Origin of the sequence: Ruminiclostridium cellobioparum subsp. termitidis CT1112, from assembly GCF_000350485.1 — a bacterium.
Classification (GTDB): Bacteria; Bacillota; Clostridia; order Acetivibrionales; family DSM-1351; genus Ruminiclostridium; species Ruminiclostridium termitidis.
On the sequence record NZ_AORV01000040.1, the window covers coordinates 1 to 57,671 of the forward strand.

Here is a 57,671-nt window from a genome sequence, read left to right on the forward strand (position 1 = left end):
GATTTCCTTTTAGCACTTGATCAGAGTCAAGAATCCAGTTCTTATATAAAATCGTTATTTCGGGTATTTGGCATCCGTTTGTTATCAACTTATTACTTACATTAAATGAACTTTGAAAAATCATTTCAACACCTTCCGGATGCTTTATTTCTAGTATATTGATTTGATTAGCGTCTGGTCTTTCAAAATTAATTGTTTGAACAGTGTCTCCACTTAATAACACCTTATGTGTTCCGCTTGCATAAAAATTCTCTGTATAATAATAATCCTTCTGAATAAAATCTCCTTTTATTTCCATAACCCCAGCAGTTAAATTCGTTTTCCCTCCAGAAGACCTTGCTTGTGTTACAAAGCTTCCTCCCACATATATGTAATCTGCTGTATTATTCATGTATAGGTAACCGGAACTACCTGTATACGTTACACTTCCGTCACTTTGCTTCGTCTCTGTTTGTATCCTGTAGTCTCCGGCTATTATCAACTGTCCGCCATCTACATTTAATGTTCCTCCTGACTGTATCAACTTTCCTTTTATTTCAAGCTTATGTCCTGCCAGATCCAGAGTTCCCCCTGACAGATATACATCTCCGAAGGCCTTGTCTTCGGTTAAAGTCAGATTACTTTTAATGTATGTGGCAGCTATTGTACTAACTGTCAGCGGATTGCTGAGTGCGGATTCATTTCCTGCTTCATTGTAGGCTTTAATTTTATAAACATATGCCTGCCCATCTGCCAATCCCTTATCAGCGTATGTTACAGCAGATGTTGTTGTTATCAATACATCATCCCTGTATATTTCATACCTTGTAGCTCCAACCACCGCTTCCCATGACAGATCTATGGATATGGCAGATGGAGTCGCCTTTATATTCATAGGTGTTGAAAGCAAGGTATACTTTTCCACTCCTGTGCTCCATTCACCGCAGCCTCCGGCATTAACGGCTCTTACTTTAATTGAATAAAGTGTATTTGGACTTAGCTCATTAAAGACAAATCTGTTTCGGGTCGTGTTGGTAATATCTCCGTTTATGGAAATATCATAGCTTTCAGCTCCCTCTACAGCATCAAAGCTAACTGTTAAGGTCTTGTCGGTTGCCGCTGCCGAAACATTACCAGGAATATTCAGTTGTAAAACCGGCGTACTCACCATTAATGGTTCGCTTAAAACCGACTCATTGCCAGTTTCGTTATATGCCTTGATATTGTAAACATAAGTTTTTCCGGCTGTTAATCCCGTGTCGGTATATATATTGACAGCTGTTGTCCCTACCTTTATGTTGTCCCGGTATATTTCATACCCTACGGCTCCGGCTGCGGTTTCCCATGACAGATCTACAGATATGGCAGATGGAGTTGCCACTATGTTTATTGGTTTTGAAAGAAAAACAGGATCGTTGCTTGTCGTCACTGTTCTATCAGGTTCTGCTTCATTTGTATCTGTGGGTATATCTGTATCCATTATTACAGGCGGAGTTTCTTCTCTACCCGGAGCTTCCTCCATTGCAGCCTGTAATTTGTCCGATGTTACAATTAATTCTGAACTAAACCAGGACATGTTTCCATTACGGCTATATGCCTTTACTTTGTATGTACAGGAACTGAACTGCTCCAAAATCATATCTTCATATGCATTGGTATCGGAGCCGCCTATTTCCACACCATTGCGGTATATCCTGTAGCTATCGGCCCCTGGTGAAGCTTCCCATGTTAACTCTATGGAAGTATTTGATTGATTTGCCCTAAGCCTGGCAGGTGCAGCAAGCAGGGTATACTTATTTATTTCCCGGCTCCATTCACCTGCATAAGCATTACTGATTGCTCTGACCCTGACAAAATATTGAGTGCCGGATTTAAGACCGGGATATGTATGGCTTGCTGCCGCAGCCCTGGTAATACTCCCATTCAGGGATATATCATAACCTTCCGCTCCTTCAACCGCATCCCAGCTAACTGTCAGACTCTGTTCTCCCGGGATAACCTCAACGTTCCGGGGAATGGCTATTGCTGATGCGGTTGTCTGAACTGCCGGTGCACTTTGCTTCACTGCGTCAATCGCTGAGGCCGGCGGCTCAATTGCCATTTCTTCTGTTCCGGCACCATCTGCCGGATTTATAGTATTTTGCCCACTATTGTCCGATTGGCCGGAATTGCCTGTTTGTCCGGTACTACCTGATGCACTGCTCCAGTCACCGTTTCCGGCCATTCTGTTCTCACGACTGACATTTTCACGTATAACACCTGAATTTGCACCCTGCATTCCCATTGCTGAAAAATTAAATGTTTGCAGAAGTAAAATAAAAACCAAGAGTACTGCTAAATACTTTTTACAATCCGGCATTTTTCAATCTCCTTTATTCTACCAAAAATACTCATTTTTAACTTCTCAATACAAATTATTATAGGCCTGATTGTAATTTTTGTAAATATTATGCAATAATATAGATACTGAACAAACAACCAGAAACTCCGTTATTCCGGAGTTTCTGGTTGTTTTAATCGCATTTTAACTTATTTCACCAGTGCTTTACTTCTACAATCCTGTATCCTGCAACTTTACCGCCAGAATGGTCTACTTGTACGGTAAAGTGCCGATCTTGCCTAATAAATACTGCTGGAGTATGGCAAAATCAATGGCGTCAACCGAACCGTCGGCATTTGTATCGGCTGCCTCCACACTTGGTAAAGTACTTGTCTTTCCCAGGAGATAACTTTTCAGTAGAGCACTGTCCAGCGCATCAATAGCATTATCCTTGTTTACATCACCGCATAAAAACGATGGCGTCGCGCCCCATATCTTAAAGCTGCCGCTTAAATGAAGCATTCCAAGCATATAAAGCATTCCGTCATAATAGCGGTACTGCCCCGAGGGAACAGCAGTATTCCACAATTCATCTACAAAGGGCTTTGCACTCTGTACATCTGAAGACAAAGCTGTAACAGCATTCATGGCTACCAACCCCGGCGAATGGTCGTTGTTAAGCTTCGAACCTGCCAGTGTGTAATTGCTTCCGTGAGTGCTTATACCCTCTTTTTTGAAAAAGCTCTGAATCTTTGGAGCAAATGTTGTGGAGGCCCAGGCATCCTTTTGCCACCAGGCATAATCCACACTGATATTTGAAGCCACCCTCCAGGCGTCATATCTGAAATCGGCATGCCCCGAACTCCAGGAAACATCTTTGGGCGTTCCGTCAAAGTTAGCATAGTCGGGATTCAATCCTGTTGTGGCATGTGTCGACTTCTTGAAGAATTCTCTGCTTGTTGCGGCAATCCTGGTCCAGGTAGTTCTGTCATTCGCATCCTTATCCCATAATGCCCATAATTCATAGAAAGCCGGGAGATGATAGGAAGGATCGGTAAACGTTGCAGAACCGCCGTTAGGGCAGAAAACAACCTGATTCTGTGTTTTATCGAACATATTCACCCCAACACCGTCATCTGCCTGATGCAGCATTGCATCCAGTATGGTCTGCGCTTCTGCTTCATAGTTAAATATCCCGGTTCCGTTGCCCCACCTGCGTGCCGCAAAGAGGAGAGCCATTGCAAAATACTCATCCCCGTCCGACGCAGGTGTTGTATCAATTATGCCGCCATTGTAGTTACACTGCCAGGAAAAGAACCCCTTATACTGCCCTGAGCTTTGATACATGTGGTTTCTTGCCCATTTCCACAGCATGTCGAATTCCTTCTTTTTATCCATCTGGACACATATCATCATACCGTACGACATACCCTCCGAACGCACGTCACTATTGCCGGTATCTCTTATGTAGGCCTCGTCACTTCCGGATTCATAAAATAACCTTTGATTGTTGGTATCCCCCTTGAAGAACTTGTCAAACATGGAATCCAGCTTGTCCTTTACCTGAGCCTCTGTCCTGCCTGTCTCAACAAATACATTCCTGTAACTTCCCGTGCTGTAATAGCCCCCTGTTGCTGCGTTAAGTGAGGTTACGGGTACAGCTGTAAACACGAAAGTCAAAACCAGCAAGCACGCTAAAACCCTTTTCATGTCAAATACCTCCTTAATAAATTAATGAATTTTGTACCGTCTGTCCAATTGTAAATCCTTACTGCTCCCAAGGCAGTTCCGGAAGCTTCAGGAATTGTACAATTGAACATTGATACAAAAATTTTTACCAGTTGTCTGTAACAGGTCCGATGTCCAATCCAGATATTTTTATATAAACCGTATTTTCGGCGTTCAGGTGAAACAGTCCACTTGATATCGCTTAGTGAACCAACAGCAGTCCGTTTACCTGCTTACCGGAAAAGAAATTATTGTGCCGAGAAGATACATTCTAAGCAATGCAAAATCCAGTGCATTGACAGCCTTATCTCCATTTACGTCTGCTCTGCTGTATGCCTCCTGATCCAGTTCAATACTCCCCAGCAAATATCTCCTCATAATTGCAAAGTCTATGGCATCAACACTACCGCTGCCGTCTATGTCACCGGGGATGATACCGGTTACTATTGGCTCAATTCCATACTTGAGACTTCCCTTTACATATGCCGTGATTTTATCGTTTTCACCGGGGTCCCCTGTGATTGAGGAATTGTATGAATAGTCATTTGTCTGGTCATAAGCCGACTTGCTTTCGATTCTGAAGGGTATCGTTCCGGTACTCCCGCCGGGTGCAAGCTTTCCGGCAGCATTTGTGAAGCCTATTTCACAATACGTGTCTGCACCCGATACCGGGTTGTTTATGCTGAAGAAATTCCCCGTTACCTTTTCAGCTCCGAAAGCAGCATAATCACAGGCAAACGAACTATCCCGGTTGCCATCACTCGTGAACCAGTAGCGGACCTTTATGTCGGATAAATTTATGGGAGCAGTTCCCGTATTCATAATACTTATGGCCGACCTTATGGTATTTTTTGCAGAATCCGGGGTTCCGCACCTGTATAATACCTTGATTGAAGCAGGAGCCGTCCCGGGGTCGTCCGGATCGTCAGGACCGGGTTCCAATTTGGGAGCTTCCTCCCCGTATACCAGTACTCCGTTCAAATATACCGGCACATTTCCGGTAACAGCATAGGTTCCGGTAACATTCATTCTGCTGTAGTCGTTTGAGGAATCCCAGTGAGTCAGATAATTGGAATCCTGCTTTGCTCTGAAGGAAATTTGCAGTTCCCTGTCTCCGTAAATTTTACTTCCGCTCCAATCAAATTCATAGTAATATGTCCCGGCGTCATCCCATTTAAACGGCCCCCTGTATTTTATGGGGTCCTGCTGCAGGGAAATCTGTTCGTCATACTCAACGGCAAATATCACATCATTAATATCCTGGCCGTTTTTTATCAGTTCACTTATATTAAAGAAATATTTCACCGTCATTCCGGTCTCATAATGCGGAGGCTGGCTGGATTCATTGTGCACCCGCAAAACGATCTGCGTACTGTCCTTGGTTTCTCTTTCCACCCGGGCCTCGCAGTAGTAATCGTCCGTTCTTGCTTCCCGGGGCGGGAAATCGGCTATTGGCTCCTGCCCCTGGCCGTAGTACTTGTACAAGCCGGCACAGGCGCCTACAAAGGCGGCATTATAGTCAACGGCAACTTCATTGTAGGCATACTCAGTGGTTGAATCTATGTGATAATCGCTTTTATCCGGTCCGCCTGCCAGTGCTCCCCATAATATATGCCTGTGTTCTGCAGGATCATTCATGCTGTTTGTTTTTGAGCCGTGGGCAGCCCTGTGGTGCGGATGATGGGCATAAGGCAGGCCCTTTTCATAACCGTAGCCGACTATATACGAATATCCCATGGGATTCCTCCCCATAAGGTACTCCATCTGGCTTCTGGCCCACTGGCCGAAATCAGTCCTCTCAAGATGGTTTTTCATATACACGAGTGCACACAGCTGAGCCGCCGTATTGTAACGGGCAGATCCCCAGCCGTTGATCATGGTATAGCCTGCCGGAGACGGTATGGCATAATTCCTGTCATTTGGGTCTTTATGCTTTGCTGCACCTCCCGACAAATACTCGACGTTCCAGCTTGCAATAAAGTCGAACAGCTCATTCTCCGGCAACAGCTGGTTCAGCTTCAGGAATACTCCTGCCCAGACCGCATCCCAGCAATGTGTCCAGGAATTATACCAGGTATTGGTGTTAAAGGTTTCGGGTATTATCCTTTTCATATATCCTGTATAATTTCCGGCCGAGTCAACTGAATCTATATCCTTTACATAGCCGGCATTTCCGGTGCATTCATACAGCCACACCGCAGCCCAGGCCAGCTCATCCTCATCGTAGTCGGAAGTATAATAGCCATCGCCATTTGCCTTCCCCCTGTATTTCTTTGCAAAGTCATACAGTGCCTTTGCAACCTCCAGACATTTCTGTGCATATTGAGGGTCTGAATCCCTGAAATTCAAATACGAAGTGCAAAGTGCAGCAGCAGTACTGGCACAGACATCGCTCCCCGGAGTTTCGGCGGTGGCAAAATCCGCCGGCCGTGTCCTGGCATACTCTTCGGGATACAGCTCCGGCGGTCCCCAGTAACTGTGGTCGACATCCCCTTCGCCCACCATATAGCAAAATGCTATCAGATTTCCATCCTTATCAAGAAAGGAGCAGCGTAAAAATGTATCGGTGAAGTACCTTAAAATCTCAATCATATGCTCCTCTTCCCCTATTGCCTTAAAGGAGTCCTTGAATTCATAAAAGCCCCACCCCAGTGTTCCTGCCGTATAGCTCTGAGGGAGCCCGAACCTGACGTGGTCGCCGGCATCGTGAAAGCCGCCGTGTACGTCCACCGTTCCGTCTCCGTCAGGATCAAGGATGCTCTTATACTTTTCAACAAAAGCAGAAGAGAGATTTGTATATTTAAAAGGAATTTTTGCATCTCCCTCATGGCAGGAGCCCCTCCATTCAAGCCTGCCGCCTTTATCATAACCGGCATCGGCACCGCATTTTTCGGCATCATAAAAATAAAGTGATTTTTGCAGCGCTTCGGCAAAATTGAAGTAATTGTAACTCTCCCAGTTCTCAGCAGCCGCAGCAGCCGGATCAACCGGGGATTCAGGCAGGGCTTCTGCCGCTGCCGCACTGAATGTGAAAAACTGTACCGTAATAAGGCATAAAACCAAAAAGATTGACAGAGTCCTTCTATAGCTGTCCTTATGTGTCCTGTACATCTTTTTCCCTCCTTAAGGCAAGATTTTAAATAGGCAGTTTATCGATTTTACCAAGCAGATAAAGTCTCAGATTTGCAAAGTCTATTGCATTTATCTCTCCATCTTTATTGACATCGGCATTTCTCAGGTTTATTCCGGTAGGATCGGTATTCAGCAGGTATTTCTTTAACAGGGCAAAGTCAATTGCGTCCACCTGCTTGTCGTCATTCAAATCTCCGTACAAAATTTCCTCTCCACCCGAGGGATCCTTGCCGTATAGTTTTACACCGCTTTTGTATACCGGGATATTTTCGGTCTTTTTATAGGCATCTGTCAGCCCTGCCGTGGAAAAATCATTTGAAGAATTCCAGAGAGTACTTTCATAATTGTTAACGGCAAATTGCACATAAGTTCTTGCATACAGCTGCTGATTAGGAAAAGTCACTTCCACATAATATATGTTTTTGTCCTTGTCCCAGGGCTGGATTGCAGATATTTGGGCACCTGCAGGAGAATAATACACTTTGGTAGTGAATTTTGAAGGATTTATGCCTGCCGAAGCATATTCCGACAGGTCCATAAAATATTTGAAGGATAACCCGGTCTCATACCGCGGAGGTGCCGTAACAATATTGTACATGTTCAGGTCCACCGTAATCCCCTGATTATTTGCCTTATATATTTTAGCTTCGGTATAGTACTCGGTCGGTTGGCCCTCAATTCCGGGAGTGGCTTCGGGCAGCTGGTTTTCTCCGAAATACCTGGACATTCCTGCCAGTGCGCCCACAAATCCCGCATTATAATCCAATCCGGTTTCCGAATAAACATACTCATTGACATTGTCATGATATTGATCGTTTATGTCCGCTCCCCCCACAAGAGCACCGTATAAAATATGCCTTTCGGGAGTTTCCTTCTTTTCATCGGCAGGAGGCCCTTCAAGCATCCCGCTTGCAGCCCTGTGGTGCGGGTATTTGGGATAATTATCACCGAAGCCTACCTCATAGGACATATGGTTGGGATTATCCCCGAGAATATAGTCGATTTGTCCCTTTGCAAAGTCAAGACACTTCTTGTCGCCGGTATATTTGTAGTAAACCAGCTGAACCATACTCTCGGCTGCCGGATATTTGCATACTCCCCAGCTGTCCAGATATTTTAAGCCTCCCGGAGTGGTTTTAATACCATTTTGCCAGTAGTTCAGATGTTCTTCTGCAATTGTTTTATATTTTGGATTGCTTGAAAGTGTCGCAAGCTTTACAAAAACTCCGGTCAGGACATAATCCCAGCACTGGGTCCAGTGGTCGTTGAACATGTTGTCCCCGCCTATGTTCTTCTCCACCATCAGCTTGTCCACATTATCCATATATGTCTTATCGTTTGTGGCCACATAGAGCCAGATTGAACCCCACATAAGTTCATCCAGGTAATCCCTTGGAAGATAATAGCTCTGCCCTTTGCTGTTGCCCCTATAGGTCATGCCGAAGTTATAGAGATCTTTTGCATAAGTCAGGCATTTATCCGCATATACACTGTCCCGGTCCTTGTAGTTCAGATACATGAGAGCAAGGGCGGCAGCAGCATCACCTGCCACATCCGAGCCCGGATTTGACGGTGTTGCAGCGTAATAGGCAGGCCTGTTGTTTGTCTGAAGCTCAGGAGGTCCCCAGTACTGATGATCCACATCGCCGTCACCCACCTGGTAGTAAAATGTGGTCTTATTTGGGAAACATTTCATAAAATAATCGCAAAAATGCTTTAAAATATTCAGCATATACTCATCCTGCCCCTTGGCAATGAAGGTATCTTTGAATTCGTAATAGGCCCAGCCGAGAGTGGATGCCGATGCACACTGAGGCAATCCGAACTTGACATGGTCTCCGCAGTCGTGAAATCCTCCTGTCAGGTCGATTCCTACATCCTTTCCGTCTTCGATATGGCAGGGCCCACGCCACTTTATCCTGTTGTTTCCCGCATCAGGGCCGCACCAGTTAGCTTCATAAAACAGAATTGATTTGGCAAAGGCATCAACATAGTTGAAGTTTGTTCCGGCTGCCGCAGCAGATTGCAGAACTATGCTCACCATGAAAACAGCAAGCAAAACAAGTACACTTATCCTTTTCATTATTTACCCCCTCCTATAAATAAGTTTAGTCTCCCGAAAACTTCAAATGCTTTCGAGGTGTGGTAATATTCAAAGATTTTATCTAATAACAGCCGCTTTTGATATTTGTTGAATTAATTTGTTGCAAAACCACAATATTATTATACCAAATATATACAAAAATGTAATATTTTTTATCAATAAACTTGACTAATCATGTCCGGGTAAAAATGAGCCTATATTAAAGAAAATTGCTGCATTTTATATATAGATCATTGCCATTGCCATTATTTGGTAAATATAGGGATTAACAAAGCCAACTTCAAGGAATATACTTCTAAATATAAATATTTGTAATTTGGATATATTTGATTTTCAAAGTATATCTAATGCTTAATAAAAAAACAGCAGAGGAGTGACGTAAATATGGATGCATCCCAATTTTTCCCGGATTTTAAAAGAAATTTGGTGGGTCAGTATGAGGAATGTGCAGGATACCGGTTATTGTGTAAAAACCAATCCTTTGACCCGTATAATGATTTGAACTGTGAGGATGACATGAAAAAAGTTCCTTTTGTAACCACAACCCTTTTCAAAAAATCAAACATGCTCTTTAAGGAACTTCTCAGATTAAAACCGGATGAGATGGTTAAGTGGACAGTCTCCAGCAGTACAACCGGCGATCCCAGCATTGTCGGCAGAGTCGAATCCGACATTTCACAAATAAAAAAATTTGCCGAGTTTCAAAATGATATTTTTCATCCGGACGGAGGTTATGACTGTGTGTTTTACCCCCACCCCCTTGAGATGAATGAGTATGCCAGTCAGCTGATCTCCGGAAAACCCACAGAATCATATATCGGAAATGTGATGGGTATTTTTAAATTCAGCCGGAATACCGACTTTTTATTAAAATTAGTTGATAATGACTTTGTTCTGGACATTGATACCTTTATAGCTTTCCTTAGTCGTCATAACAATAAACATGATGATTTAGCCATAAGAGGTTCAACTCTTTTACTCTACAACACCGTAGAAAAGCTGAAAAACGAAATTCCTCCCGTCAAGCTGGGAAGGAATGCAATTGTACATACCGGGGGAGGAGGCTGGGACGGCAAAAAGGGAAATATCACCTCCGAAACGGAAATTGAGCGTTTCAGATTTGTAGAAGAAATCTCCAGCTTTCTGGGCATCCCTGAAGAAAATTTTCTTGATACATACTCCTTTACCGAAAATAGTGCTCCAATTACCGGACATTATTCAAAAGAGTTCAGGGACTACTATTTCCATGTGCCGGAATGGGCAAGGGTAATTATAAGGGATATAAGGACCCTTGAACCTCTTGAGCAAAGGGGGGCAAAGGGCTTTATTCAGGTTTTGAATGCTTACGGCACAAACGCTTACGCCGGAGCATCGGTACTGGTGGATGATATTGCCGAGATTATTTCAACAGAGCGCTGTCCGGATTGCGGACAAAAGTGTATGACCCTTAGTATCACCGGAAGGGTAAAAGGCTCTGAGGCAAAAGGCTGCGGCGCTACATTGAGTGTAAGGAGTGAAGTGGCATGAGAATAGAATACTCAACAGGAAGTAATATTATAAAAAAGAAAATAAACGGACTTGAACTGGAATTGGCTGCTGCTGCCGAAACAGAACTGGCAGAGGAAATAGCACGGCTTAATTTAAATAAGAAAAAGGTCCATGATATCACACTTGAAGAAACCGTCAGCATACTTGACAGATGTGCAAAGCTTTGGCTGGATGGAAATTATATGGCAAATCATTTGGATATTCTTTCCAGGATAGTAAATCAAAGTCCCGAGCTTGTAAAAATGGAACTTCAAGGCTCGCTTTCCATGCTTCTCAGAGAAAATACCGAAAAGATGATAAAGGAGGAGCTTGGCAGCCTTCAGGTCCTGGACAGCTGGGTAAAAACGGGTTACGGCTATGTGCAGAGGCAGCCCAGAGGAACTGTTTTTCACAATATATCGGGCAACGCCTTTGTAGTCATTCCGGTGAGCCTATCAACAGGGCTTCTTACGAAAAACTGCAATATTGTTAAAGTATCCGGAGATGAACCCTACTTTGCATATGCATTTTATAAAAGCCTGTGTGAAATAGATGAAAGTATTGCAGACAGACTGTCGGTCGTATATTTTGACAGCAGCCAGTCCGGTATTTACGAGGCGGTTATTAAAAACTGCAACAGTGTCATCCATTGGGGCGGGGAACAGTCCGGAAAAAGCATTGCCGAAATATGTGCAGCGCATGGTGTTGACCTTATTTCACACGGTGCAAAGATAAGTTTTGAAGTGATCGATGAAACGGAAGACCTTCAGGAAACAGCCCGTGAGACAGCGACGGATATCATACTGTGGGAACAAAAGGCCTGCCTGTCACCACGGATCGTTTTTGTCAACAAGGAGCTGGACGTAATGAAATTCTCACAAGCCCTTGCCAGTTCACTGAACAGTCTGGCCTCTGCTTTCCCAAAAGCGTATCTGTCTCCGTGGAATTCGGTTAAAACCATACAGGACAGGCAGTACTGCCTGCTGAAATACGGCTTGAAAAACAAGGTCGAGGTATTTTCTTCATTTAATGCCGATTACACGGTTATATTGAACAGTGATATGCCTGATAAGGAAGATATGGATAAATGCTTTTACAGATTTGTATTTGTCTGCCCATACCAAAATATTTCGGAGGTATACAACTATGTTGAAGGAAACCTCCGGTCATATCTGCAGACAATGGGATATTGCGGGACTAATGAAAATTTTCTTGAAGATATGTCAAGATTGGGAGTGAGTATAATTACACGTCCCGGTAAAATGTCCATGCACCGCCCCGGAACATCTCATGACGGAATCTTCAATTTACAGGAAATGACCTATGCAGTGAGCCGGCAGCTTTAAAAAATCAGTAAAGCATTTAACAGTAAAATAATTATTACAAAACATTTATATGAAAGCAGGTGTTTTTATGGATTTAAACGGCAGAAAAATTATTTTGACCGGGGCTTCCTCGGGTATCGGAAAGGAAGTATTAAAAGAGCTTTCAAAATATAATACCCACATAATAGCAGTTGCCAGAAATATAGACAACATACCCGGAATAAGCAATAGAATCATACCCTATTCCTGTGACGTTTCAAGCAGGGAAAATGTCGATATGCTGTTTGAGTATGCAGAAAAAACCTTTGGAAAACCCGATATTTTTATTGCAAATGCCGGTTTTGCCTATTGTGAGGAAATATGTGAGGCCGACTGGGAGCATATCGAAAATATATACCGTACCAATGCAGTATCTCCGCTGTATTCGCTGGAAAAAATGAAGGTGTTGAACATGGGACATGAATATTCCGTAATTATCACCTGTTCGGCTGTCAGCAGGGTTGCCCTGCCGGGTTATTCACTGTACTGCTCCACCAAAGCAGCTGTTCATTCCTTTGCAGACGTATATAGATTTGAAAAAAACGACAAGGGGCATCTTTCGATTGTCTATCCCATTGCCACCGCTACCAATTTCTTTAAAACCGCCGGCAATATGGCTCCCGTACCCTGGCCTGTACAGCCGGCCCCAAAAGTGGCCAAAGCAATAGTTAATGGAATTTTAAAAAACAAAAGACTTATTTATCCGTCAAAATCTTTTGCAGTTGGAAATACACTGAACAGGCTTCTCCCATTTATATATTATTTTTATTCCAGAAGTAATGCCGCAAAATTTAAAAGATGGCTTCAAACAGAGCGGCAGCTTATTAGTTCAAGTACTCCCAAATAATATAATGGTCTCAGTTGCAAAAAGCTCTTTTCATATTCTGTCCGGAATACTGAAAAGAGCTTTTTGTATTATAATTGTGTCAATTATATATAATGTGAAAAAGCATATTGTCATTAAGTTTATTTTTGTACCGATATAATTTCTGAGTTATTTCAGCTCCATAAATTTTTCCCATTCTCCCAATGTAGTAACCTTCTTATCTCCCAACCGTATACGGTAAAAATCAATATATCCCTGCAATATACCATATTCAGAAGATGCTGAACGCTTCATTGCGCCAAAGGTTTGCGGCAAAGCCGGATAGCATGATGTAAATTGAAGCTGTTGTGTTTCCAGATCATACTCCCAGTATTCAAGTACTGCAGGAAGGTATTTGCTTGTAAATCTAAAAGAACCTTCCTCCTTGGAGTTGCCCCTGTAGACATATTCAAAACTTATAGAATAGGATAAATGTATCCTGGAATCACCGTCATAATCTGCCGAAGAGGAAAAATATGTATCAGCCTCAGGCTGAACTGATTGAGGAAAGAATGAAGTACTGCCTTCTGCAGGATAATCCCCGGCAACCGATCCATCCGGCTTGTACCATGTTTCATTAAAAATTTGTAATCCGGTGCCATGATTTGCCTCATGCTTGACAACCAACCAGTATTTTGTATTATCGTTGGACTTTTCAACCCTGTATTCCGGTTTAAATCTTTCCTTCAGGTAGGCAAAACCGTCAGCTGTCCATTTATCTCCGCTGTTTGAAAGCATAACGTAAATATACAAATGCCCCTTATTTATCTGCAATAGTGCAAGTGTTTTGTTCCCAATACTGAAACCACCGATTTTAACATCTGAGTAATTCGAACCGGTATATTCTTCGATGGGTATTTTTGCCATTATTTTATCATAAATGCCGTAGGACCGTAAAAGGTTATCCACCTGCTCATTGTCAATACCCATTCCTCCGCCCTTTTCAAGGTTTTCAAACCGGGTAAAAGGAGATAACACCTCACTTGACTTCAAAGGTGCCGGTGACTGTGAATTTAATGCCTGGCTGCCGGTTAAAATGGAATTACAGGAAGTCAAAATAAAAACGCCGACAACTAAAAGCAATAATTCCCTTATGATTTTCATTTACTTTCCGCCTTTCATAAAGCATTGAGCAGCCATGCCGGCTTTCAATACTTCCATAAATACCACGTCTCCCGGCCTGCTTATTTAATTTTACAGCTTATTTCCATTATATAAGTTACAGAATCGTAATATAAATGCATCATAATTAAAGTATATATTTGTTTCTTTTTACAACTGCTGAATAGGGATAATTACCTGCAGCGTCCGAAACCATTATCAATTCCCCCGATTGCAGCATGGATTTGACCCGGAGTAACAACCAGTAGTCGCCGATACCGGATATCTGAATCAATATTTTGCCTATCAGCTCTGCAAGCCGGAACTCCCCATCCGGCATGTTGGCTCTCAGGGCAAAATCATAAAAATTTTCAGGAACACCAATAAGATTGCCGTTTATTAAAACACGCAATGGAGCATTCTCACGTACCAAACTGCTCCAGATATCTGAATATACCTTGCGTCTCAATACGCTTACAGTCTCCTCATATCTGATAAATGTGCCAAAAATATCCGGAGCTATTTCCCCGGTATTACTATAATTTATAATACAGTTGTCTTTCTCCATTTCCTTTGGCACACATACCACAGAGAGTTGGTTTTGATAGTTAACCATCAAATGACATACAAAATACAAACCGCATAATTCCAAAGGATTATTTTCACATATCCACACCCGAACAGCTTCCAGCGTTTTTTCGGCATCCTTAAGACGTGCCATCGCCTTCTGATTAGTCTTCCATATGGTGTCGGACATATCCGGAATATTTTCAAATATATTGTCAAACAGTTCTTTACGTGAATTTATTCCTTCATTCATACACGAAATGTCACCTATATGCAAGGCAAGAGTCAATGACTCCACTTCGTCGGCACTGCCTGGAAGTTCTCCCTGTTCCCTTGTTTTTGCAAATTTAAGCGAACCTGCGGTACTTAGATCAAAGACAATTTCTATCATGATAATTCCTCCAGCTTGTTTTGTATCCTCGTTGTTCCTCTGCATTACACAATTATCTTTATCTTACCATTAATTAATATATATAAATATAAGATTTTTATCATTGGATTACTGGACGAAAACTGAGTATCTATAATTGTATTTATTTCTATATTCAGATGTTAAGGTGGAAAGGAGAGAAAAAAATGATTATAAATACAAAAAATCAGGCCTTGAGGGTTGATTTTATTCCCTCAAGGCCAATAGAATTAATTTTTCAGGATATTTGTTATGATAACTATCATTCAAGGCATATGCTAATTTTTTTATAAACATCCCACAGCGTCAGCTCTGCACTGTCTGCAGTGATGCATCTGGCGGATCATCCTGCCGCATTCCCGGCGAAGTTTCATAATCTCCTGGACCGTAGCCGCCGGAAGGTGTTCAAATTCACTTCCCTGAACCGGAATGAGCGGCATGATATTGACAATATAACATCCCAACTCTTTAACAGTTTTAACGATTTCAGGTATGTGGAAATCATTTATTCCTTTTAACACTACAATATTCACTTTACAGACAATGCCTTTTTCAATCAACCTGTTCAAGCCCCTCAGCTGATTCTGCAGCAGTAAAGCGCCGGCCTTATCCCCGGAATACTCCACACCTTCATATCTGACATATTTATAAATCCCTGCCGATATTTCAGGATCAACCGCATTTATCGTTACCGTAACATGGCTGACCCCTAAAGCATCTAGTTCATCTGCATGGTCGGGCAGCATCAAACCGTTTGTGGAAAGGCAGAAGGTAATATGGGGATCATATTCTCTGATAAGCCTCAGCGTCCTGCTTGTATTTTCAAAATCACAGAGGGCATCTCCCGGACCTGCAATGCCCACCACAGAAAGGTTCGCCATGGTTTTCTTCACCTGTATGTATTTTTCCAGTGCCTCTCCCGGACTTATTATTCTGGTTGCAACCCCCGGCCGGCTCTCGTTGGCACAGTCAAACTTTCTCACACAGTAATTGCATTGTATATTACACCTTGGAGCAACCGGGAGATGCATTCTGGCATTTTCATGGTTGCAGCCGTTATAGCACGGATGCTTCACGGTTTTTTCCTTCACTTTTTCATTATAAAAGCTAAAATCGGATACCGGATTATTCTCTTTCTGTTCTGCTGCCTGGCTTGTTTTCAACATAATCACCTCCTCTGTGCGGGTAGATCCTGACTTTCATACAGGCCTTATAATTTTCTACCGAAATTCTTATATTCAACTCATTCTGTTCGTTTTCCAGCCATTTTGGAACATGCTCGCATATGATTTCCAGCAAACTGTATTTCTGTTTTTTCAAGAAAGGCACCAGAATCTGCTTTGAATTATAGGAGGTATTGCCTTTCATTACCTCACGAAGATCTGTATGAAAAATACCGGGCCTGAGCTCAAAGATTGCATTATGCTCCATTGGTATTTTCTTACCGGTTCTGCAGTGCTGCACGCATTCCCTGATATCCTCCAGAAAGGTTTCCGGAAGGCCTTTTATTTCCAACATGGATATCTGTCTTTCTTCAAAAGCTATATAATGAATTCCCCGGATACGGCTTACTACAACGATTTTACACTTTTCCAGCCAATCGCCGATCTCATTGATCCTCTTATGCAAAGTCACGGAGTCAAGGACATTCTCAGTGCTATATTCCATATGTCTGACTACAGTCCATTCACAATTGACCTTTGAATATATCCGTATGCTTCCATCTTTATCAAATCCGGAGGTTTTTCCCTCCGAATCAACCAATACAGCTATTTCCATAAATATGTCCATGTCCCCCTTTCATTATATGTTCTGATGCTTTTAGTTCCTCAACAATGGATATTTTCTCAATGCCTGCTGTTGAAGGGTCACATGCATGATGCGCCGCAGCCCGAACAATCACTTCCGGGGCTGCATTTTTTCTTCCATATAGCTTCCGTCGTGCAGGAACAGGAATTTTGAATCGGTTATGGAAAATGTCAGTTTTTCAACAGCATTATCCACTGTTACATGCTTCTCATGAAACAAAACGGTTACCGGCACCTTGACCATTTCATTTGTCAGCATATCAAGCCTCAGCTGCTGATAGATGATTGTTCTCTCCGGAGCGGAAATCCTGTTTATAACAATATCACTGTTAGTGCTTACGGATTGCAGCCTGCCGTCGGGATAAAATTTAACGGAATTGAAGTCGGCATCCATACCTGCCGCATTCTGATCAAAAGCTATGACGGTTCCGATACTGCTTTCTATTGAAACAGGAACCGCAGGTTCAAAAGATTCCAGCGCTCCGTCTTCATATAGCCGGAAACCGATTCTCACAGGATATATGCCTATGGGAGTTTTTATTTCAATTGTTTTTTTAGGCCAAAGGATCAAACTTTTCAAACTTCCGCTGTTATAAAACCTGAGACCGATTATCTTGGTTTTAAACCCGGCCAAAGGCAGGTCAAACTGCAATTCCTCCAGAAGCTGTTCTTCATCCTCCTCCGACCAGCCAAAACCAATCTGCCCGTTAAGCGGAAACAGACTGTCCACCGCCCCGTCTTCATAAAAAGTGATTAATTCGGCACGCATGGCTCCCACTGATGTGGTAACCTCTGTTTGTTCTTCAAGTGCCATGCTTTTTATATTTCCGTTTTCATAAAAGGTTATTGCCCTGTTATCCTTTTTTCTCTCGTCGGGCTTTTTGTATCTTGGAATGAACGTTTGCCCTCCTATTCTGATTTCATTGTATTCATCCAATTTACAATCCTTCATTTCACCCGAAGCATAGGTAGTATAGCTTAGAATTCCTTTTAAATTATGTTTTTCGGCACAAATCACAGAATCAACCCCTTTCTGCTGCCAAAATCAAAGCAGTTTCGATTATCCCTGGAACAAATCTTCTTTATCCGCAACATTCTCTTTGGCCGTTTTCTCAACAGGTATTATTTTGTATACCGCAACTGCCTTATTGTCATGTGCCGAACGGTATTTTTCCGCAAGGGTCGAGGATATTTTACCGGGATAGAGACCCGGCAGGAATTTTTCAACAATAGCCTGCAAAGCACCTGCACTCTCCTTAAAATCCTCGACCTTTTCGGCATGTCCGAACAGCATGACGCTCCTGTAGGAAGTGTCGGCATGACACGGTACCGGGTCCTTAACCGTTCCGAATTCCTGATATACTGTAAAGCTTACCTCCGGATTGTCCTTGAGCAGCTGGACCTTTTTGCCTGAGCCAAGCCCGTGAAAATAGACCGCCCCGTCTTTCCAGACATAATTTACCGGAACGCAGTATGGGTACTCTGCTCCCGAAATTCCAAGCACGCCGGTTCTGGTTACAGAAAGAAAATCCTCTATTACGGCAGTATCGGTACAAATTCGCTGCTTATATCTGATTTGTTCCATCCGCTTTCCCCCTCTTCATATAAAACTGACAGCTGTGACAAAAATAGCTTTACCCACTGATTATTCCGGTCCAAATGAATTTTTTGTGCCAATATTTCCTGGGAGGACTGCACATACGGGCCAGGTACCATTTCATCCCTGCAGTTTTCAATTAGAGCGGTGATAATCTCCATGGTATTTTCCAGATGAAATTGAAATCCATATACCCTGTCCCTGTAAACAAAGGCCTGATTTTTGCAGGCTTCATTTGAAGCAAGGAGTTCTGCTTCTTCCGGCAAATCAACAAAGGTGTCACCATGCCATTGAAAAACTACCGGGTTTTTCGGCAGGAAAGAAAACTGTGGCATTGAAAAGGCCTTATCTGTGAAGTTTACCGGAAACCAGCCGATTTCCCTGTGCTCATTTTGTATAACCCTTCCGCCTATCACATCCGCAAGCAGCTGTCCGCCAAGGCAAATGCCTATAATTACTTTATTGCTGTCTATGGACGCTTTGATGAACTCTTTTTCCCTGACGAGCCATGGATATTTGCTTTCCTCATAAATATTCATAGGCCCTCCCATGATGATCAGCCAGTCAAAATCATCCTGTCCCGGAAGAAACTGATCCTCATAAAGCCCGGTGGACGTCATCGGATATTGCCGTTGTTGGGCCCATGCCAGTATGGCTCCCGGATTTTCGAAGGGTACGTGCTGTAAATAATGAATTCTCATATGACCTCCCATAATTCTTTTTTATAGCCGCCGGAAGTCCGGTATGAAGTACAAAGGCTCTCTGCCGCAGCCTGGCGATTACCACATATTCAGAATTGGCTCCCTGTTGCGCTTATACTCCATATCGGCAAACCATGCATTGGCTATTTCTTCTGCCAGCAGCATGGCGCCGCGGTATCCTACTACCGGATGACGGTACTTTCCGGCTCTGTCGTATACTGGAAAACCCACTCTGACCATGGGTATGTTATAGTCGATAGAAATAAATCTTCCTTTGGAGTGTCCCATAATCAAATCAAGCTCCAAACCTTCATTCTTAATACGGTTTTCCAGCTCCCACAAATCGGCATTCACAATAACTTCCATTTTATAGTCCAGCTTTTCCTGGAATTCCTTTAAGCGGGGGTCAGCCTTGTACTTTGTATTATCGTCGCCCAACAGCAGGAGCACCGGTTTCATTTCCATATCCAGACAAAACTGTGCCAAACTGATGACAAGATCCGGACTTCCGTATATGGCAACCTTTTTATCGGCCAGGAACATATGGGTAACATCGGTAATTGCATCAAGGGCAATTCCCCTTTCTCTTGCCAATGACTCCGGAATGGGTTTTCCGGTAACATCACTCAACTTCTTGAGAAAGACATCGGTATTGCGGATACCTATCGGTGTGGGACCGATAACGGCAGGAACCTCAAATTCCGCTTCCAGATATTCGGCAGCCCTGCCGCCTTCATACCGGTTCAGAGCAAAAGTGGCCCTGGCATTTGCGGTATCGGTCAGCTCTTCAATAGTAGTATCACCATGGGATACATGGTTTCCCCCTGGCATAAGCGGAGAATCAAAAGCTTCTGTTTCAAATAATACATTTGCTTCGATCCCCATCACCGACAGCAGGTGCTTCAATTCGGTAACATCACCCGGATTCACCCAGCCCGTGATCAAATTGATTTTATCGGAGGGTGTACCTTTCTTTGCAAAATAGGATACAAATTCTTTTACAGCCACATCATAGCCGCTGATCATACTGCCTACAAAGCTGGGGGAATGGATGGGGATCAGGTGCACCTCGCGTCCTGCAAATTTGTCCTTGAGCAAAGTACCGTTCAGCTTCCTTACAACCCCGTCAATATCATCGCCTATAACCTCGGTGGAACAGGTGGAAATAATGGGCACCACCTTGACATGCGGGTATCTCATAAGTAAAACCTCCACCGCCTCTTCCACACGGTTCAAAGCGCCAAACACTGCGCCGTCTTCATGAAGCGAGGAGGAAGCCAGTTCAAAACTCTCCTTGTAATGCTGGGAGAATAACAGGCGGACAAACATTACACAGCCCTGTCCGCCATGGACGATTCCGATACAATACCTGATTCCTATACTGGCAAACTGAACACCGGCAGGCTGGCATGTGAATATGGGATTTATTACACCTGCACGTTCTTTATTTTTAACATCACAGTTCATAATTACCTCCTTGTCAATAAAGCGGATCAGTCAATTCTGCGTTCAGGGAGCCGGTTATAAGCAGATAATCCAGTCGTTCCTTCAGACTTTGCATAACTTTCCGTAAATCAGCCTTATCCATTTCAGCTACCCATGGAAACCGTTTTTTATAGCTCTCGGCCAGATATGCCGCATCCACATAGTAGCACTTCTGCTCGGGTGTATCATTTTCCACAGGCTCATCACACAATAGCTGCATTGTCTTTCTGATGATATTCTCATTCTGCCTTTCCCTGTCCCATGCACGGGAATGAAACTGCCACAGACATTTCTTCATAATAAAATCCAGTAATTCTTCCGCTCTTTCTTTTAATAATGCTTCTTCCAAATCAACTCACCTCCGCTATATGGCTGAGACCTGCATATCAGCTTCACTTTTTCCCGGGAATTCAGGATATACCTTATCCTTAAACTGCCTGAGGACATCATAACCACCGGTATACTCACGAAGAACAGTGGAATTCTTCACTTCATCGCTCAAATTAACATCAGAAAGCAGCCGCTGTGTCATGAACCCCTTGTCATCGGGAATCTCATCCTTGCTGATATCCAGCAGGGACAGTTCATGGATGGGAGAAAATATCCCGTTATATACGTCACGGGCAAACCTCACCCAGCCTTCATAGCCCTTCCAGGGTCCATTGTGATATGCATGTGCATTGAGGTATGGGACACGGATCTTTTTAGCGACTTCACCCGGCCTTTTTCCGGTGAAAATAATATCGGGCTGAAGTTCTTCCATAGCCTCAAGACCTTCCAGTTCATTGGGATCGTCAATGGCAAGCGCGCCTTCCTCACATCTGGAAATACCCTTTTCCATATCTCCCTGGTGACCGAATTTGGTATACACAGATACCACCTCAACCCCCATTTCTTCATGAATGCAGTTTGCCCAGTGCCAAAGCTTGGAACCGCCGGGCCACAGACATACCTTCTTGCCTTTTAATCTTTCCTTATACCAGTCAAGCTCCGGTTTCCATCTTTCCACCTCTTCACTGATGATTGCTTCGGCTCTGTCCTGGATGCCGAAGAACATGCCGATTTTCCGGAGAGAGGCCGACAGAGGTTCAAAACCGAAACCGTCTATGTCAAGACGCGGAATACCGTACCTGACTCTTAATTCATTGCATATATACTCAGCTGATCTTGCACACTCCAATACATTCAGGTGTGCCCTGTGCATTGAACGCAGGCCGTCATAGGTCCCGTTGCCGGTAAACGTGGAAAGCACCTGTATACCCATTCTTTTGAAGAAATCCTGCATAACCTCCTGATCACCCTGAATGTTATACTCACCGACATAATTAATGACATAATCGCTGGTAATTTCGGGTTCGAAGGTTCCAACCTTCTGATTGATCCACGCAATGTTGATTTTGTGATGTCCGCCCGACTGGCTTGGTCCCCCGAAGCCGGGGGAATTACATACAAATATATCCACTCCGGGCATTTCCTCCATAACCTCGGCCGCTATAGCGTTGATATCATCCCCAATCAGCGCTGAAGCGCAGGTCTGGTATATGGTCATCCTGTTAATATCCGGAAATGCTTTAAAAGCCTCAATTATATTCTTTTTAAGGATCTTCTCGGCACCGAACACAATGTGTGACTCCTTCATGTCGGTTGCAAAAGTGTACTTCAACTGAAAATTATCATTGTCACTGATATACCTTTTGGTCTGCCAGGTGTCATAGGTGCAGCCCACAGGTCCGTGACTCATATGGATTACATCCTTCATGGGCGTACCGATAACATGCTTTGCACCGCAGTATGCACAGCCTCTTTCAGAAATGGTTCCGGGTATGGTATTCAGATATCCCAGCGGAAGAGCATCGGCAAGGGTCTCTCCCGGCCCTTTAATAACAGCGTGCTTTTCTCTTTCCGGTATACATTCACTGCATTTAAATAAATGATATGGCATAATAATCCTCCTTACCTGTGTTTAATTTATTGCATCGTTCCCCTGCTCATCTGTCCTGATACGCAGAGCATCCTCCACCGGACAGACAAATATCTTTCCGTCACCAATCTGACCCGTCCGGTTTACCTGTATTATGGCATCGATCACTGTATCCACATTTTCATCGCTTACAACAATTGACAGATATCTCTTGGGCACATATTTCATGCCTCCGCTTTTGTTCTGTTCCAGTATCCCTGCGCGGTACTCAATATTAACCTCACTGTCAATTCCCTTCTGCTTTCCCCTGCCAAGAACCGGAATGGCCGTCATGCTGGGAATTCCAAGCCTGACCAGGATTTCTTTCGTGGCATTTACCTTCTTTGGCCGGATTACCGTAATTATTTCCTTCATAATAAGTACCACTGCCTTTCTGCCTCAACAAAATTTTATGGAATAATTCCACGCACATATGGTGCCAACTTATAATCCCGTCTCCCCGGTCCTGACCGTCATTACTCTTTCAACAGCCGTAATGAAAACTTTGCCGTCACCGAAATTGCCGGTATACGCTTTGTATTTAATAATTTTTAAAACTTCATTGACAGCCTCATCTTCAACTACCAGCATAAGAATCGTTTTTGGCAGTTCATCATAGTGAATGGCTCCGAACATAATACCGTTCTGTTTTCCTCTGCCAAACGCATTAATTTTTGTCATTGAGCTGAATCCGGCTTCTGCAAGAGCATCTGCAATTGTATCAGCCATCTCGGGTCGTACGATTGCTTTTAACATTTTCATATGGAAGGCTCCTTTCCCATTAATCTGCAATTCCGTACTTTACAACCATTTTTTCAAGTTCATCCATGGTAAGCGGCTGTGGTATCACAAAATTCTTATTTTCAATAATTTTTCTGGCCAGCTCCCCATATTCCTTTGCCTGATTTTCGCTGTCATCGTATTCTACAACTGTTTTTTTATTGAATTCTGCTTTTTGAACAATATTATCCCTGGGTACAAAATGAATCATTTCTGTTCCTATTGACGCAGTGAACTCCTCCAGGAATTCCCTCTCCCGGTCTACCTTACGGCTGTTGCAGATGATACCGCCAAGGCGTACGCCGCTTTGCTTGGCATATTTCAGCAAACCCTTGCAGATGTTGTTTGCTGCGTAGATTGCCATCATTTCTCCTGATGCGACAATATAAACTTCCTGAGCCTTGCCGTCTCTTATGGGCATTGCAAAACCGCCGCAGACAACGTCTCCCAAAACATCATAGAAAACAAAATCCAGATCATCGGTGTATGCACCGTTGGCTTCCATCAAATCAATAGCGGTAATAACACCTCTCCCTGCACACCCGACACCGGGTTCCGGACCTCCCGACTCAACACAGCGGATATTTTTAAAACCGTTTTTTATGACCTTATCCTTGGTAACCTTCTCGGCACCTTCTTCACGCAGCACATCCATCAGAGTTTCCTGGGGCTTTCCGCCTAAAATCAGCCGTGTGGAATCTGCCTTGGGATCACATCCATGAATAAATATTTTCTGATCATAGAAATGTGCCATTGCCGCTGCAGTGTTCTGCTGTGTTGTAGACTTTCCGATACCGCCTTTTCCATAAAATGCTATCTTCCTCATAGTCAATACCTCCTTAACTGAACCGTTGTTATTGTTAAAATATTTAGTATTTGTACCTGGATTTTTAACAGGTATATATTTGAAATTATGCTGCTTTACATATCAAGCTCGTTAAAAAACACAATACTTAATAAAAATGAGCAGCATAATTCATTACTCATTAAAATATGAAATTATTAATAGTTGATTGTTTTAACCGGGATAATTGAATAAACAGGACCGTACTTGATATTTTCAGTCACAACTTTGTGTGTCAAGTACATAGTAGTGTCGCTTTGACTAAAATACAGCTTTGTAAAATAGACTTACATAATTTTTTTCCATAATATTTGCATTGCTTCATTGAAATGGGATTGTTTTGTATGCTGCAATACAGTAGTATCCATACTGCAACCTTTAATGGAAGGTATTTATATCAGAATTTTTGATAGACGTCATTGGCTCTCATTGGACATCTAGTAATAATCTTCAGTACAATTTAATACTGTTTGTAAATTTAAATTGCATCATTATCTGTTTTGTACTGTTTTACACAATTATACACAGTCTGCTGTCACATGTCAATGCTTTTGCAATATTTATTTGTTAAAACTTTCATATTTTTTATTTTTGTTTATATTAGCATATTCCTGTTTCGCTTTATTCACCTGCGTTTTTATGAATTATTACCAGCTTTTCACTATTTAAGATTCGAGCTTTTATGCATGATTCACAATTAAAACTTGCACATAAATAAATACATTTTAATAATGTAATAAAAAATGCTATATATTCTTCCTTCATTTTAGTACGTATTAATACATGCCGGAAAAATATACCGTTCACCGCCTGAAAACAGAAATAGTACCGACACCTGCTGAGGCAAAGGTGTTCTAAGTCCTAAGGGACACCTTGGACATCTGTAACCTCATTATGGTGAATGACAATATGATTGATATTAAAAGAAAAACATAAAAACAGGATACTTCATGTATTTAAATATGCTATAATCAATTAAAACAACCAATGAAAGGCAAGTACGAAAGCTATGGATAATAAGCCTTTGACTCCTCAGGAAGTGGCAGATATATTAAAAATATCAAAAAGCACGGTTTATGATTTGATGAAACGCAGGGAACTTAATTCCTACAGAGTTGGGAAGAAGTTAAGAGTTGATATGGCTGACGTAGAAAAGTACAAAAACAAGACGAAAGATCCCACTTCGCCTTCCGGCAGCAGTGAGACAATAAAAATCCCGTCTTCTGCAGCATATGAAGATCACTATTTTATTAATAATACCTTTATAATTTCGGGACAGGATGTTATTTTAGATATATTATGCCGCTATCTCAACAGGCACACTGCCGGGATCCGGGCTCTGCGTTCATACGAAGGCAGCTATAACGCGGTCTACGCCCTTTATCAAGGTGAGGTTCAGGCTGCAACCGCTCATATGTGGGATGGTAAAACAGGAGCATATAATGTCCCCTATATTGAAAGAATGCTGCCGGGAACTCCTGCTGTAATAATACGTCTTGCCAGCCGTATGCAGGGTTTTTATGTCGCCAGAGACAATCCTAAAAATATCAGGGGCTGGAACGATTTGATACGGCCCGATATCACTCTCGTTAACCGTGAAAAAGGCAGCGGAACAAGAATTCTTCTCGATGAGCATTTACGAAAAATGGGGATCTCGGGCAAATCAATCAAAGGCTACGCAAAGGAGCATCAGTCACATATTGCAGTAGCCAGCAGCGTTGCCAGGGGCGAGGCAGATTGCGGTATCGGGAATGAAAAGGCCTGCCTGCAGGTACAGGGTATTGACTTTATACCCATTCAGAAAGAACAATATGACATGATACTAAAAAAAGAAGATATGAATCAGCCTGCTGTCGACGCTATTTTTTCAATTCTCCGTTCCGATGACTTCAAACTGGAGCTGCAAGGCATGGGTGGATACGACCTGACCGAATTAGGAAAAATAATTGCGGAAACCTGATAACTGAAAGTAAGCCTGTAGAAATATTAATTTTGGGAAAGGCCCCTATGAATGAGCATTATTATGAAAAATTACTTAATATAAGAACATTGGGAGATCAGAAAGTATTTAATGAATCTGTTCACTATCACAGATATGAACCAACCTCCTACCCGGCATTGGAGATTTTGTCGCAGCAATATGAATTTACACCGGAAGACAGTGTGGTTGATTTTGGCTGCGGAAAGGGAAGGTTCAACTTTTACGTTAGTCACTTTTTCAGCTCCTCTGTTACAGGGATAGAAATGAATAGCTACTTTTATAAGCAGGCTGTTGAAAATAAAAAATTCTACTTCCAGACAAATAAATATAAAAAGGACAATATTGATTTTTTAAACTGTTTTGCCGAAACATATGACATTAGATCAACAGACAATAAATTTTATTTCTTTAATCCTTTTTCAATGCAAATATTTGCAAAAGTAATAAAAAATATTCTGGTTTCTGCCCAAACAAATGAAAGATCAGTAGATATTATACTTTACTATCCGTCCATGGACTATATTTATTTTCTGGATACCACTTCCCCCTTTACACAAATAAAAGAGATTAAAGTACCTCATATGTGTGATACTGATCCCCGTCACAGGTTTCTGATATATAAATGGATATTATAAATTTACATATCCAAATCTTCTATAAGTTCATCACTTAGAATTCCCTGCGCTATCTGCCTCACTTCACCGGTCATTCTTATATTCCAGTTTGAATCAATTTCAATTTTCAATTGGCCGCCAGGCATTTTAATCTTGACATTAGCATCAATCAGACCTCTTTTTCTCAGTACACTTGCCACTGCACAGGAAGAACTTCCCGAAGCCAGTGTAAATCCGGCTCCTCTTTCCCATATCAATACCTCAACCTCACTCTTTGATATAACTTTGGCAAATTGGACATTGATTCTATTTGGAAATTGGTCATGCCTTTCAATAAGACTTCCATATTTTTTTATTTCATCTATATCCAGATTATCCTTTATTACTACACAATGCGGATTTCCAACAGATACGCAATTTATTTCATAATCCCTGTCTCCAACCTTTATTGTTTCTCCAATAACTATTTCAGATTTAAATCTTGTAGGTATTTCCTCCGATTTAAAGATAGCTTTTCCCATATCTACGGATATCAGAGCTGCTTTTCCATTTGAAGTTTCAACGATTCTGGCATGGACTATTCCGCCTTTTGTCTCAACAGAAAATTCTCTTTTTTCTGTAAAATGTAAATCGTAAATATATTTGCAGAAAATTCTTAACCCGTTTCCGCTTTTTTCTGCTTCAGAACCATCAGGATTATATATTTCCAACCCAAAATCCGCTTTAAAAGACTTTACTTTTAACAATATTCCATCCGAACCTATTCCAAAGTTTACATTGCATATTCTTTTAATAGCTTTTTCTGTCAGCTCAAAACTGATTTTCTCCTGATCTAAAACAATATATTCGTTTCCCAGTCCGTGAGTTTTTACAAAATTATTCAAATTTGCCCTATTCAGCATAATATATTTCATATCGTCAAAGGTTAATTGCAGCTGGCCTGCATAATACTCACTCTGTTTTACAAATGTAAATCCGCATTTTTCTATAACTCTTCTGGATTGATTATTGGATGAAAAATGGCCGATGGTCAATGCATCCAGTTTGCATTCATCAAAACAAAACCTGATCACAGCATTTACTGCTTCAGGCATCAAGCCCCTTCCCCAATATGCTTTGGATAAGACATATCCGACTTCTTTAATTTTCAAATGTGCATACCGGTTCTCTTCATTAGCCCAGGAGTTATGCAGCCCCAAAGAACCGATCACTTTCATATTTTCCTTATTTACTATTGCAAAAACATTTTTTCCCGAGATGAAAGACTGCAATATTTTCCTGGAAACCTCAATTGAATCATGATGTTTCCAACCCGCCATTTCTCCAACACCCTCAACAGACGCATATTCGTAGAAGTCGTTTACATCTGTTTCCCGCCATGCCCGCAAAATCAATCTGCCGGTTTCCAGTGCCGTTTTTGTAACATCAATAGTTAAGTCCATGTCATCACCGCCTGATAAAAAGATAATATATATTTTTCTATTATACAGAATGGAGCCATAAAATGGAACTCAACTTAAGTACCTATGTAAAATATTTTTCCAATTTATGATATATGTCAGGACCCGGTTTAATACCAATGCTGTCCAAAGCTGAGAGAAAAGCTCCTGCAGCCGGCGGAAGTGCCGGAACTATAAAATAGGCCTTCGGCACTTCTCTGTGCACTGTGGTAGTCAGTTCATCAATAAGCAGAGGATTATCTCCCCTATAAACACTTCCGCCAAGAACGACAGGTACTTCAAGATTTTCCATTCCCAATTTTTTTATTACGCCGAATATCATTTCACCAATTACGTGCCCCATATCTATAAGGAGTTTCTGGCACACGCAATCTCTGGCATTAGCAAGCCTGAACACCAACGGCGGTACACTTTTAAGTTCCTCCTCCCTCACAAGCCTCTTCGGATAAAACCTGGTCAGTAAATCTTCCATATTGTCAACCCCGAAAAGCGGAGGTATTTCTGTAACCAGGGCTGTACCCCTGCCTGTGCCTTCATGGGCCCTGAAGGCATGGTGAAGAGCCTTCTCGGTTATATGCCCGCCGCCGCCGTAATTTCCCAGTTCATAGCTGAGCGCACTTAAAATTGTCCTTCTCCCGTCAGGGCTGCAGGCTCCGGCATTTGAACCGGTGCCGCAGATGGAAACTGCACCCCAGGTGCCTTTCAGCCCGCTCCTCATACCTATCCAGGCATCATTGACAACTTTGAACGTGCCGGCCTGAAAAATATCCCTGCAAAGCTTATTCAAAAACTCAAAATCAGATGGAAGGTCAGCACCGGATAAACCCAGATACACATATTTCATATCCTCAGTTTTAAGCTTTGCCTTTTCCAAGGCTCCTTTATAAACCTCATTTATAACGGCCCTTGCCTGACTTTTGCCGGCAGTCTGATGATTGGAAGCGCCGAGGGTATAATCTCCAAGGATATTACCATTGGTATCCCCGACAAGGCACCTTGTCTTAGTGGCGCCTCCGTCAATTCCTGCAACATATGCCATGATTATCGCCCCCTGAAAAAGTTTGGCAGGTATGTTTTGTTTGCTTCAATTATTTCCTCCAGCAGCGCTTGTGCGGTATCGGCGCCATGCACCAGCGGGTGGTTTAAAAGCGCTTTGAAGCCGGCAGCCCTGTCGCCGTTGACAGCAGCTTGAATGGTGTACTTTTCATACTGTTTTACACTTATAACAAGTGAACGGACCGCTTCGGGCAGTTTACCGGCGGCAACAGGATGGGCGCCGGACTTGTTGACAATGCAGTTTGTCTCAATAACCGAGTCCTCCGTCAAATCACTGATCGCTCCATTATTGCGGACATTCAGTACATGGATTCGGCCGTCGTTGGTATGAATGCTCTGTATCAGCGACAATGCCGCCTCCGAATAGAGAGAGCCTCCCCTTTCGGACAGCTGCACAGGCTTTATATTGAGAGCCGGATCTTTATATAATTCAAATAATTCCTTTTCAACTTCCTTAACCTTGTCTGCCCTGGTTCCCTTCCCATTATTCAGCGACTCCTGTTCTTCCTTAACCATTTCCTTTTCAAAAAAGTAATAATCCAGATACGGCGACGGGATCAGCTTGAGTATGTTTACAACCTCCCTGCTGCCATTTACCGAGGGTATGTTTTTCATGATATTTTCCTTGAAAAGAGCTTCTTCAAACAAGGCATCCGTTTTATTCACCCCGTCTACATATACCTTCGTTATCCAGGACAGATGGTTTAACCCCGCAAACTCGCAATAAAGCCTGTCTGCCGGAACATTCAGCTGCTCGGACAGGTGTCTTTCCATATTTATTGGTACATTGCACAGACCTATACATCTTATTGACGAATAAGTATTTACAGCTTCGGTAACAATGCCCGATGGATTTGTGAAATTTATGAGCCATGCATCGGGGCATAGCTCTTCCATTTCCTCTGCTATTTCCAGTATTACCGGAACAGTTCTCAGAGCTTTGGCAAATCCGCCGGGTCCTGTTGTTTCCTGCCCCACGGTATTATACCTGAGCGGAATTTTTTCATCGGAGGAACGTGCCTCCAGACCTCCCACACGAAATTGTGTAATAACGTAATCCGCACCGGCCAAAGCCTCTCTTCTGTCCATGGTAGCCGAAATTTTGATATCAAATCCACATTTCCCAACCATTCTTTCAGTCAGCTCTTTTATTATATGTAATTTTTCTTTTCCCCCGGCTATATCTACAAGAACAACTTCTGAAGTGTTCAGTATACTCTGTCTTTCAATTATTCCCTCCATCAATTCAGGAGTATAACTGCTTCCTCCTCCTATTATTACTAATTTCAACCCTTTCATGAGATTATTCTCCTTTCCTTTCATGTTTTTAGTTAATGAATATTTTCAGCAGCACTTATGCATCTTCTTTTAAACATATTATCATACAATAAACCGCAGTACAATATAAGCGCTTATATTTTTATTTTATAAAATTAGTAATTGCAATATTTAAAAAGCTATTTTATAATAAATTTAAAAGCGCTTATATTTACTTTAATCTTTGTTTCTTCTCTGCGGCTTCACATTTATACTTTGAGAAAGGACTGATTTTATTGAAATTAAACGAGAACGGACGTCAGCGGTTAAATCTGTACATATTCTTATCCCCCTGGATAATAGGTCTTCTGGTATTTACCCTATATCCCATCATCTCATCCCTTTTTTACAGCTTTACCGATTACAACATAATTGATGCGCCGAGGTTTATTGGAATTAGGAATTATACTGATTTAATGAATGACGACCTGTTTTTCAAATCCATCAAAGTAACGCTGTATTATACCTGTTTGAGTGTACCCATCCAATTGATCCTATCCCTTGCTCTTGCCTTGCTTTTAAATCAGAAGGTACCCTTTATGGGGTTTTTCAGAACATCACTGTACCTGCCCAGCATGGTATCGGGTGTTGTTATGTCTCTTCTATGGCTGTGGATATTCAATTCCGATTTCGGTCTGTTGAATTATCTTTTATCACTGGCCGGAATTAAAGGACCCATGTGGCTCATGGATGAGAGTTGGGCCATACCTGCCCTGATATTGATGAGCCTGTGGCTGACGGGAAGCGGCATGGTAGTATTTCTGGCGGCGCTCCAGGGTGTCCCGGTCTCACTGCAGGAGGCAGCGGTGCTGGATGGAGCCGGCAAATGGCAGCAATTGAGAGTTATTACTCTGCCGATGATCTCTCCCATCATATTATTCCAGCTCATAATGGGTATCATAGATTCCTTTCAAACCTTTACCCAGGCTGTGGTAATGACACGAAACGGCGGTCCCCACTATGCCACTTATTTCTACGTATTCAACCTGTACACCAATGCATTTAAAAATTATAAGATTGGTTACGCCTCTGCACTGGGCTGGCTGCTGCTTGTCACTGTCATGCTTCTCACCTATCTGATTTTCAAGCTTTCTGATAAATATGTATATTACGAGGGGGGGCAAAACTAATGAGTCTACAGAATAAACCGGTCGGGATGCCAAAGAAAAAATCACATGCAGGCAGGTATATATCTGTCGCAGTTTTGGTAATTGTTACGTTAATTATGCTTTTACCTGTATTCTATATGATATCCACCGCCCTGAAAAGCAATGTGGAAATCCGCAAAGTTCCGCCTACTATTATTCCCTCCCAACTTCATTTTGAAAATTTCGGGCTGATTTTTTCAAAAATCCGGTTCGGGACATATTTTTTCAACAGTATATTTGTTGCAGTTCTTGTATTGATAGGAACACTTCTCTCGTCGTCCCTTGTCTCCTTTGGCTTTGCCAGGTATAAAGCCCGGGAGAAAAACCTCCTGTTTATGCTCCTGTTAAGTACATTGATGCTCCCTTATCCCGCATTGATCATTCCTCAGTATTTATTGTTCAGAAATATCGGCTGGGTGGACAGCTTTCTTCCATTGATTGTCCCTTCGTTCTTTGGCTCGGCATATATGATATTTTTACTTAAGCAGTTTTTCAGTTCACTGCCCAACGATTTATTCGATGCCGCCAAAATTGACGGCTGCAGTGAGTTCAGAACCTGGTGGAATATTGCCCTGCCGCTGTGCAAACCGGCTATGGCCACCGTTTCGATTTTTACATTTTTGTGGACCTGGAATGACTTTATAACCCCTGTCATATACCTTAACACCGACAGCAAATTTACACTGCCCATAGGCATGAGCGGCATGATTTCAGCTTTCCGGCTTATCCCCTGGAATCTGATTATGGTGGGATCAATATACTCTTTGCTGCCCATTTTTATTTTGTTCTTCATCGCCCAGAAATATTTTGTGGAAGGAATAGTCCTGACCGGGCTCAAATAAGCCTGGCAGCTTATAACGCTCACAGGACAAACTTCTATAAATATAAATGTTAATTAAAGTTTTAAGGAGGATTCTCAAATGGTAAAAAGTAAAAAGTTTCTATCAGCTCTCCTGAGTGTTTGCATGTGCTCGACTTTATTGCTCTCTTCGTGCGGAGGAAACAGTCCGGGCAGCAGCGATACCGCCCAGGGAAAAGACGGAGTGTCGGGAAAGGTTACATACCTGACTTTAAATCAGGAGGACAGGGATTACGTGACCAAACTCACTCCTGATTTTAATCAAAAATTCCCTGATGTTAAAATCGAAGTTGTTACCGCTCCATATGATCAATTTGATCAGAAGCTTCAGACAATGATAGCCGGAAATACTCCTCCGGATGTCACTTCACATTTCGGGCAGGCCGGCTTCATGGAATATTACAACAAGGGCATGCTGCTGGATTTGACACCGATGATGGAAGCCGATAAATATGATCCTGTAGCTGTGGGTATACCAAAGGAAATTGCAGATATCTATAAAATCGAGGATAAATACTACGGGCTCCCGCTGAATACATACGTATCGGTACTGGCTTACAACCAGGACCTGTTTGACAGGGCGAATATTCCGTATCCTACCGCCGATTATGAAGACAAAAGCTGGACCTGGGATAAAATGCTTGAATATGCAAAAAAACTTACTGTAAATTCAGACAACATGGAGGCTGCTACATACGGACTTGAATGGTTCTGGGCCGAACCCGACATGAGACCGCTGTATTTCGGAGCAAAGGTTTATTCCGATGATACCTGGACAAACGGAGGAAATCCTTCGGAAGTATACTTCAACTCACCTGAAGTAATTAATGTATACCAGAAGCTTTCAGATCTTGTGTTCAAGGATAGGGTCAGCCCCACCGATTCAATAGTTCAGGGGCTGGGAGGTCAAAGCGGCGAGTCCTTCACCAGCGGAAAGATTGCCATGAAACCCGCAGGTGCCTGGATACTCAGCGGTACCAATGAATTACCTTTCAAGGTGGGCATTGCTGCAATACCAAATGCCGGAAACGACAAGATCAGAGATGTCCTTTATGTGGATCCCTTATTTATTTTAAAAGGCAGCAAAAATCCCAGGGCGGCATATGAATGGATCAAATTCAATCTTGAACCTGAGATCCAGGAAAAGATGATCGATTTAAGCGGAGGAAATCCTCCTTCAAACATGAAAGCCTTTGAAAAATATTGCAGTTTCTTCCCCAATATTGATCCAAAAGATTTGAAAATGGTCTATGACGGGGGTATCAAATATGGAACCGAATCCTACAACCATCTTGTAAACAACTATTCACAAATTTGGACTATCGTTAAGAATGAGACAGATCCATGCCTGCTTACCGGGAAGTCAACCGCTGCTGACGTTGCTCCTGCAGTTCAGGAAAAGGTTACAAAGCTTTTGAAGGATATGAATTCAAAATAATATTTATTGCATTTTAGAAATTTGTTATAATGGTACAGGTATCCGGTACCTGTACCATTATAACTTAAGGAGAGAACCATGAAGTATAATATATACGATGTTGCCAAAAAGGCAGGAGTATCCATTGTTACAGTTTCAAAGGTCATCAACAATTCACAGACCGTCCGCGAAGGCAACAGGCAAAAAGTACTGCAGGCCATGAAAGAACTGAACTATAACCCCAGTGCTGCCGCAAGGAGTCTGGCCAGCGGAAGAACCGGTGTTATAGGTCTTCTGATAGATAATCTTACAGATTCTTTTTTATCGTCGGCTCTTGGTGCCATAAACGAATACCTGGAGGATAACGGATATTTTCTTGCACTCTCCCTGATAAATGAATCCAAGATAAACAATGACAATATCCCTTTTCTTTTCCAGCAGGACAGGGTTGACGGCTTGCTGATCGTATCTCCCGTATGTGAGGATACGTATATACTGGACTTAAAAGGTAAAAAAATACCTTTTGTGTTAATGGATAATCAGAAATTCCACCCTTCCGTTCCATCGGTAATTGTCAACAACTATAAGGGGGGATATGATGCAACCCGCCATCTACTTGAGCTTGGGCACAAAAAAATACTGCACATAAGCGGTCCGGGGCTTTACATGTCCAGCAACGACAGAGAAGCAGGCTACAGAGCGGCAATGACTGAAGCAGGATGCGCACCTTATGTTATAAACAGCAGCAGTTTCTCAATAGAAAGCGGTTATAAAATAGTAAAACAGCTTATATCGGAAAATAAGCTGTCCGGCTTTACCTCAATATTTGCTGCCGACGATTATATTGCCCTGGGAGTGATTGACGCCTTTAAAAATTCAAGCATAAAAGTGCCCGGCGATATATCGGTCATAGGCTACGATGATCAGGAACTGGCCTCCTCCTTTCACCCCGGTCTTACTACCATCAGACAGCCTGCCGATGAAATGGGGCGTATAGGCGCAGAAATGCTGCTCAAGATAATAAAAGGCGAAGTTAAAAGATATAATACCATCAAACTTGATCCGGACATTGTAATAAGAGAATCCACTGCTGCTCCCAAACAGTAAGGAAACCATATCAATAAATTTAATAAAAAAATGTTTTTGTACAGCATGCGGGGAACCGATACTTCCACCGGCCCCGTCACTTCAAAAGCATATCTGTTATTTTTTATTCTGATAGGTTTCAAATTTTTTAAATAACGAAGACAGTTCTTTTCTAAGTAATGCACTGTTGCATATATAATCGATTGCAAATTTTTTTAATAAATCTACAGGAAAATCCTTTTCATTTTCAATAAGATATAATAGTTCCAATTCCAGTTCAGTGTATCCATCACTATTAATATTTTCAATTAACTTTTTATATACTTCCAAAGACTTGATTTCATTTTCTTCCATAACACCTCTAGAATCCCTCGTAATCAGTATATACAAAAGTATATCTGTACTCTCATCACAATAAAGATATTACCATAAATTTCCCCCATGGTCAATTAATGGGTCCTCACTTAGTTGCCGTATACCAGGTACTGACATGTTTTTTTAAGGCGTAACCGCAATCCGAATATAATGAACATGCTCTTTTATTTCTGCCGGCCACAGATAATTCCACACTATTATAGCCCCTGGACTCAAGGTACTGTTCAATGGTTTTCAGAGCAAGTTTTCCGTAACCCTGACCCTGTCTGGACCCGCTAATTGAAAAAGCTGAAATTTCCGGAATATCACCGTATTGGATTTCAAATGTCCCGTATATCATACCATCTTTTACAAACAGGCCGGCATCGGTATTTGGGTCTGCCAGAATTCTATCCATTTCGCCTTCATCTATCAGTACCGAAAGCGGCACGCTTAAAAAAGCTTCATTGTGCAGCTCCATGTAAATTGCAGCACTATCCTGTGTTAAAAGCTGTATATCAAAATAGCCAGCTTTATTTTCAGGCACAAAGTCCTTTCTCAAAACATTATAGTCAGTATAGTACTCAAACATATATCTGCCGGTGCAGAAATAATTTCTGTCCAAAGAAACCGCTTTGTCCTTGCAGGTGAAGTATATTTGACCGGCACCCTTTATAGCAGCGGAATCACAGACAGCTTCGGCTGCTGCTTCAAAGCATTCGCCGTTTAAACTGTCACAAATAATATAACAAATTCCCCTGGTCCCTATATCTTTATCGATTGTCCTTATCTCTGCTTTCGTGGCATTCTCTCCTGTATAATGAATTATTTATCCGGAATATTGGTATCCGTCCGATGTGAAAATTATAGCATAATTAATGGTCACTGTAACCAATCAAGCTGATGCCGAAATTGAAAATCACCCTTCCGTTTGTAATTAATGGCTTTAACAGCTATTATTATAAACGGAAGGGTGATTTTTCAGGTACACGGTACACACCTGCAATCAGCGTAATATGCTTGTGCGCGGTGTACCTATGCTCCCAGGAAAATGGCCTCAAATTCCTCTCCTTCAACCTTTTCCTTCAAAAGCAGAACCTCTGCCAATCTATTGAGCTTGCCAATATTGGCTTTCAGCAGAGAAAGAGTTTTTTCATAGGCACTGTCAATGATATGTTTTACTTCGCTGTCAATAAGACCTGCAACCTCGTCACTGTAATTGCGTGCCTGCCCCATATTTCCGCCCATAAAAGCATCCTCGTTCTCATTTTCAAAAATCATGTTGCCCAGCTTACTGCTCATACCGTATTTTGTAACCATATTTCTCGCTATTTGATTAACCCTCTTCAAGTCGCCGGCCGCACCGGTGCTTATCTCATTTAAGGTAATTTCTTCGGCAGCTCTGCCGCCTAAAGCAACTATTATCTCTTCAATGAGCTGGGCTTTGGTATGATAGCTCTTTTCCTCCATTGGCCTGCTGGCTGTATAGCCGCCTGCCGTTCCAGCCGGAATGATTGATACTCTGTCGACATTCTGGCTTGAAGAAACAAGTTTTATTGCCAGTGCATGGCCTGCTTCATGGAAGGCAGTGACCTTTCTGTCGTGCTCGCTCATGACGCGGCTTTTATTCTCAGGGCCCATCATTACCTTGAAGGCGGCTTCCTTTATATCTTCATTCCCGATCTTTCTCTTGTTGCTTCTTGCTGCCAGCAGCGCGGCCTCATTGAGCAGATTCTCCAGTTCGGCTCCTGTAAAGCCGGGTAACAATTTGGCTATATCACCCAGATTAACATCCTCAGCCAGCGGCTTGCCTTTGGAATGAACCTTTAAAATCTGTTCTCTCCCCTTGATATCCGGCAAGCCGACAACAACTCTCCTGTCGAAACGTCCTGGCCTTAAAAGTGCGGGGTCAAGTATGTCAGGTCTATTGGTGGCAGCCAGTATGATGATCCCGTCATTTATACCGAAACCGTCCATTTCCACCAGCAGCTGATTCAAGGTCTGTTCCCTTTCATCATTTCCCCCGCCCATACCGGCACCTCTATGTCTTCCCACGGCATCTATTTCATCAATAAATATGATACAGGGTGAATTTTTTTTAGCCTGTTCAAACAGGTCGCGGACCCTGGATGCTCCAACGCCCACAAACATCTCAACAAAATCCGAACCGCTTATACTGAAAAACGGAACTCCTGCCTCACCCGAAACGGCTTTGGCCAGAAGGGTTTTACCTGTACCCGGAGGCCCTACCAGAAGAACGCCCTTCGGTATTCTCGCCCCCAGTTCTACAAACTTTTCAGGTGCTTTTAAAAACTCAACTATTTCGGCCAGTTCCTGCTTTTCCTCATCAGCTCCTGCCACATGTTCAAAGGTTACCCGCCTCTTGTCGTTAACAGACAGCTTTGCACGGCTCTTGCCAAAGGACATCACCCGGTTGCCTCCTGCACCGCCGCCCTGCTGCCGCCTCATAAAAAAGAACCAGAACAATATGGGTGCTGCTATCAGCACAAGTGTAGGCAGTATTGCCAGCCAGACCGGGGTCTGCTGCGGCGGAGCCACACTGTATTTTTCAATCTGCCCGTTGTCCAGGGCATTTGTAAACCTCTCGGATGCCGAAGTGACATCCGGCGGAACAATGACCGTATAGTTTATGGCTTTGCTTTCGCCCAACGGATTTTTAAGCTCTACTGTAGCAGTGCTCATTTGCAGTTCTATAGTCTTCACATTGCCTGTTTGGATCTGCTGCAGCAGTTCGGAATAATCCATTTTTGGCGGTTTCTCAGATGGAACAAAAAATGTTATTGCTATTAAAACAACTAAAAAAATTACTATATAAAAACGTAAACCTTTGAAATACTTCAAATAACTCCCCCCTATCCGGTGCCTGCATATATTTTTAAACCAACTGTATTTCTATTAATTATACCTGTAAAATGGCTTCTCCAAAAGCCTTTTGACCAAATACATGCTCTATTCTGGGCAGGGATATCCCTAAAGTTTCCCTCAGTACATCTTCAGCAGCCTCTACAGGTATGATTGTAAGCTCATTCCTGACCTCTTCCGGTACCTCCTTGAGGTCAACGGCATTATCCTTGGGAATCAAAACCTTTTTAATGCCGGCTCTTTGAGCTCCCAGCAATTTTTCCTTCAGACCGCCGATTGGTAAAACAGCTCCTCTCAAGGTGATTTCTCCTGTCATTGCAATTTTAGAGTCCACTTTAATGCCCGTTACCAGAGAAGCAAGGGCTGTAAACAATGCAATTCCTGCGGAAGGGCCATCCTTGGGAACGGCACCTGAGGGAACATGAATGTGTATATCCCTCTCCTTGAAATTGAATGTATTTATTGGCAATCTGGCCTTCAATAGGCTTAATGATATTCTGGCCGATTCCTTCATAACATCACCTAATTTACCCGTGAGCGTGACCTGTCCGCTTCCCGTCATATCAGTTGCTTCAATGAAGAGTATTTCTCCTCCGACAGGTGTCCATGCAAGTCCGGTAACAACTCCAGGCGGGTTATCCGACTCGGCTTTTTCATGCCTGGATATCTGCCTTCCCAATACTTCCTCCAACTGCTCCATTTTAATTCTGTATGGCAATTCTGCTTTATTGGAAACTATTTTCTCGGAGGTCACTCTTGCAAGTGCAGCCAATTGTTTTTTCAAGCCCCTGACTCCGGCTTCCAGAGTGTATTCGTTGATTATTTTTTGCAGCACATCATCAGCAATCACCAGTTGCTCTGACGTTAATCCATGCTCTTCAAGAATTGCAGGAATCAAGTGATTTTTCCCGATGTGGAATTTTTCATTAATTGTATAGCTGGATATCTGAATGACTTCCATTCTATCCAGCAGCGGGCCCGGAATGCTCTCCAGCGAATTGGCCGTTGCTATAAAGAAAACCTCTGACAGATCATAGGGCAGATCCAAATAATGGTCTGTAAAACTGTTGTTTTGCTCGGGATCAAGCACCTCAAGCAAAGCACTGGCAGGATCTCCGCTGTACCCGCCGGCCATCAGCTTGTCAACTTCATCCAAAACCATAACAGGATTGGTTTCCCCTGCTTTCTTAATGCTTTGGATGATCCTGCCCGGCATAGCTCCCACATAAGTCCTGCGGTGTCCCCTGATCTCAGACTCATCTCTGATCCCGCCCAAGCTTAAGCGGATATATTTTCTATCCAGCGCTTCCGCAATACTCTTGCCCAGGCTCGTTTTGCCTGTTCCGGGAGGCCCCACCAGCAGCAGGATGGAACCTTTTTTGTCTTTCTTCAGCTGCATTACGGCCAAATGCTGTATTATCCTATCCTTAACCTTGTCCAGTCCGTAATGCTGTTCATCCAAAATCCGCCTTGCCTCCCCTAAATTGACAGGTGTGGTTTCGCTCTTTTTCCAGGGCAGCTGTACCAGCAGATCCAGGTAGTTCCGTATAACATTATACTCCGAACTGTTGGGACCCTGGGTTTTCAATTTGTCCAATTCTTCAAGGGCGGCATTCTTTATGTCAATTGGCATACCGGCTTCTTCGATTTTACTTAAATAGTCCTTATCCTTTTTAGCCCCCTCTTCCTTTCCTTCATTTAATTCCTCTTGAATTGCTTTTAACTGTTCTCTCAGCACCGACTCCCTGTAATATTTATTTGCCTTTTCAGAAAATCTCTCTGCCATCTGAAACTGGAGTTCAACGGTTTCCTTCAGCTTTACAAGGTAATCCATAAACTTCAGGCTTCTTTCCTTCAAAGACTGGGTTTCCAGCAACTCATACTTTTCTCCGTTTGAAAGAGGCATGAATTGCGAAATATATACAATGAGCGAATTCAGGTCTTTCAGCTCCTCAAACACTTTCAGGTATTGGTCGGCGCCTCCGTACTGCTCCGATCTCGTGTATTTTTCGCTGAATTCCCGGGTAAAGTTCTTAATATAACTTAGCATCTCCTCCCGGCTCTTTTCATTGAGATCAATCTCATCAGGTGAAAAATCGTATTCAGCATAAATACCGCCATATTCAATTCTTATGCTATTGACCTCAACTCTATCCCTGGCTTTGATCTTAATGCGCCAGCCTTTTTCGGTCTGTTCGGCTTCTTCTAATTTAAAGGAAACACCTATCCTGTAAAAATCCTCTTCGCTTAATTGGCTATGTCCAAAGTTTTGTTTTAACGGCAGCGCAATATTTGTATTATCTTCCCGTTTCAAATTTTCAAGTTCTTCCTCATCAAGCGCCGGCAGCCTCAGTATGGAGGTTACACCGGGCAGTATAACCGTATCGGATATAGGAATTACTCTTCCTGATTTACCGTTATTGTCTTGTCCCATCATAATATCATCCTTTCCCTATATAAACGAATGTTCATTTAACTATAAATTAAATGATAGCGGGATTTTTTTATGATACTCTCACAAAATTGTCCCGCTTTTTGCTTTATTATTTTAGTAGCACATCCTGTATGATCTCAATCATTTCTTCCAGCAATTCTGCTCTTTCCTTTTCACTTTTGTGGTCATTAAATGCAATGGACTTTACCGGATAGAATATAATTGCTATTAAATTTTCAATCCTGTAATCCTTTATTACATTATTTTTCTTCAGCTCTCCTATGAAATTATTTATATTACATATGCCCTTTATCTCAGAACAACCGCTGGCTAATGAGGGGCAACTTGAGAACTGTTCCACAAAGTTAAAAATCTCTCTATTCTCCTGAATATAGTTATAATAACTTCTTACAAGTACTTCTATAAGTTGTTTCCCAGCCATCCCACATTGTACTTTATTAAAAATATAATCAAATATTTCTTCAGAGTACTCATGGTAAATATTCTGAAGCATGATTTCCTTGTTATCAAAATATATATATACCGTTGCCGGCGAAACCCCTGCTTCTTTAGCTATTTTTGAAATAGAAGTACCGTGAAAGCCTTCCTGAAGTATCAATTTGATTACAGCTTCTTTTATACTTTTTGCCTTCTCATCATCTCTTCTTCTCATCTGTTCACCTCAAATATAACGCATAGCCTCGTCATATTTCTATAATAAATGATCATTCATTTATTGTCAATACTTATATTAGGATATAAACAAATCATTGACTTATTTATCAAAGGTGGATATACTTATCCTTGACTTGAAGGATAAAAATCACATAATAAATATAAAAGTTTTCTAGGGTTCCGCAGTCTTACTGGTCCGAGACCAAGAGAAAACTCATAGCTGACAGCTATGCCACGGAAGGATAAAAACCTGGGAGGTATCACGATGATATCTTTCAGGTTTTATTTTTTTTAAGGAGGTGAAAACATGGCTTGGCTTTATCTGGTAATCGCAGGGATTTTTGAAATCATTTGGGCAATGGGATTAAAATATTCCCAGGGATTTACAAAGCTATACCCGTCTTTAATTACATTGGGAGGAATGATAATCAGTTTTTATTTATTGTCACTTGCGACCAAAACACTCCCAATTGGCACAGCATATGCTGTCTGGACCGGTATTGGAGCTTTGGGCGCCGTTATACTGGGTATATTTCTCTTTCGTGATCCGGTTAGTATCTCACGAATTTTATTTCTTTGCCTTATACTGATTGGTATTTTAGGACTAAAACTTACTTCTGCATGATTATTTGGAATTAAGCATTTCGTCACTTTTTACGGCTAATAATGCATCCTGGAAAAACAAATGCAGCAAATTTCACCCCGGTACTGAACCTAACCTCGCCCGTTAAATTCAGTACCGGGGAAACTGCAGGTATTATATTTATACTTTATACTCAACATGAAATACCGCTTATTGCCGATAAGGCCTTTTTCATCTGCCTCATCAAGGCCTACTTTATTTTTCTTCCATATACACGTATAAATCTATAAATCTCACACCCAAGCAATAATGCCCCCATGGTAGTGACCGATATTACATCCTTAAATATAAAGTTCCTGAGAAAACCCGGTAAATACGGAACTGTAACAATACTAGTCATCATAAACAATGAAGGTATCCCTATTATGATCAATTCAAATATAAATGTTTTTACAGAACCTTTTGGCCTGCTTCCAAGGAATGCAATGAGAGCGCCTAAAAACAGCCAACTAATCACAGCTATGCTCAAAGCTGCTATGAGGTATCCCGTTTCAAACCGATAATATGCCTTCCGGCCAACGTCCTGTGCTATAAAAAGCACCATTATGCCAGCTATATAAAATATAATGCCAAATAAACCTGTCCTGATATTCAGCCCTGTTTTTTTCTTCCATATGTCTGAAAGCTTTCCAAGCATTTTACTTTCATTCAGATTCTCCTCTATATCTTTCTCCGGCATAGCGTAATTCATCTGGTTAATTTTCATTTGGCATTTTTGACAGTCTTTAATGTGTGCTTCAATCATTTCTTTGCTTTCATTACTGCAAATACCATCAATATATAAGGGTAATAAATCTTCAATAACATTGCACGATATATCCTTCATGACAAATCCTCCAATCTGCCTGTAATTTTTTGTTTTGCACGGTAATAAGTGACTCTTGCCCAGCTTTCATGCTTTCCAAACAAGTCTGCAATTTGTGCATACGGCAGCTCCGCAAAAACTCTTAATGTGAAAACTTCCTTATATGGTTCGGGCAGAGAGTGCAGCATCCTGTGAATTTTTTCGGAATCAATACTATCCGCCAATCTATCAGCTAAATCGTCATATACCATTCCTTCGGTATCGCTGTTATAGTCTATTTTTTTATTTTTGTCCAGAATGTTAAAATACAAATTTTTTGCTATCTGGCATAGCCATGTATTTACTTTACAGGTCCCTTTAAAGGAGCTAAAGCTGTCCATAGCCCTTACGAAGGTTTCCTGGGTTATTTCTTCAGCTAATGTCCGGTCTTTGCACAGGGCCAGCATAAACCGGTAGACATCCCTGAAATGTAAGGCATATATTTCGTTGAAATTCACACTGATTCTCCCTCCTTTCATATATAAGACAATCGAATTTAAAAAACGTTACATTTTAAACGCTATTTAATTTTACCATTAATGTACATTATTTGTAATAAACATCTTGTAAATAACCGCACAACTAAATAATTACTATATCCATCGTTTAATTTTATGGTATTTATGGTAAATATTTGCAATTTAATGTATAATAAATTGTAAAGCCTGGATTGCTGCTGTCAACTATTTTATGAAGGGGGGTAAAATACTTAAAGACAATAACCTGATATATGATCCTGGTTTCTTGTTATACTGCCAATTCTGAATGTACCAGCCATACCCGTCCGAAAGTAAAAAATAATCTTTCGATCCGGCCGGGTACTCCCGCTTAAAACCCGTACCCTGCAGCAGAACTCAGGGTTAGTTGTCAATTAGATCTCGAGATAAGAGGTTTAATATTATCATTATTTCAATCTGTAAAGAATTTCAGTGCCGAATGCCAATCCGATATTTAAGTCTCAATGCAAGTTATTAATCACTCCGTTACAAAAACTACATTTACAGAGATTAGTTATGGTGAAACGCCTTATGTACAAGACGTGCAGCAGGACAAGTTTTTAAACAACCTTAAAATTGTGAATATCTTTCTGAAGTCACTTTTTACGGTTGGAATATTTTAATAGGAGATGAAAAAAATGAATTTGAGCGTTAAAAAAACAATCAGCACATTACTGGTTTGCTTAATTGCAATGTCAATGGTATTCACCGTACCGGTATCCCAAGTTTTAGCAGCCAGTGATGTATCAGTGAATTTATCTGCAGAAAAACAAGTGATTCGCGGTTTTGGAGGAATGAACTACCCCGCCTGGCAAGGTTCAGATTTGACGGCAGCCCAAAGAGAAACGGCCTTTGGCAATGGACAGGGTCAGTTAGGATTTTCTATTTTAAGAATCCATGTTGATCCCGATAAAAATACCTGGGCCAATGAATTGGATACAGCAAAAGCAGCCATTAAAAATGGAGCATTAGTTTTTGCTTCGCCCTGGAGCCCTCCAAGTGAAATGGTTCAGACCGTAAATGGTCAAAGACATGTGAAGCCCGATATGTACGCAGCATATGCAAAACATCTTAACGATTTCGTTTCATTCATGAAACAAAATGGCGTGGATCTGTATGCCATTTCTGTCCAGAATGAGCCTGATTACGGAGACGAGTGGACCTGGTGGACCCCACAGGAAATTCTTACCTTTATGAAGAATAATGCCGGCTCAATTAATTGCAGAGTAATAGCGCCTGAGTCCTTCCAATATCTGAAAAATATTTCGGACCCTATTCTGAACGATCCTCAGGCACTGGCAAACCTGGATATACTCGGTGCTCACCTTTACGGTACCCAGGTCAGCAACTTTCCCTATCCTCTTTTCAAACAAAAGGGCGCTGGAAAAGATCTCTGGATGACAGAAGTATACTATCCAAACAGTGAAGCAAACTCCGCAGACCGCTGGCCCGAGGCACTGGATGTTGCTCAGCATATGCACAATGCCATGGTAGAGGCAGATTTCCAGGCATATGTTTGGTGGTTTATCCGAAGGCAGTACGGTCCTATGAAAGAGGACGGTACCATGAGCAAACGCGGTGCTATGATGTCTCATTTCTCCAAATATGTACGTCCTGGCTATGTAAGGGTTGATGCAACAAAAAATCCTAATACAAACGTATACATATCTGCCTATAAAGGTGATAACAAAGTTGTTATTGTTGCCATTAACAAAGGAACCGCCGCAGTAAGCCAAAGATTTGCCCTGCAGAGCGGCTCAATATCAGGATTATCCACCTGGGTAACAGATAGCAGCAGGAATCTTGCGGCCGGAACTGTTAATGTATCCGGAAGTTCTTTTACTGCTCAGCTTCCAGCCCAAAGTGTTACGACCTTTGTAGGCAACCTGGGAGCTTCGGTGAAAAAAGGCGATTTAAATTCCGATGGGTCAATAGATGCCCTGGATTTAACGGTACTGAGAAAACACCTTTTGGGTATTGAGCTTTTGACAAATGAAGCATTGGCTGATCTAGATGCTAACGGAGGAGTCGATGCCCTGGATTTATCGCTGCTCAGACAATATTTGCTGGGTATTATCCCCGGTTTCCCCGGGGAAAGCGGCACATAAATAAATATACTATGCTTTATAAAATGGAATACTTATCGTGATCTTAATATGCTGCCGACCTCCATATAATGCCGGGGCAATCAGTTACCATAAAAATAAAAACTCCCGGACCTGAATCTTTTTTCGCAAGGTTCAGGTCCGGGGAACATCACAAGTATACTGGTTATTAAGATGAAATTTACATAAAAATTATTTACCAAAATCTAATGAGCCATCAAAGCTGTTTCCATCAAAAGTAGTGCCGGTGAAATCAATATCCGGGATAATATTTTTATCAAAATTAAATGTTTTATTATCCTTGAATTTACAATTGGTAAACTTTATTCCACTGGACAAACTAACTGCCAATATATTTGTATCTTTTATAAATGCCTCATTTTCAGATATCTCACATTTATCGTAAACAATATTTGACGAAGAATAAATATTAATTAAATTAGAGCTTTCACATTTCCTGAATATACTGTTGGTAAATGTAAAATCCTTGCAGTCACTCATTGTCATTGCTCCGTTGGTACACTCCTCAATAATGGAATTATTAAATTTTAAATTCTCAGTATTCATGGCAATAATACCGTAAGTCCCGCAGCCATATAAGATGCTGCTTGAAATATCTATGTCCTTTGATGAATTAAAATTCAATACACCCCCGGCACACTCACCCTTCTCTATGGTATGCCCGGCTTTAATATTTTTTAATGATATTTTATTACAATTTATAAATGTGAAAACATCCGCATATCTTGGCTCAACAACTATTTCAGCGGGTTTATCCCCTATACCTTCCAACGTCAGATTATAAATTTCATCCAGTATCAGTTCATTGCCGTCGAACTCTTCTTTCCAATAGATGTTTTTACGTTCACTGTACCCCTGTTTCAAATCAGATAAATTATAAATTCCAGGTTTCAGCTTGATATGCTTGTTTGAGCCAAGTGCGGCAAACAGTTCCTCAACATTGGATACCGTAACTTCCTGTACTTTAATGTCAGGTTTTTTGCCTATGTAGATACTCTTTGTATTACCGTCCCAACTGACATCTTTCCCAAATATTTTACTTATTGCTGCAACAGGTACATATGTAACACCATTTGAAATAAAGGGTTCAATTGTTTCTCCGTTAGCGCCCTTAGGTTGTGAAAGGACTCCATCCACATAAATTTTTATGTTGTCAAATACAACCGATATCTTATTTTCCATAGGTTCCGCTAAAACAGTTATTCCCAGTGCAGATACCCCTAAAACCGCTGTAAATAGCAATCCTGAAATAAAGCCTTTAAGTTTGTCCTTGTTTATCATTTAAATTCCTCCAAGTTTAATATTTTATTTATGATACATGCTTTCCCGGATAATTTTTATATTAATATTTTATATTAATAGCCAAATAATTACAATTAGGATAAGACCCCTTATTCAGGCTCATTATGAAGCTCGAATTTCCGTCGTATTGCAGGTATACAAATACCAAATATACCATATACCTAAATTGTGCCATTAATCCATTTTGGAATCGTGGAACTTTTTAAGCCAATCTTTTTTATTTTTTATTTCGCTTTTTGATAGCCTATCTATTTGCTGACTATAATTTTTTAGCAGGCTTCTTTTGTTAAAATCAAAGAGAGTCTCATCACCTTCCGAGTTTCCTTTATCTAACGTAAAACATTCTCCCTGGTTATTCCATGTATAACGCACTCTTCTATTTGCAGAAAATAGAAACGCATCATCCGGATTTTCTAATTCATTCGCATTGCTGTTTGTGAATTTTATTTCATAATTGACATCTATATAAAACCCATCCTGGGAATCTGTTAAGAGGTAAAATGGTTTTATTTCAGACATTGTACCATTTATTGTTATATATGCAAGTTGATTTGGTGACCCCCAATCACTTTTTTGTGTAATATATCTTAAATCTTCAGATATACCATTATTTCTTATTCCATACCATACGTCATCAAATTCAATAATGCCTGTACCATAAGCATTGAGTTCCTTAAATACAAGCCATGCCCTTTTTGAATTAACATCTTCTTCTATCCTGAAATCAGGCTCATAATTAAGATTCCTGCCTGGCAAATTAATGTTTCCCATATAAGTTATATTACTTTTGTCCTCTTCAAAGATAAGATAACTTAATCCTGCTGCAGGTAATACCATCTCAATTAAATCAATATTCTTTGAAGTATATTGAAGTTTAAAATGATAGAGATGTGCTGAAATTATTCCCTCCCTTTTCTCAGTATCGTTAAGAATGCTATTTTTTACTTCAATACCATATTCTTTTAAGGTACTATTGACAACCGCTATGGGTTTTTCATCGATTCTATTCACAATATCATTTGTATTAATTTTGCTAACTAATAAATTTAAATTATCAGAATTAGAAGAATGTAATGTGGTGGTTGAAATATCTCCTTTTTGTATTTCTGCTTTTGTAGATTTAATATTAACTCCAACACTGGTATTTCCAGGCTTATCCAAAATAATAGAGACCAAAAGGAATAATATAATGAGCAATAAAAAGCATATAATTTTTGCATTTTTCATTTTCCTATTCCTTTCTCATAATATTAAGGGGTTCGTAATAAAAGTTGATTGCAAACTATATTGGTATTTTACAACTTATTACCAGAATATAAGTTACAAAATTGTAATATTAATCTACAAAGTTCATATCTCAGAAATACAAAATCCAGAGATACCGATTAAATCGGTATCTCTGGATTTTGTATTTTTCTTAACTCATGTAAATTTCTTATACACATAACTAATATTCCCGAAAGACTTCGTTAGGCAGCTTTATTAACTGCAAATGTAATATAGGCAGTAAACCATTTATATTTTCAACACATTTCTCAACTTCCTGCTTTTGTTCTTCCTGGGATAAGTTGCTGTCAAGCATGGGACTTCTTATATAATTTATAAAGGCATTCTTTTCAATATCAGCCAGTTCTTTAAGCTTTGTCACAATATCCCTTGCCACAGTCAGCGGTACACCCAGATCAATAAAGTATTTAACAAATCTGCAGACTGTCATGCTATAGGCCGGAAACATTGTATTACTCTTGTCTGTCGAGATAATTATGCGGAGATCAATCAGTTCGTTTATATTTTCGTCACTAAAACCAATTTCCTTGATTTGCGATATGCTGACCAGGTTTTGATCAACGCCAAATGGCAGCAATTTATTTACAGACTCAAGTATCTGCAAACCAAAACCATTTATTGTATTTGTATCGTAGTTTACCAGCCTCTTTATTTGATTCAACGTAAAATCAGCATTCCTCATTTTTTCAATAACCTTTAATTTCTCTATAAATTCTTCATCATAGTATGCCATATTCTTCGCGGATTTTTGCGGTACTGGCAAAAGGCCCTCTTTAATATAAAAATTAATTGTGGCTCGAGTCATATTAGTTAATTTTTCAAGTTCCCTCATTGGAATCTTTTTCTTGCGCTCGGATTCATCCTTCATCTTATCACCCCGTCATTGAAAGTATAAATTAAAGCTTTTTACTTGTCAATTTGTATACTTAAGTAGAAAATTTGTTGACAAAACTATTAAACTTGAATATATTATGTATTAAGTAACACTTTTTACTTTGTGACATATATTACATTAAGCAAGCAATGAATAAAATGGGGGTTATTTTATATGAAGTACAAAGCTGAAATTTTTGATCATTTACAATATTTATATAATACGACAGGCTTTAACGATCACCAGGTACATTGTGTAATCAAATTTGAGAAAAAGGTTGATCCTATTGCTATGAAAAAAGCTGTTGAAATATTGATTAATACTGTACCTATATTATCACGAGTATACAAACACGGCAACAGCAGTCCGTTTTGGGAGGACTCTGAAAAAATACATATATCAGAGTATTTTTATGTTGTGGAAAGTTATAAAGAGTTTGAAGCTTTTACTTTTTCCAAAACAGATGAAGAGTTTGGCCCGCAGATTAAAATTTGCTTGCTGCAATCAGAAAGCGATTCACTGTCAATCGTAATTAACCATATGATTACTGATGGTGCGGGAATAAAGCAATGTGCCTATCTTTTATCCGAAATATACTCACGGCTTCTTATAGATCCGGATTATAAGCCCGAATATGTCATTGATAGTGACAGAGGCTTTAAGCATGTCATTTCAGGATTAAGTTTAATAGATAAAATCAAAATCCTCATATTCAATAAAAAAGATAACAATCAAAGCAGCGACCACAAATTCCCAATGAGTAGAAACGAGAGTATTTCACCATTTATACTGACTCATGAGGTTTCAAGTGAAAGGTATGCACAAATCCTGAATTTTTGTAAAATAAACAAGGTAACCGTAAATGATGTAATGCTTACTGCATATTTTAGAGTTCTGTCAAGAATATTAAAAATCGACGGAGAACTCTTTGGTATACCAATTATGATCGACATGAGAAGACATTTAAAGGATAAAAACTTAAATTCGCTTACTAATCTTTCTTCAACTGTAATTATAAATGCCTGTGTTTATCAGGAGGAGAGTTTCTCTCAAACTTTAGAAAAAATAAGCAATGAAATGAAAAATAAAAAAAATAATTATTTAGGGTTAAATACCTTCTTAAAATTAGACACTTTATTTAGGTTTTGTAAAGGCAGCCTTCCTTATAAAATATTAAAGCATTCATTAAAAAATCCCAATATATGCATGACGAACATTGGAATCATTGACTCAAAAAAGTTAGTATTCGAAGGCTCTCCTATTTCAAATGCTTTTATTTGCGGATCAATTAAATACCGTCCGCATTTTCAAATGGCTGTAAGCAGTTTTAACAATAGGATGACATTAAGTGTTAATTTGTATGGCAGTCAAGAAGATCGTGATACTATTGGAGAGTTTTTCTCTCTAATAGATGCTGAATTAATAAAGCTTTGATGAATTGGCAGAGAGTTGACCAATTAAATCAAATTAAATATCAAATTTACAAATACTCAAATACAAACGGCTGAGAGTCCTCCTTAAAACCCTTATTATAAGGTTAAATCAATATTTTACCCCCTGCAGAACATGTTTCTTTCCGCCACATCCGGGATATTTATTAAGTATAAACCCAGCTTCTATGAGGGCACTTTTTACATCACTTGCCACAGTAAAAGTGGAACATGTACCTCCCTGTTTTGTCTTTTCTCCAATTGCCATAAGCAACTCAGGCCGCCAAATTGAGGGGTTCTTTTTGGGACTATGCCCATCGAGAAACCAGACATCACAGGATTTCTCCAAGGATTCAACCATTTCAAGTGCTTCTCCTATCCAAAGATTCAGCTCAATCGTTCCAAATGACTTCTGTATTTTCGCTGAATGCCAACCTGCCACGGTGATATCAATACTTCGATATGTTTCCACAAGTGTATCGATCTCCTCACCGACTCTATCTTTAAATCCATTCAGGATATCGAGCATTCTCTCAGGACTCAAAGGGTACAGTTCAACTGAGTTATATTCTATGGAAATATTTTTCAAACCACTTTTTTTAATAAACTCCATAAGCGCAACTACCACACGACCAGCGCCAAAGCCTGTTTCACCAATGATAAAAGGGGTTCTCGATTCTATCCCCATAGTAATCCTCTCAATTAGATTATTATTCCTGAAATAGATCTGCTGTGCTTCATTCAGCGCATCCACTACATCAAAATAACGATCATCAAACTGTTCATTCACAAGCTTGGATGGTATTAGCATAGTTTACATTTTCCTTTTCCTCTTATAAATTATATATTTATTTCACATTTTTCAATAACATCTAAGGAATTTATGGTTTCCCTGTAGATTTTGAACTCTCTTTCAAACTGCTATTATTTTATCCAAAGCAATCTAGTTATTATAGCAATTCTACATTATTATAGCAACTTGTACAAATTATTGAACTCGACATCTATAATCGTCTCTTATAATATTTTAGATATAAACACGTAATGCAAGGGGTCACAAACTTACAACGCTAAATAAAATATATAAAAACATTTTAATAGTTCAAATTTATTAGGTATTTTCTTGGAGGAACCTGAAGCATTTATCATGGAAATGAAAGAAGTTAAAGAACTCATTCAAATATTTTCTGATTATTTTTGTTAAACCTCTCTTGTATCAGCAGTTACGTGGATTGCAATATCAGAAGTTATACTGGGAAACTCAGATATTACACTTAAAATTTCACATATTGGAAATGGGAGTGGTTATGTAGACTTGTGCAAACCCATTAACTTGTCTATCAAATATTTATAAAAAAGATATCCTAAAATAACCACGCATTGTTAACTAACTAATAAGTAATTTTTGACCAAATTCGTTGCTTCCAATCTTTCCAAGCTAACTTTACTTCATCAACTAACCAGGTTCCGGCTATAGTAATTGAGTTTTCGTGAGACGCATAAATAACCCAGTCCATTTCATTACTGCACCAGTAACCTTCACCATCTATCGTATAGAATGGATAAAAAGCATCAGTATCTAGCTCATATTCCGGGGAAGAATCAAATTCTCTAAGCTGATATATTTTATAAATTCCATGTCTTTTAAGTATTTCTCTCAATCTTTCAATATCTTGATCCTCATCAAAAAAATCATCAGTAAAAGCGACGATATCTTCACGATTACATTCAATTAATGGATACCAATATGAACCTACTTCACACCATTTTATACTTAGTTCTTTTCGTAGCATATCACTTTCAGTCTCAGATATAACTCGCCTGTAAAACATGGGTTCTACAACTGATAAGTCAGCCTCTGTTAGATCACTAATGAATTTACAAAATAGATACTTTTCTTTGTTCATAGCTTTTTCTTGAACTTCATTATTTCTTGGCTCAGGAAACTCCTTTGACTTTACCTCCGCTAGTTCAAATAATTTAGGTAACATTTCTGACAATGGCAAATGATTATATGTTCCTTTTTTCAGTTCATCAATAATAATCTTCCCAACAGTTTGACCATTTGAAGGTTTAGTAAATGAACTTTCTGCGCACAAACCAGTTGTAATCAATTCATTTTTTGCATATTCTAAGGATTCAAATTCCTCTGGGTTATGTTTTTCCACTTCGATTAATATTGCATCAAGAACATTATATCTTGGAAATATGTCATAAGCCTCGTCTGTGTAATGATAACCATTTTTCTTCCCATTTCTATCCGGATCACACACTTTGCTGTATTCATCTCTCCAAAAATATCCTCTTTCTATACAATATCTTCTTGCTGCAGTATGTAATTTCATAGTATTTGTCATAAACCCTCCCCATACGGTTGAAAACCAATCATATCTCAGGTTCTAGCTCTGCATATTATAATACCTAGTTGCTTTAATATTCTATAGGCAATCATACTTCTTTTCTAGTACCAAAACTCTGCTTATAATTTTCTAGTAATCATCTTGCTCTCTTAAAGGCGTTCTAATCCAACCCCAGTGTTTTAATATATCTGCTTCTTTTATGTCATTTTCTTGATAATGGTGCGCATGTGGAAATGGTATAGAAATTTTATTTTCATTAAACCCCTTTGATTTTAGATATTCTGCCATCTTTGTTATGTCATCATATATATAAATAATATTATGTCTGTCATACACCATCAGTTGCTTGGTCTTAGTTGATGCTAACCATAAATGGTGCCTTCCATCTGTCTCTAATAACTTCTTATATTTGTTAACAAATTCAGATATCTCCACATAAGACATTGAATAAGGGCATTGATATCTCCCTTCTTCATTTTCATTTCTAGGCACTACGAGCACATATAAACACCAATATGGTGGTTCAAAACTCTTAAGAATATCCAGCATGAGGTCAATTTGATTTTTTATAGGTGCAACAGTTATCCTTTTATAATTGGGATAGCTTTCAATACACCAGGAATCATTATAAAAAAACTCTTCATCAGAATCACCGACTACAATACCAAACTTAAATATTTTGCTCATAACTTTTCCTCGTTATATAATGCTTTTCTAAATATATTGATATTCTATCTTAACAGCAAATTAATTACAATCATAATAAACTTTTACCAGTTAACCATCAACCCGATAATGAAACAACTTGTTTATCTGGCAACAAATTTACATAAAACAAATAATAATAAGGCTTCTTTTTCAGGCAACCTTATTATATGAAGTATTTTATAGTTCATTCAAATCTAGAATAAATCAAATTTAACTTGATTTATTCTAGATTTGGAACAATATTTTCTGGTTATTTTTGTTAAACCTCTTGGAAATTGGCGTGGAAATTAGTTTTCACACAGTCTGATAGATAATAAGCACTGTTATTTAAATTATATTCAAAATAATAGAATATACACCTTAATTCTAGATATACATAGATTCAGTAATATTTTTTTAATAACTTTATTAAGGGATATGACTAAATTCTATCCAGTAAATCCCCATGTAGAGCTTCTTCACATCCTTTTATTGAAGAATATTCATAAATATACCTCGGCATCGTCAATATGAAAGCCCTTCTCAATACACTACAATAGTTTTCTTTTCCAAATTTCTCTTTACCGCTAACAGGAAAGACGTAATTGAAGCCAAATTCTGATGCTCTTATTGATGCACAAGAAAAGTATCTAATACCTACTAATTTGTTTTGACTCACCTTAGCCCTTACCCATTGCATAAGTAATTGTGGAATTATATATTCAGAGGCAAATGGGTCACTTTTACATACTCTTATAAAAGAACAAGCTGCAATCAGTGGGTACCAATAAAGGTAGCTTATCATTTTTAATGGATTTGTTAAATCAATTTCATCTAAATGATCTCTTCTCAGCCTTTTATCGATTGTAATTGCATCAGCGTAACTATCAGTCTTATATCTTTCTCCTCTATTAAATACTATAAAATCACTTGGTTTTATTCCTAATTCAATAACTTCAATATTTAAATTACCATTATTACGAATATTCCTATCAAATCTAAACAATGCGGCAATTGTTAAGTCATTTAAGCTACTAATTTTAGTTTCTTCGCAGCATAGCTTTATGGAAGTTCCCAAATATAAACTAGGGTATCCTGAGATGCTGTATCTGCAAGATGCTACTTTAGACCTTAGGTTGTATGGTGTATGAAAAATGTCTTTCCTTTCATACTTTATATTTGGTTGAATGTTTCTTATTCTATATAGGTTTAAAGTTTCTTCAAAATCATTATCAATAATCCCGGTTTTATTATATTTCCTTAACGGTTCTGTACCTAATACCTTCATTGTTTCATTCATCTTTATATATGCCTTACTGGGAAAACCTTTGTGGTAGCATTCTATACACCGCAATAAACAGTCACATATATTCTGTATCTTTACAATATCAATACCTTTAAAATGCGATATTAGGTCTAGATATTTATTAAACAAATTAGTAAGTGTTATATAAAAGTCTTTCCCATCCCACCTTTGGGGTAAATCTAAAAAATTGCAACCCATAATTCTTATAAAGTCTGGTTTATCAATGTTAATTACCATATAATACACTCCTAACTATCTTTTCTATATTTGGCAATACAATTAGAAATAACAGCTTTTTGACATTCTGATATATCATTCATAGAATCCGCCAATAAAACCATTGTGATATCATCAGTATTAAAAATTGTCAGTATAATTAAGTAACTCTTGAACATCAAAGACAAAGTCCTTTAGATAATCAAACTCAGTAAGTTCTGAACTATATGCTGGTTCTAGACATAAAATTATCTTTCGCACAATGTTATATAATCTTATTGCTGACAAACATTTTCTAATCTTGCCACTATGAGTTAATGCTGAGCGAACATTCCTATCTTCAAATGCTACGCTTAAATCAATATTATCTCCTTCATTATTTTCAGTGAAAAATGTGTTTAACATTTCTGAGACACCGTTAAAATCCAGTCTTGATTTTAGCCAATTATCTTTGTTAGAGCCATGTGCATTGTAATTATTGGGGAGGCCTTCAGAATAATGGCAGAGGATACAATTCTGAAAGAAATCATATACACAAAAAAGATCTAGTTTGGCTCCAAAGTTATTTTCCACTCCTTCTATCAATTGAGTCTGTCATTTCATCTTTCAATAATGTTCTATATTTTTCATACTGACCCTTATATCAAATAACGCATTCGTTTATACTTTTTCTAATTTCATTTTGTACTTCTGTGCCTAAAGAACTTACAAATGTAATCATATATCAATCTATTTCCAATCAAATACTTAATAATACTTATATACAAAAAACGTCTAGATATTTTAAATTCTCAGTAACGCTGTACATGCTTTATTAAAGCAAACTTTTACAATTTTTCAAATACAGAAATCTAACATCTAATATGTGAGCAATCTAGGGGTTATTCTTCCTTGTCAGTAACATCTTCTGTACCACCGGCTAAAATACTATCCATTCATTTCAACTAGATTTACTTCTTATAGCATATAAACATACAGTATCTTGGTTTGTCCCACAATGAACCATAGAGCATTTGTACCTTATCATCAGGGTATATTTCCTTAAATTCATCTATATTAAAACCAGATTTTATAATGCAATTAATATAATGAGATAACGGCCGATGATAGTATGGAACACCACAAATTTCATTTTTATTATCCTTAGTTATTTTAAAGGATATCTCAGTTGCTAGTGGTAGCATATAATTATGGCTTTTATCGAATATTTTTTTATAGTCATTGAAAAAACAAGGGTGTGGAATAGAAAAAATAAAATTTCCTTTCTTTTTTATATGAATAGCAACTGAACCAAGAAAACACTCTAAATCTTCTACAACATGTGCAACTAAATGTGAGAAGGCAAGATCATACTTCTCACATTCTGCTAAATCTGCTGGCGTACTCATTAATAATTCCACATTACTCTCTGACAGTACTTCTTTAGCAACTTTATACATACCTACTGATGGTTCAATAGCTGTTATACTTAAATTCTGTTTTGCCAGCTCTTTCGACATATGACCAGTACCTGCACCAACCTCCAGAACTCTCTGAGGTTTATATGAACATATGTATTCAATAAAAATAGGCAAAAACACATTATTAAAAGTGATATCTAAACCTGATTCTATTTGCTCTTGCCTAATTATAGCATTATTTGACCACCTATTTAACATTTGAAAGCTCCTTCGACTTTTTTATAATATCTTTTGCCATCGCAATAATCTGTGGACCTGAATTATTATCAAAAACAGTGAATTCATGTTCTGGATGTACCCCCCGAGCTATTGCGAGCTTTTCTGCGCCACTTCTATCGCCATTTACTAAAGTAAATCGAGCTTCTGGTACCACATTGTCATTTATAACATAGAAACTGCAACCATTTAGTTTTTCTTTGCATTGTTGAGATATCTCTGTTGTTGTAATAATCTCAATCTTCAAGCCTGAATCAATTTTTGACTTTAACACTTTAATTAATTTATCATTTGAAATTAACCAAGAAGCACGGTTACTAATAATAGTCGCGTTAGTACCAGTAGATATAAATTTCTCCATGAAATCTATAGTATCTTCTTTCTTTTTATCAGTCCTTGTTTCTGGTAAGTACCTTAGGCCCTTCTTTCCAATAAGTAAAACTACTGATGCAATTTCTACAACTGTAACTCCAATTAGCCATTTTAGATAGGGTAAATCCTTAATATCTGAAACAAACCAAACATATCCAATCCCTATAAGAGTTAGTAAGGCTGTAGCGATAGTTATCCCAGTAAATAAATACAAAACGGTTCTCACTAATTTTTGCATATTTATTATTACACCCCTAAGCTATTCAAAATATTACCTTATTACTAGCTTTCAACTTTACATTATAGCCATAATACATCTTCCATATCGACTCTATTTTACCACTTTTCAACATATTTTGTAACGGCTTAAAACTATTTTTTAAGAATTTAATCATTAAAAACCCCCAGTACCGAACCTTTCTCACCAGGTTCGGTACTGGGGGCCGCCACAATACATAGTATATTTAAATGATAAATATTTCTTTATGCATAAAAA

The 57,671-nt window shown here is 39.9% G+C and carries 49 protein-coding genes and 1 riboswitch; of the genes, 12 read left to right on the top strand and 37 right to left on the bottom strand.

All coding sequences use genetic code 11. The features are described from left to right. The 4 genes from CTER_RS14960 to CTER_RS14975 all read right to left on the bottom strand — a co-directional run. Positions 1-2,338 (bottom strand): fibronectin type III domain-containing protein (locus CTER_RS14960; RefSeq protein WP_004626808.1); only part of this gene is annotated, 2,338 nt, incomplete at its 3' end. A 231-nt stretch (positions 2,339-2,569) separates the two neighbouring features. After that, positions 2,570-4,009, bottom strand: coding sequence for a glycosyl hydrolase family 8 (locus tag CTER_RS14965; RefSeq protein WP_004626730.1), 1,440 nt, complete (start codon positions 4,007-4,009; stop codon positions 2,570-2,572). 243 nt (positions 4,010-4,252) lie between these two features. Further along, a complete protein-coding gene (locus CTER_RS14970; RefSeq protein ID WP_004626777.1) occupies positions 4,253-7,138 on the bottom strand; it encodes a glycoside hydrolase family 9 protein in 2,886 nt (961 codons plus the stop codon). A gap of 25 nt (positions 7,139-7,163) precedes the next feature. Further along, on the bottom strand, positions 7,164-9,242 hold the full coding sequence (locus CTER_RS14975; protein ID WP_004626758.1) for a glycoside hydrolase family 9 protein: 2,079 nt from the start codon (positions 9,240-9,242) through the stop codon (positions 7,164-7,166). Positions 9,243-9,647: 405 nt separating this feature from the next. Here CTER_RS14975 and CTER_RS14980 point away from each other — a divergent pair, with 405 nt between their 5' ends. From CTER_RS14980 to CTER_RS14990, 3 genes are all read left to right on the top strand, one after another. Further along, positions 9,648-10,790: a LuxE/PaaK family acyltransferase gene (locus CTER_RS14980; protein WP_004626738.1), complete on the top strand. Its 1,143-nt coding sequence runs from the start codon at positions 9,648-9,650 to the stop codon at positions 10,788-10,790. After that, complete coding sequence (locus tag CTER_RS14985; RefSeq protein ID WP_004626743.1) at positions 10,787-12,136, top strand: aldehyde dehydrogenase family protein; 1,350 nt, start codon at positions 10,787-10,789, stop codon at positions 12,134-12,136. Before CTER_RS14980 ends, CTER_RS14985 begins: the two co-directional genes overlap by 4 nt. 67 nt (positions 12,137-12,203) lie before the next feature. Next, complete coding sequence (locus CTER_RS14990) at positions 12,204-13,001, top strand: SDR family NAD(P)-dependent oxidoreductase (protein ID WP_004626798.1); 798 nt, start codon at positions 12,204-12,206, stop codon at positions 12,999-13,001. 147 nt (positions 13,002-13,148) lie between these two features. Here the strand turns inward: CTER_RS14990 and CTER_RS14995 are convergent, their stop codons facing one another. The 13 genes from CTER_RS14995 to nifH all read right to left on the bottom strand — a co-directional run bounded on the left by CTER_RS14995 (position 13,149) and on the right by nifH (position 24,253). Next, entirely contained in the window at positions 13,149-14,123 is a 975-nt protein-coding gene (locus tag CTER_RS14995; RefSeq protein WP_004626812.1) for a hypothetical protein, read from the bottom strand. 145 nt (positions 14,124-14,268) lie between these two features. Beyond that, positions 14,269-15,078, bottom strand: a complete 810-nt coding sequence (locus CTER_RS15000; protein WP_004626819.1) for a DUF3658 domain-containing protein — start codon at positions 15,076-15,078, stop codon at positions 14,269-14,271. A 305-nt stretch (positions 15,079-15,383) separates the two neighbouring features. Continuing rightward, positions 15,384-16,262, bottom strand: coding sequence for a nitrogenase cofactor biosynthesis protein NifB (gene nifB, locus CTER_RS15005; RefSeq protein WP_004626792.1), 879 nt, complete (start codon positions 16,260-16,262; stop codon positions 15,384-15,386). Next, a complete protein-coding gene (locus CTER_RS15010) occupies positions 16,222-16,887 on the bottom strand; it encodes a Fe-only nitrogenase accessory AnfO family protein (protein WP_004626817.1) in 666 nt (221 codons plus the stop codon). The genes nifB and CTER_RS15010 overlap by 41 nt, the downstream gene beginning before the upstream one ends. A gap of 108 nt (positions 16,888-16,995) precedes the next feature. Further along, a complete protein-coding gene (locus tag CTER_RS15015) occupies positions 16,996-17,922 on the bottom strand; it encodes a hypothetical protein (protein ID WP_004626754.1) in 927 nt (308 codons plus the stop codon). Between the two features lie 42 nt (positions 17,923-17,964). Continuing rightward, positions 17,965-18,489, bottom strand: coding sequence for a pyridoxamine 5'-phosphate oxidase family protein (locus CTER_RS15020; RefSeq protein ID WP_004626835.1), 525 nt, complete (start codon positions 18,487-18,489; stop codon positions 17,965-17,967). After that, positions 18,441-19,202, bottom strand: a complete 762-nt coding sequence (locus CTER_RS15025; RefSeq protein ID WP_004626734.1) for a type 1 glutamine amidotransferase — start codon at positions 19,200-19,202, stop codon at positions 18,441-18,443. Before CTER_RS15025 ends, CTER_RS15020 begins: the two co-directional genes overlap by 49 nt. Before the next feature lie 78 nt (positions 19,203-19,280). After that, complete coding sequence (gene anfK / locus CTER_RS15030; RefSeq protein WP_004626828.1) at positions 19,281-20,669, bottom strand: Fe-only nitrogenase subunit beta; 1,389 nt, start codon at positions 20,667-20,669, stop codon at positions 19,281-19,283. Positions 20,670-20,682: 13 nt separating this feature from the next. Further along, positions 20,683-21,036 (bottom strand): Fe-only nitrogenase subunit delta, encoded by a 354-nt coding sequence (anfG, locus tag CTER_RS15035; RefSeq protein WP_004626789.1) that lies wholly within the window; start codon positions 21,034-21,036, stop codon positions 20,683-20,685. Between the two features lie 15 nt (positions 21,037-21,051). Beyond that, positions 21,052-22,629, bottom strand: coding sequence for a nitrogenase iron-iron protein, alpha chain (anfD, locus tag CTER_RS15040; protein WP_004626752.1), 1,578 nt, complete (start codon positions 22,627-22,629; stop codon positions 21,052-21,054). 21 nt (positions 22,630-22,650) lie between these two features. Beyond that, entirely contained in the window at positions 22,651-23,022 is a 372-nt protein-coding gene (locus tag CTER_RS15045) for a P-II family nitrogen regulator (protein ID WP_040761328.1), read from the bottom strand. 69 nt (positions 23,023-23,091) lie between these two features. Beyond that, positions 23,092-23,409, bottom strand: a complete 318-nt coding sequence (locus CTER_RS15050; RefSeq protein ID WP_004626725.1) for a P-II family nitrogen regulator — start codon at positions 23,407-23,409, stop codon at positions 23,092-23,094. A 19-nt stretch (positions 23,410-23,428) separates the two neighbouring features. After that, positions 23,429-24,253: a nitrogenase iron protein gene (gene nifH / locus CTER_RS15055; RefSeq protein WP_004626804.1), complete on the bottom strand. Its 825-nt coding sequence runs from the start codon at positions 24,251-24,253 to the stop codon at positions 23,429-23,431. Positions 24,254-25,280: 1,027 nt separating this feature from the next. On the opposite strand from nifH, the gene CTER_RS15060 reads away from it, so the two are divergent. Both CTER_RS15060 and CTER_RS15065 read left to right on the top strand, forming a co-directional pair. Next, positions 25,281-26,231 carry a helix-turn-helix transcriptional regulator gene (locus CTER_RS15060; protein ID WP_004626802.1) on the top strand — a complete coding sequence of 317 codons (951 nt, stop codon included), beginning with the start codon at positions 25,281-25,283 and terminating at the stop codon, positions 26,229-26,231. Between the two features lie 47 nt (positions 26,232-26,278). After that, positions 26,279-26,887, top strand: coding sequence for a class I SAM-dependent methyltransferase (locus CTER_RS15065; protein ID WP_004626768.1), 609 nt, complete (start codon positions 26,279-26,281; stop codon positions 26,885-26,887). Positions 26,888-26,889: 2 nt separating this feature from the next. On the opposite strand, the gene dapF is transcribed toward CTER_RS15065, so the two are convergent. From dapF to CTER_RS15080, 3 genes are all read right to left on the bottom strand, one after another. After that, positions 26,890-28,308 (bottom strand): diaminopimelate epimerase, encoded by a 1,419-nt coding sequence (gene dapF / locus CTER_RS28585; protein ID WP_083909013.1) that lies wholly within the window; start codon positions 28,306-28,308, stop codon positions 26,890-26,892. 82 nt (positions 28,309-28,390) lie between these two features. After that, positions 28,391-29,365, bottom strand: coding sequence for an N-acetylglucosamine kinase (locus tag CTER_RS15075; RefSeq protein ID WP_004626783.1), 975 nt, complete (start codon positions 29,363-29,365; stop codon positions 28,391-28,393). 2 nt (positions 29,366-29,367) lie between these two features. Beyond that, complete coding sequence (locus CTER_RS15080) at positions 29,368-30,681, bottom strand: 6-phospho-beta-glucosidase (RefSeq protein WP_004626800.1); 1,314 nt, start codon at positions 30,679-30,681, stop codon at positions 29,368-29,370. Positions 30,682-30,935: 254 nt separating this feature from the next. Between CTER_RS15080 and CTER_RS15085 the strand changes: the two genes are divergently transcribed. The 4 genes from CTER_RS15085 to CTER_RS15100 all read left to right on the top strand — a co-directional run bounded on the left by CTER_RS15085 (position 30,936) and on the right by CTER_RS15100 (position 35,230). Then, positions 30,936-31,829 carry a carbohydrate ABC transporter permease gene (locus CTER_RS15085; RefSeq protein WP_004626732.1) on the top strand — a complete coding sequence of 298 codons (894 nt, stop codon included), beginning with the start codon at positions 30,936-30,938 and terminating at the stop codon, positions 31,827-31,829. Beyond that, positions 31,829-32,689, top strand: a complete 861-nt coding sequence (locus CTER_RS15090) for a carbohydrate ABC transporter permease (protein WP_004626736.1) — start codon at positions 31,829-31,831, stop codon at positions 32,687-32,689. Before CTER_RS15085 ends, CTER_RS15090 begins: the two co-directional genes overlap by 1 nt. Positions 32,690-32,767: 78 nt before the next feature. Then, positions 32,768-34,144, top strand: a complete 1,377-nt coding sequence (locus CTER_RS15095) for an ABC transporter substrate-binding protein (protein ID WP_004626794.1) — start codon at positions 32,768-32,770, stop codon at positions 34,142-34,144. Positions 34,145-34,222: 78 nt separating this feature from the next. Next, complete coding sequence (locus tag CTER_RS15100; protein WP_004626796.1) at positions 34,223-35,230, top strand: LacI family DNA-binding transcriptional regulator; 1,008 nt, start codon at positions 34,223-34,225, stop codon at positions 35,228-35,230. 96 nt (positions 35,231-35,326) lie between these two features. Here CTER_RS15100 and CTER_RS15105 read toward each other — a convergent pair whose 3' ends face one another. The 5 genes from CTER_RS15105 to CTER_RS15125 all read right to left on the bottom strand — a co-directional run bounded on the left by CTER_RS15105 (position 35,327) and on the right by CTER_RS15125 (position 41,553). Continuing rightward, positions 35,327-35,563 carry a hypothetical protein gene (locus tag CTER_RS15105; RefSeq protein ID WP_004626810.1) on the bottom strand — a complete coding sequence of 79 codons (237 nt, stop codon included), beginning with the start codon at positions 35,561-35,563 and terminating at the stop codon, positions 35,327-35,329. A gap of 106 nt (positions 35,564-35,669) precedes the next feature. Next, on the bottom strand, positions 35,670-36,188 hold the full coding sequence (locus CTER_RS15110) for a GNAT family N-acetyltransferase (RefSeq protein ID WP_040761315.1): 519 nt from the start codon (positions 36,186-36,188) through the stop codon (positions 35,670-35,672). Positions 36,189-36,598: 410 nt separating this feature from the next. Continuing rightward, the gene (gene ftsH / locus CTER_RS15115) at positions 36,599-38,425 is read right to left on the bottom strand and encodes an ATP-dependent zinc metalloprotease FtsH (protein ID WP_004626741.1); all 1,827 of its coding nucleotides are present in this window, start codon (positions 38,423-38,425) and stop codon (positions 36,599-36,601) included. Between the two features lie 58 nt (positions 38,426-38,483). Then, a complete protein-coding gene (lon, locus tag CTER_RS15120) occupies positions 38,484-40,883 on the bottom strand; it encodes an endopeptidase La (protein ID WP_004626745.1) in 2,400 nt (799 codons plus the stop codon). Between the two features lie 106 nt (positions 40,884-40,989). After that, a complete protein-coding gene (locus CTER_RS15125; RefSeq protein ID WP_004626723.1) occupies positions 40,990-41,553 on the bottom strand; it encodes a TetR/AcrR family transcriptional regulator in 564 nt (187 codons plus the stop codon). Positions 41,554-41,716: 163 nt separating this feature from the next. Continuing rightward, positions 41,717-41,814: riboswitch (guanidine-I (ykkC/yxkD leader) on the top strand. A 48-nt stretch (positions 41,815-41,862) separates the two neighbouring features. Here CTER_RS15125 and sugE point away from each other — a divergent pair. Further along, positions 41,863-42,180, top strand: coding sequence for a quaternary ammonium compound efflux SMR transporter SugE (sugE, locus tag CTER_RS15130; protein WP_004626720.1), 318 nt, complete (start codon positions 41,863-41,865; stop codon positions 42,178-42,180). 208 nt (positions 42,181-42,388) lie between these two features. Here sugE and CTER_RS27050 read toward each other — a convergent pair whose 3' ends face one another. Together CTER_RS27050 and CTER_RS15145 are read right to left on the bottom strand one after the other, a co-directional pair. Then, positions 42,389-43,024: a zf-HC2 domain-containing protein gene (locus CTER_RS27050; RefSeq protein WP_004626747.1), complete on the bottom strand. Its 636-nt coding sequence runs from the start codon at positions 43,022-43,024 to the stop codon at positions 42,389-42,391. Beyond that, the gene (locus CTER_RS15145) at positions 43,021-43,500 is read right to left on the bottom strand and encodes an RNA polymerase sigma factor (RefSeq protein WP_004626760.1); all 480 of its coding nucleotides are present in this window, start codon (positions 43,498-43,500) and stop codon (positions 43,021-43,023) included. The genes CTER_RS27050 and CTER_RS15145 overlap by 4 nt, the downstream gene beginning before the upstream one ends. A 677-nt stretch (positions 43,501-44,177) precedes the next feature. On the opposite strand from CTER_RS15145, the gene xynC reads away from it, so the two are divergent. Continuing rightward, positions 44,178-45,647, top strand: a complete 1,470-nt coding sequence (gene xynC, locus CTER_RS15150) for a glucuronoarabinoxylan endo-1,4-beta-xylanase XynC (protein WP_004626716.1) — start codon at positions 44,178-44,180, stop codon at positions 45,645-45,647. A 189-nt stretch (positions 45,648-45,836) separates the two neighbouring features. Here the strand turns inward: xynC and CTER_RS15155 are convergent, their stop codons facing one another. The 3 genes from CTER_RS15155 to CTER_RS15165 all read right to left on the bottom strand — a co-directional run bounded on the left by CTER_RS15155 (position 45,837) and on the right by CTER_RS15165 (position 49,122). Beyond that, positions 45,837-46,946 (bottom strand): stalk domain-containing protein, encoded by a 1,110-nt coding sequence (locus CTER_RS15155; RefSeq protein ID WP_004626837.1) that lies wholly within the window; start codon positions 46,944-46,946, stop codon positions 45,837-45,839. A gap of 195 nt (positions 46,947-47,141) precedes the next feature. Next, positions 47,142-48,194, bottom strand: coding sequence for a hypothetical protein (locus CTER_RS15160; RefSeq protein ID WP_004626821.1), 1,053 nt, complete (start codon positions 48,192-48,194; stop codon positions 47,142-47,144). 220 nt (positions 48,195-48,414) lie between these two features. Further along, positions 48,415-49,122, bottom strand: coding sequence for a MerR family transcriptional regulator (locus tag CTER_RS15165; protein ID WP_004626830.1), 708 nt, complete (start codon positions 49,120-49,122; stop codon positions 48,415-48,417). Between the two features lie 180 nt (positions 49,123-49,302). Between CTER_RS15165 and CTER_RS15170 the strand changes: the two genes are divergently transcribed. Next, on the top strand, positions 49,303-50,562 hold the full coding sequence (locus tag CTER_RS15170) for a WS/DGAT domain-containing protein (protein ID WP_004626750.1): 1,260 nt from the start codon (positions 49,303-49,305) through the stop codon (positions 50,560-50,562). 108 nt (positions 50,563-50,670) lie between these two features. On the opposite strand, the gene mnmC2 is transcribed toward CTER_RS15170, so the two are convergent. The 7 genes from mnmC2 to CTER_RS15205 all read right to left on the bottom strand — a co-directional run bounded on the left by mnmC2 (position 50,671) and on the right by CTER_RS15205 (position 57,413). After that, positions 50,671-51,369: a tRNA (5-methylaminomethyl-2-thiouridine)(34)-methyltransferase MnmC2 gene (gene mnmC2 / locus CTER_RS15175; protein WP_004626827.1), complete on the bottom strand. Its 699-nt coding sequence runs from the start codon at positions 51,367-51,369 to the stop codon at positions 50,671-50,673. Positions 51,370-51,949: 580 nt separating this feature from the next. Next, positions 51,950-52,915, bottom strand: coding sequence for a hypothetical protein (locus CTER_RS15180; protein ID WP_004626845.1), 966 nt, complete (start codon positions 52,913-52,915; stop codon positions 51,950-51,952). Positions 52,916-53,047: 132 nt separating this feature from the next. Then, complete coding sequence (locus CTER_RS15185) at positions 53,048-53,605, bottom strand: hypothetical protein (protein ID WP_004626839.1); 558 nt, start codon at positions 53,603-53,605, stop codon at positions 53,048-53,050. Positions 53,606-54,047: 442 nt separating this feature from the next. Beyond that, a complete protein-coding gene (locus CTER_RS15190; RefSeq protein ID WP_004626831.1) occupies positions 54,048-55,148 on the bottom strand; it encodes a hypothetical protein in 1,101 nt (366 codons plus the stop codon). Positions 55,149-55,268: 120 nt separating this feature from the next. Then, complete coding sequence (locus tag CTER_RS15195; protein WP_131469443.1) at positions 55,269-55,712, bottom strand: hypothetical protein; 444 nt, start codon at positions 55,710-55,712, stop codon at positions 55,269-55,271. A 365-nt stretch (positions 55,713-56,077) separates the two neighbouring features. After that, the gene (locus tag CTER_RS15200) at positions 56,078-56,785 is read right to left on the bottom strand and encodes a class I SAM-dependent methyltransferase (RefSeq protein ID WP_004626779.1); all 708 of its coding nucleotides are present in this window, start codon (positions 56,783-56,785) and stop codon (positions 56,078-56,080) included. Beyond that, positions 56,775-57,413 (bottom strand): hypothetical protein, encoded by a 639-nt coding sequence (locus tag CTER_RS15205; RefSeq protein WP_004626714.1) that lies wholly within the window; start codon positions 57,411-57,413, stop codon positions 56,775-56,777. Before CTER_RS15205 ends, CTER_RS15200 begins: the two co-directional genes overlap by 11 nt. Positions 57,414-57,671 lie beyond the last annotated feature (258 nt).

What these genes read in the sequence shown, in the direction of transcription:
- CTER_RS15200 (WP_004626779.1), bottom strand. Translation starts at nt 56,785, where the DNA reads ATGTTAAATAGGTGGTCAAATAATGCTATAATTAGGCAAGAGCAAATA.
- CTER_RS15170 (WP_004626750.1), top strand. Translation starts at nt 49,303, where the DNA reads ATGAAGTACAAAGCTGAAATTTTTGATCATTTACAATATTTATATAAT.
- nifB (WP_004626792.1), bottom strand. Translation starts at nt 16,262, where the DNA reads ATGTTGAAAACAAGCCAGGCAGCAGAACAGAAAGAGAATAATCCGGTA.
- CTER_RS15160 (WP_004626821.1), bottom strand. Translation starts at nt 48,194, where the DNA reads ATGAAAAATGCAAAAATTATATGCTTTTTATTGCTCATTATATTATTC.
- CTER_RS15025 (WP_004626734.1), bottom strand. Translation starts at nt 19,202, where the DNA reads ATGAGAATTCATTATTTACAGCACGTACCCTTCGAAAATCCGGGAGCC.
- CTER_RS15100 (WP_004626796.1), top strand. Translation starts at nt 34,223, where the DNA reads ATGAAGTATAATATATACGATGTTGCCAAAAAGGCAGGAGTATCCATT.
- CTER_RS14965 (WP_004626730.1), bottom strand. Translation starts at nt 4,009, where the DNA reads ATGAAAAGGGTTTTAGCGTGCTTGCTGGTTTTGACTTTCGTGTTTACA.
- CTER_RS14995 (WP_004626812.1), bottom strand. Translation starts at nt 14,123, where the DNA reads ATGAAAATCATAAGGGAATTATTGCTTTTAGTTGTCGGCGTTTTTATT.
- xynC (WP_004626716.1), top strand. Translation starts at nt 44,178, where the DNA reads ATGAATTTGAGCGTTAAAAAAACAATCAGCACATTACTGGTTTGCTTA.
- CTER_RS14990 (WP_004626798.1), top strand. Translation starts at nt 12,204, where the DNA reads ATGGATTTAAACGGCAGAAAAATTATTTTGACCGGGGCTTCCTCGGGT.
- mnmC2 (WP_004626827.1), bottom strand. Translation starts at nt 51,369, where the DNA reads ATGCTAATACCATCCAAGCTTGTGAATGAACAGTTTGATGATCGTTAT.
- CTER_RS15060 (WP_004626802.1), top strand. Translation starts at nt 25,281, where the DNA reads ATGGATAATAAGCCTTTGACTCCTCAGGAAGTGGCAGATATATTAAAA.
- CTER_RS15050 (WP_004626725.1), bottom strand. Translation starts at nt 23,409, where the DNA reads ATGAAAATGTTAAAAGCAATCGTACGACCCGAGATGGCTGATACAATT.
- CTER_RS15190 (WP_004626831.1), bottom strand. Translation starts at nt 55,148, where the DNA reads ATGGTAATTAACATTGATAAACCAGACTTTATAAGAATTATGGGTTGC.
- CTER_RS15095 (WP_004626794.1), top strand. Translation starts at nt 32,768, where the DNA reads ATGGTAAAAAGTAAAAAGTTTCTATCAGCTCTCCTGAGTGTTTGCATG.
- CTER_RS15080 (WP_004626800.1), bottom strand. Translation starts at nt 30,681, where the DNA reads ATGAAAGGGTTGAAATTAGTAATAATAGGAGGAGGAAGCAGTTATACT.
- CTER_RS15020 (WP_004626835.1), bottom strand. Translation starts at nt 18,489, where the DNA reads ATGGAACAAATCAGATATAAGCAGCGAATTTGTACCGATACTGCCGTA.
- CTER_RS15125 (WP_004626723.1), bottom strand. Translation starts at nt 41,553, where the DNA reads ATGAGAAGAAGAGATGATGAGAAGGCAAAAAGTATAAAAGAAGCTGTA.
- dapF (WP_083909013.1), bottom strand. Translation starts at nt 28,308, where the DNA reads ATGGACTTAACTATTGATGTTACAAAAACGGCACTGGAAACCGGCAGA.
- lon (WP_004626745.1), bottom strand. Translation starts at nt 40,883, where the DNA reads ATGATGGGACAAGACAATAACGGTAAATCAGGAAGAGTAATTCCTATA.
- sugE (WP_004626720.1), top strand. Translation starts at nt 41,863, where the DNA reads ATGGCTTGGCTTTATCTGGTAATCGCAGGGATTTTTGAAATCATTTGG.
- CTER_RS15105 (WP_004626810.1), bottom strand. Translation starts at nt 35,563, where the DNA reads ATGGAAGAAAATGAAATCAAGTCTTTGGAAGTATATAAAAAGTTAATT.
- CTER_RS15075 (WP_004626783.1), bottom strand. Translation starts at nt 29,365, where the DNA reads ATGGCATATGTTGCAGGAATTGACGGAGGCGCCACTAAGACAAGGTGC.
- CTER_RS15165 (WP_004626830.1), bottom strand. Translation starts at nt 49,122, where the DNA reads ATGAAGGATGAATCCGAGCGCAAGAAAAAGATTCCAATGAGGGAACTT.
- CTER_RS15180 (WP_004626845.1), bottom strand. Translation starts at nt 52,915, where the DNA reads ATGACAAATACTATGAAATTACATACTGCAGCAAGAAGATATTGTATA.
- CTER_RS14980 (WP_004626738.1), top strand. Translation starts at nt 9,648, where the DNA reads ATGGATGCATCCCAATTTTTCCCGGATTTTAAAAGAAATTTGGTGGGT.
- CTER_RS14970 (WP_004626777.1), bottom strand. Translation starts at nt 7,138, where the DNA reads ATGTACAGGACACATAAGGACAGCTATAGAAGGACTCTGTCAATCTTT.
- CTER_RS27050 (WP_004626747.1), bottom strand. Translation starts at nt 43,024, where the DNA reads ATGAAGGATATATCGTGCAATGTTATTGAAGATTTATTACCCTTATAT.
- CTER_RS15065 (WP_004626768.1), top strand. Translation starts at nt 26,279, where the DNA reads ATGAATGAGCATTATTATGAAAAATTACTTAATATAAGAACATTGGGA.
- CTER_RS15010 (WP_004626817.1), bottom strand. Translation starts at nt 16,887, where the DNA reads ATGGACATATTTATGGAAATAGCTGTATTGGTTGATTCGGAGGGAAAA.
- CTER_RS15090 (WP_004626736.1), top strand. Translation starts at nt 31,829, where the DNA reads ATGAGTCTACAGAATAAACCGGTCGGGATGCCAAAGAAAAAATCACAT.
- CTER_RS15205 (WP_004626714.1), bottom strand. Translation starts at nt 57,413, where the DNA reads ATGCAAAAATTAGTGAGAACCGTTTTGTATTTATTTACTGGGATAACT.
- anfK (WP_004626828.1), bottom strand. Translation starts at nt 20,669, where the DNA reads ATGAACTGTGATGTTAAAAATAAAGAACGTGCAGGTGTAATAAATCCC.
- anfD (WP_004626752.1), bottom strand. Translation starts at nt 22,629, where the DNA reads ATGCCATATCATTTATTTAAATGCAGTGAATGTATACCGGAAAGAGAA.
- CTER_RS15045 (WP_040761328.1), bottom strand. Translation starts at nt 23,022, where the DNA reads ATGAAGGAAATAATTACGGTAATCCGGCCAAAGAAGGTAAATGCCACG.
- CTER_RS15000 (WP_004626819.1), bottom strand. Translation starts at nt 15,078, where the DNA reads ATGATAGAAATTGTCTTTGATCTAAGTACCGCAGGTTCGCTTAAATTT.
- CTER_RS14975 (WP_004626758.1), bottom strand. Translation starts at nt 9,242, where the DNA reads ATGAAAAGGATAAGTGTACTTGTTTTGCTTGCTGTTTTCATGGTGAGC.
- CTER_RS15185 (WP_004626839.1), bottom strand. Translation starts at nt 53,605, where the DNA reads ATGAGCAAAATATTTAAGTTTGGTATTGTAGTCGGTGATTCTGATGAA.
- nifH (WP_004626804.1), bottom strand. Translation starts at nt 24,253, where the DNA reads ATGAGGAAGATAGCATTTTATGGAAAAGGCGGTATCGGAAAGTCTACA.
- CTER_RS14985 (WP_004626743.1), top strand. Translation starts at nt 10,787, where the DNA reads ATGAGAATAGAATACTCAACAGGAAGTAATATTATAAAAAAGAAAATA.
- CTER_RS15155 (WP_004626837.1), bottom strand. Translation starts at nt 46,946, where the DNA reads ATGATAAACAAGGACAAACTTAAAGGCTTTATTTCAGGATTGCTATTT.